This window comes from Saccharothrix sp. CCNWYY140, from assembly GCF_037401995.1.
In the GTDB taxonomy this organism is placed as follows: Bacteria; Actinomycetota; Actinomycetes; order Mycobacteriales; family Pseudonocardiaceae; genus Actinosynnema.
The window spans coordinates 1-57,671 of the sequence record NZ_JBBEGC010000042.1 but is presented as its reverse complement, the minus strand read 5'-3'; the positions used below and the strand labels follow the sequence as shown (position 1 = coordinate 57,671).

General features: G+C 71.5%; 48 protein-coding genes, 1 tRNA gene, 1 pseudogene and 1 riboswitch (1 of these 51 running past the window's edge). Of the genes and pseudogenes, 28 read left to right on the top strand and 22 right to left on the bottom strand.

The window, feature by feature from the left end; translation table 11 throughout:
- The 4 genes in view from WBN91_RS20090 to WBN91_RS20075 are tightly spaced (at most 48 nt apart) and all read left to right on the top strand, a layout consistent with a single transcriptional unit that may run on beyond the window.
- A protein-coding gene (locus tag WBN91_RS20090) for a thiamine pyrophosphate-dependent dehydrogenase E1 component subunit alpha (protein WP_337728174.1) crosses the window boundary here: on the top strand, nt 1-304 show its 3' end. It extends 758 nt beyond the left edge of the window; the window shows 304 of its 1,062 coding nt (coding positions 759-1,062); its start codon lies off the left edge, out of view; it ends in the stop codon at nt 302-304.
- Nucleotides 301-1,335, top strand: a complete 1,035-nt coding sequence (locus WBN91_RS20085) for an alpha-ketoacid dehydrogenase subunit beta (RefSeq protein ID WP_337728173.1) — start codon at nt 301-303, stop codon at nt 1,333-1,335. Before WBN91_RS20090 ends, WBN91_RS20085 begins: the two co-directional genes overlap by 4 nt.
- Complete coding sequence (locus tag WBN91_RS20080; protein ID WP_337728172.1) at nt 1,328-2,665, top strand: dihydrolipoamide acetyltransferase family protein; 1,338 nt, start codon at nt 1,328-1,330, stop codon at nt 2,663-2,665. The genes WBN91_RS20085 and WBN91_RS20080 overlap by 8 nt, the downstream gene beginning before the upstream one ends.
- Nucleotides 2,666-2,713: 48 nt before the next feature.
- The gene (locus WBN91_RS20075) at nt 2,714-3,271 is read left to right on the top strand and encodes a GNAT family N-acetyltransferase (RefSeq protein WP_337728171.1); all 558 of its coding nucleotides are present in this window, start codon (nt 2,714-2,716) and stop codon (nt 3,269-3,271) included.
- Here the strand turns inward: WBN91_RS20075 and WBN91_RS20070 are convergent.
- Nucleotides 3,225-6,347, bottom strand: coding sequence for an NACHT domain-containing protein (locus tag WBN91_RS20070; protein WP_337728170.1), 3,123 nt, complete (start codon nt 6,345-6,347; stop codon nt 3,225-3,227). The two genes, WBN91_RS20075 and WBN91_RS20070, sit on opposite strands and share 47 nt — an antisense overlap.
- Nucleotides 6,348-6,362: 15 nt before the next feature.
- Here WBN91_RS20070 and WBN91_RS20065 point away from each other — a divergent pair, with 15 nt between their 5' ends.
- Nucleotides 6,363-6,923: a histone deacetylase gene (locus WBN91_RS20065; RefSeq protein WP_337728169.1), complete on the top strand. Its 561-nt coding sequence runs from the start codon at nt 6,363-6,365 to the stop codon at nt 6,921-6,923.
- Nucleotides 6,924-6,928: 5 nt separating this feature from the next.
- Here the strand turns inward: WBN91_RS20065 and WBN91_RS20060 are convergent, their stop codons facing one another.
- The 4 genes from WBN91_RS20060 to WBN91_RS20045 form a co-directional block, all read right to left on the bottom strand.
- Nucleotides 6,929-7,969, bottom strand: a complete 1,041-nt coding sequence (locus WBN91_RS20060; RefSeq protein ID WP_337728168.1) for a GDSL-type esterase/lipase family protein — start codon at nt 7,967-7,969, stop codon at nt 6,929-6,931.
- Between the two features lie 95 nt (nt 7,970-8,064).
- Nucleotides 8,065-8,706, bottom strand: coding sequence for an ABC transporter ATP-binding protein (locus tag WBN91_RS20055; RefSeq protein ID WP_337728167.1), 642 nt, complete (start codon nt 8,704-8,706; stop codon nt 8,065-8,067).
- Nucleotides 8,703-9,368 carry an ABC transporter ATP-binding protein gene (locus WBN91_RS20050; RefSeq protein ID WP_337728166.1) on the bottom strand — a complete coding sequence of 222 codons (666 nt, stop codon included), beginning with the start codon at nt 9,366-9,368 and terminating at the stop codon, nt 8,703-8,705. Before WBN91_RS20050 ends, WBN91_RS20055 begins: the two co-directional genes overlap by 4 nt.
- Nucleotides 9,361-11,820 (bottom strand): FtsX-like permease family protein, encoded by a 2,460-nt coding sequence (locus WBN91_RS20045; RefSeq protein WP_337728165.1) that lies wholly within the window; start codon nt 11,818-11,820, stop codon nt 9,361-9,363. The genes WBN91_RS20050 and WBN91_RS20045 overlap by 8 nt, the downstream gene beginning before the upstream one ends.
- 140 nt (nt 11,821-11,960) lie before the next feature.
- Between WBN91_RS20045 and WBN91_RS20040 the strand changes: the two genes are divergently transcribed.
- From WBN91_RS20040 to WBN91_RS20030, 3 genes are all read left to right on the top strand, one after another.
- Nucleotides 11,961-13,451, top strand: coding sequence for a chitinase (locus tag WBN91_RS20040; RefSeq protein WP_337728164.1), 1,491 nt, complete (start codon nt 11,961-11,963; stop codon nt 13,449-13,451).
- 67 nt (nt 13,452-13,518) lie between these two features.
- Complete coding sequence (locus WBN91_RS20035; RefSeq protein WP_337728163.1) at nt 13,519-14,487, top strand: permease; 969 nt, start codon at nt 13,519-13,521, stop codon at nt 14,485-14,487.
- Nucleotides 14,484-15,131, top strand: a complete 648-nt coding sequence (locus WBN91_RS20030; protein WP_337728162.1) for a TIGR03943 family putative permease subunit — start codon at nt 14,484-14,486, stop codon at nt 15,129-15,131. The genes WBN91_RS20035 and WBN91_RS20030 overlap by 4 nt, the downstream gene beginning before the upstream one ends.
- Before the next feature lies 1 nt (nt 15,132).
- Here WBN91_RS20030 and WBN91_RS20025 read toward each other — a convergent pair whose 3' ends face one another.
- Nucleotides 15,133-16,041: an XRE family transcriptional regulator gene (locus tag WBN91_RS20025; protein ID WP_337728161.1), complete on the bottom strand. Its 909-nt coding sequence runs from the start codon at nt 16,039-16,041 to the stop codon at nt 15,133-15,135.
- 479 nt (nt 16,042-16,520) lie between these two features.
- Between WBN91_RS20025 and WBN91_RS20020 the strand changes: the two genes are divergently transcribed.
- The 4 genes from WBN91_RS20020 to WBN91_RS20005 are packed head-to-tail and all read left to right on the top strand — an operon-like array spanning nt 16,521 to nt 21,909.
- Nucleotides 16,521-18,668, top strand: coding sequence for a metallophosphoesterase (locus tag WBN91_RS20020; protein WP_337728160.1), 2,148 nt, complete (start codon nt 16,521-16,523; stop codon nt 18,666-18,668).
- Between the two features lie 60 nt (nt 18,669-18,728).
- A complete protein-coding gene (locus tag WBN91_RS20015; protein WP_337726981.1) occupies nt 18,729-19,946 on the top strand; it encodes an MFS transporter in 1,218 nt (405 codons plus the stop codon).
- A complete protein-coding gene (locus tag WBN91_RS20010) occupies nt 19,943-20,848 on the top strand; it encodes a hypothetical protein (RefSeq protein ID WP_337726982.1) in 906 nt (301 codons plus the stop codon). Before WBN91_RS20015 ends, WBN91_RS20010 begins: the two co-directional genes overlap by 4 nt.
- Nucleotides 20,845-21,909, top strand: coding sequence for a hypothetical protein (locus tag WBN91_RS20005; RefSeq protein WP_337726983.1), 1,065 nt, complete (start codon nt 20,845-20,847; stop codon nt 21,907-21,909). The genes WBN91_RS20010 and WBN91_RS20005 overlap by 4 nt, the downstream gene beginning before the upstream one ends.
- A gap of 199 nt (nt 21,910-22,108) precedes the next feature.
- Here the strand turns inward: WBN91_RS20005 and WBN91_RS20000 are convergent, their stop codons facing one another.
- A complete protein-coding gene (locus tag WBN91_RS20000; RefSeq protein WP_337726984.1) occupies nt 22,109-22,984 on the bottom strand; it encodes an SIS domain-containing protein in 876 nt (291 codons plus the stop codon).
- A gap of 211 nt (nt 22,985-23,195) precedes the next feature.
- On the opposite strand from WBN91_RS20000, the gene WBN91_RS19995 reads away from it, so the two are divergent.
- The 4 genes and pseudogenes from WBN91_RS19995 to WBN91_RS19980 form a co-directional block, all read left to right on the top strand.
- Nucleotides 23,196-24,470 (top strand): ABC transporter substrate-binding protein, encoded by a 1,275-nt coding sequence (locus WBN91_RS19995; protein WP_337726985.1) that lies wholly within the window; start codon nt 23,196-23,198, stop codon nt 24,468-24,470.
- Nucleotides 24,470-25,429: a carbohydrate ABC transporter permease gene (locus WBN91_RS19990; protein ID WP_337726986.1), complete on the top strand. Its 960-nt coding sequence runs from the start codon at nt 24,470-24,472 to the stop codon at nt 25,427-25,429. Before WBN91_RS19995 ends, WBN91_RS19990 begins: the two co-directional genes overlap by 1 nt.
- A complete protein-coding gene (locus WBN91_RS19985) occupies nt 25,410-26,261 on the top strand; it encodes a carbohydrate ABC transporter permease (RefSeq protein WP_337726987.1) in 852 nt (283 codons plus the stop codon). Before WBN91_RS19990 ends, WBN91_RS19985 begins: the two co-directional genes overlap by 20 nt.
- 23 nt (nt 26,262-26,284) lie before the next feature.
- Nucleotides 26,285-27,640 (top strand): annotated as a pseudogene (locus WBN91_RS19980) (Gfo/Idh/MocA family protein); the annotation flags it as partial.
- An 812-nt stretch (nt 27,641-28,452) separates the two neighbouring features.
- On the opposite strand, the gene WBN91_RS19975 reads toward WBN91_RS19980, so the two are convergent.
- Nucleotides 28,453-29,073 carry an L-threonylcarbamoyladenylate synthase gene (locus WBN91_RS19975; RefSeq protein WP_337726989.1) on the bottom strand — a complete coding sequence of 207 codons (621 nt, stop codon included), beginning with the start codon at nt 29,071-29,073 and terminating at the stop codon, nt 28,453-28,455.
- 112 nt (nt 29,074-29,185) lie between these two features.
- On the opposite strand from WBN91_RS19975, the gene WBN91_RS19970 reads away from it, so the two are divergent.
- The 3 genes from WBN91_RS19970 (at nt 29,186) to WBN91_RS19960 (ending at nt 32,912) form a co-directional block, all read left to right on the top strand.
- On the top strand, nt 29,186-29,716 hold the full coding sequence (locus tag WBN91_RS19970; RefSeq protein WP_337726990.1) for an RNA polymerase sigma factor: 531 nt from the start codon (nt 29,186-29,188) through the stop codon (nt 29,714-29,716).
- Complete coding sequence (locus tag WBN91_RS19965; protein ID WP_337729394.1) at nt 29,709-30,932, top strand: CU044_5270 family protein; 1,224 nt, start codon at nt 29,709-29,711, stop codon at nt 30,930-30,932. Before WBN91_RS19970 ends, WBN91_RS19965 begins: the two co-directional genes overlap by 8 nt.
- Before the next feature lie 147 nt (nt 30,933-31,079).
- Nucleotides 31,080-32,912, top strand: coding sequence for a S8 family peptidase (locus WBN91_RS19960; RefSeq protein WP_337726991.1), 1,833 nt, complete (start codon nt 31,080-31,082; stop codon nt 32,910-32,912).
- Between the two features lie 301 nt (nt 32,913-33,213).
- Here the strand turns inward: WBN91_RS19960 and WBN91_RS19955 are convergent, their stop codons facing one another.
- The 3 genes from WBN91_RS19955 to WBN91_RS19945 all read right to left on the bottom strand — a co-directional run bounded on the left by WBN91_RS19955 (nt 33,214) and on the right by WBN91_RS19945 (nt 37,526).
- Nucleotides 33,214-35,487, bottom strand: coding sequence for a PQQ-dependent sugar dehydrogenase (locus WBN91_RS19955; protein ID WP_337726993.1), 2,274 nt, complete (start codon nt 35,485-35,487; stop codon nt 33,214-33,216).
- A gap of 116 nt (nt 35,488-35,603) precedes the next feature.
- On the bottom strand, nt 35,604-36,662 hold the full coding sequence (locus WBN91_RS19950) for a glycosyltransferase (protein WP_337729393.1): 1,059 nt from the start codon (nt 36,660-36,662) through the stop codon (nt 35,604-35,606).
- Nucleotides 36,663-36,812: 150 nt separating this feature from the next.
- Nucleotides 36,813-37,526, bottom strand: coding sequence for a FadR/GntR family transcriptional regulator (locus tag WBN91_RS19945; protein WP_337726995.1), 714 nt, complete (start codon nt 37,524-37,526; stop codon nt 36,813-36,815).
- A gap of 113 nt (nt 37,527-37,639) precedes the next feature.
- On the opposite strand from WBN91_RS19945, the gene WBN91_RS19940 reads away from it, so the two are divergent.
- Nucleotides 37,640-38,137: a gluconokinase gene (locus WBN91_RS19940; RefSeq protein ID WP_337726996.1), complete on the top strand. Its 498-nt coding sequence runs from the start codon at nt 37,640-37,642 to the stop codon at nt 38,135-38,137.
- Entirely contained in the window at nt 38,134-39,561 is a 1,428-nt protein-coding gene (locus WBN91_RS19935) for a GntP family permease (protein WP_337726997.1), read from the top strand. The genes WBN91_RS19940 and WBN91_RS19935 overlap by 4 nt, the downstream gene beginning before the upstream one ends.
- Here WBN91_RS19935 and WBN91_RS19930 read toward each other — a convergent pair.
- The 5 genes from WBN91_RS19930 to WBN91_RS19910 all read right to left on the bottom strand — a co-directional run bounded on the left by WBN91_RS19930 (nt 39,558) and on the right by WBN91_RS19910 (nt 44,665).
- Nucleotides 39,558-40,469: a S1C family serine protease gene (locus WBN91_RS19930; protein ID WP_337726998.1), complete on the bottom strand. Its 912-nt coding sequence runs from the start codon at nt 40,467-40,469 to the stop codon at nt 39,558-39,560. The two genes, WBN91_RS19935 and WBN91_RS19930, sit on opposite strands and share 4 nt — an antisense overlap.
- A gap of 156 nt (nt 40,470-40,625) precedes the next feature.
- The gene (locus tag WBN91_RS19925) at nt 40,626-41,768 is read right to left on the bottom strand and encodes a glycosyltransferase (protein WP_337726999.1); all 1,143 of its coding nucleotides are present in this window, start codon (nt 41,766-41,768) and stop codon (nt 40,626-40,628) included.
- Nucleotides 41,769-41,808: 40 nt separating this feature from the next.
- The gene (locus WBN91_RS19920) at nt 41,809-44,097 is read right to left on the bottom strand and encodes a hypothetical protein (RefSeq protein ID WP_337727000.1); all 2,289 of its coding nucleotides are present in this window, start codon (nt 44,095-44,097) and stop codon (nt 41,809-41,811) included.
- A gap of 2 nt (nt 44,098-44,099) precedes the next feature.
- Nucleotides 44,100-44,173, bottom strand: a tRNA-Arg gene (locus WBN91_RS19915).
- Between the two features lie 21 nt (nt 44,174-44,194).
- Entirely contained in the window at nt 44,195-44,665 is a 471-nt protein-coding gene (locus WBN91_RS19910; RefSeq protein ID WP_337727001.1) for a MarR family winged helix-turn-helix transcriptional regulator, read from the bottom strand.
- A 76-nt stretch (nt 44,666-44,741) separates the two neighbouring features.
- Here WBN91_RS19910 and WBN91_RS19905 point away from each other — a divergent pair, with 76 nt between their 5' ends.
- Both WBN91_RS19905 and WBN91_RS19900 read left to right on the top strand, forming a co-directional pair.
- Nucleotides 44,742-46,739, top strand: a complete 1,998-nt coding sequence (locus WBN91_RS19905) for an MMPL family transporter (RefSeq protein WP_337727002.1) — start codon at nt 44,742-44,744, stop codon at nt 46,737-46,739.
- A 274-nt stretch (nt 46,740-47,013) separates the two neighbouring features.
- A complete protein-coding gene (locus WBN91_RS19900) occupies nt 47,014-47,664 on the top strand; it encodes a transglycosylase family protein (protein WP_337727003.1) in 651 nt (216 codons plus the stop codon).
- A 7-nt stretch (nt 47,665-47,671) separates the two neighbouring features.
- Here the strand turns inward: WBN91_RS19900 and WBN91_RS19895 are convergent, their stop codons facing one another.
- Complete coding sequence (locus tag WBN91_RS19895) at nt 47,672-48,487, bottom strand: helix-turn-helix domain-containing protein (protein WP_337727004.1); 816 nt, start codon at nt 48,485-48,487, stop codon at nt 47,672-47,674.
- A 67-nt stretch (nt 48,488-48,554) separates the two neighbouring features.
- On the opposite strand from WBN91_RS19895, the gene WBN91_RS19890 reads away from it, so the two are divergent.
- Nucleotides 48,555-48,977, top strand: coding sequence for a DUF2000 domain-containing protein (locus tag WBN91_RS19890; RefSeq protein WP_337727005.1), 423 nt, complete (start codon nt 48,555-48,557; stop codon nt 48,975-48,977).
- Nucleotide 48,978: 1 nt separating this feature from the next.
- On the opposite strand, the gene WBN91_RS19885 is transcribed toward WBN91_RS19890, so the two are convergent.
- From WBN91_RS19885 to WBN91_RS19875, 3 genes are read right to left on the bottom strand one after another with little or no spacing between them, the layout of a single operon-like run.
- On the bottom strand, nt 48,979-49,560 hold the full coding sequence (locus tag WBN91_RS19885; RefSeq protein WP_337727006.1) for a DUF3558 family protein: 582 nt from the start codon (nt 49,558-49,560) through the stop codon (nt 48,979-48,981).
- 51 nt (nt 49,561-49,611) lie between these two features.
- Complete coding sequence (locus tag WBN91_RS19880; RefSeq protein ID WP_337727007.1) at nt 49,612-50,787, bottom strand: FAD-dependent oxidoreductase; 1,176 nt, start codon at nt 50,785-50,787, stop codon at nt 49,612-49,614.
- On the bottom strand, nt 50,784-51,386 hold the full coding sequence (locus tag WBN91_RS19875; protein ID WP_337727008.1) for a PadR family transcriptional regulator: 603 nt from the start codon (nt 51,384-51,386) through the stop codon (nt 50,784-50,786). The genes WBN91_RS19880 and WBN91_RS19875 overlap by 4 nt, the downstream gene beginning before the upstream one ends.
- Before the next feature lie 175 nt (nt 51,387-51,561).
- Here WBN91_RS19875 and WBN91_RS19870 point away from each other — a divergent pair, with 175 nt between their 5' ends.
- The 3 genes from WBN91_RS19870 to WBN91_RS19860 all read left to right on the top strand — a co-directional run bounded on the left by WBN91_RS19870 (nt 51,562) and on the right by WBN91_RS19860 (nt 54,396).
- Nucleotides 51,562-52,185 carry an O-methyltransferase gene (locus WBN91_RS19870; RefSeq protein ID WP_337727009.1) on the top strand — a complete coding sequence of 208 codons (624 nt, stop codon included), beginning with the start codon at nt 51,562-51,564 and terminating at the stop codon, nt 52,183-52,185.
- A 153-nt stretch (nt 52,186-52,338) separates the two neighbouring features.
- The gene (locus tag WBN91_RS19865) at nt 52,339-53,913 is read left to right on the top strand and encodes an acyl-CoA carboxylase subunit beta (protein WP_443217756.1); all 1,575 of its coding nucleotides are present in this window, start codon (nt 52,339-52,341) and stop codon (nt 53,911-53,913) included.
- A gap of 12 nt (nt 53,914-53,925) precedes the next feature.
- Nucleotides 53,926-54,396, top strand: coding sequence for a tetratricopeptide repeat protein (locus tag WBN91_RS19860; RefSeq protein WP_337727010.1), 471 nt, complete (start codon nt 53,926-53,928; stop codon nt 54,394-54,396).
- A gap of 149 nt (nt 54,397-54,545) precedes the next feature.
- On the opposite strand, the gene WBN91_RS19855 is transcribed toward WBN91_RS19860, so the two are convergent.
- Together WBN91_RS19855 and WBN91_RS19850 are read right to left on the bottom strand one after the other, a co-directional pair.
- Complete coding sequence (locus WBN91_RS19855; protein ID WP_337727011.1) at nt 54,546-55,205, bottom strand: hypothetical protein; 660 nt, start codon at nt 55,203-55,205, stop codon at nt 54,546-54,548.
- Nucleotides 55,206-55,217: 12 nt separating this feature from the next.
- A complete protein-coding gene (locus tag WBN91_RS19850) occupies nt 55,218-56,033 on the bottom strand; it encodes a hypothetical protein (protein ID WP_337727012.1) in 816 nt (271 codons plus the stop codon).
- Nucleotides 56,034-56,155: 122 nt separating this feature from the next.
- A riboswitch (ZMP/ZTP riboswitch) is annotated at nt 56,156-56,242 on the top strand.
- Between the two features lie 17 nt (nt 56,243-56,259).
- On the opposite strand from WBN91_RS19850, the gene glyA reads away from it, so the two are divergent.
- Nucleotides 56,260-57,528 carry a serine hydroxymethyltransferase gene (gene glyA, locus WBN91_RS19845; RefSeq protein WP_337727013.1) on the top strand — a complete coding sequence of 423 codons (1,269 nt, stop codon included), beginning with the start codon at nt 56,260-56,262 and terminating at the stop codon, nt 57,526-57,528.
- Nucleotides 57,529-57,671 lie beyond the last annotated feature (143 nt).

Genomic DNA, 57,671 nt, shown 5'->3' with positions numbered 1-57,671 from the left:
CCGCATCGAGGCCCACACCAACGCCGACGACGCCACCCGCTACCGCACCTCCGACGAGGTCGCCGCGTGGCTGGACCGCGACCCGGTGGACCGCATCGAGGCCTACCTGACCGCACGCGGCCTGCTGACGCCCGAGCGCCGCGCCGCCGTGGCCGCCGAGGCGGAGGAGTTCGCCGCCGGCGTCCGCTCCGCGCTCAACACCGACCACGAGCACGACCCGATGTCGCTGTTCGAGCACGTCTACGCGACCCCCACCCGACACCTGCGCGAGCAGGCCGCGCTCCTGGCGGAGGAACTGGCATGACCGCCCAGTCGACGGCCCAGACGACTGCCCAGCCGACGGCTCTGTCGATGGCCGCCGCGCTCAACCGCGCGATGGCCGACGCCCTGGCCGAGGACCCGACCGTGCTGGTGTTCGGCGAGGACGTCGGCGCGCTCGGCGGCGTCTTCCGCGTGACCGACGGCCTGGAGGCCCGCTTCGGCTCGTCGCGCGTGTTCGACACGCCGCTGGCCGAGTCCGGCATCGTCGGCACCGCGATCGGCATGGCCATGAACGGCCTGCGCCCGGTCGTGGAGATGCAGTTCGACGCCTTCGCCTACCCGGCGTTCGAGCAGATCACCAGCCACCTGGCCAAGCTCCGCAACCGCACCCGCGGCCGGGTCGGGCTGCCCGTGGTGATCCGCGTGCCGTACGGCGGCGGCATCGGCGGCGTGGAACACCACTGCGACTCGTCCGAGGCGTACTACACGCACACCCCGGGCCTGACCGTCGTCACCCCCGGCACCCCCGACGACGCCTACCGCCTCCTGCGCGACGCCATCGCCTCACCCGACCCGGTGATCTTCCTCGAACCCAAGCGCCGCTACTGGTCCAAGGGCGAGGTGACCTTCGAGGGCGCGCTGCCGATGGACCGGGCCCTGATCCGCCGCCCCGGCCGCGACGTCACCCTGATCGCGTACGGCCCGATGGTCGCCACGGCGCTGGAGACCGCCGAGGCCGCGACGGAAGAGGGCTGGGACGTCGAGGTCGTGGACCTGCGCTCACTCGCGCCCTTCGACGACGAGACCGTGTGCGCGTCCGTCCGGCGCACGGGCCGCGCGGTCGTCGTGCACGAGGCGTCGGGCTTCGGCGGCTACGGCGCGGAGGTGGCGGCCCGCGTGACCGAACGCTGCTTCCACCACCTGCACGCCCCCGTCCTGCGCGTGACCGGCTGGGACATCCCGTACCCGCCGCCGAAGCTGGAGGAACACCACCTGCCGAACGTGGACCGCATCCTGGACACCATCGCCCGGTTGCAGTGGGACGACGAGGTCGTGGAGGTGCGCGGTGCCTGACTTCCGCTTGCCCGATCTGGGCGAGGGTCTGACGGAGGGCGAGATCGTGAACTGGCTGGTGGCGGTGGGGGACACCGTCAGCATCGACCAGCCGGTGGTCGAGGTGGAGACGGCCAAGGCCGTGGTCGAGGTGCCCTGCCCGTACGCGGGCGTGGTCACGGCGCGGCACGGCGAGGAGGGCGAGAAGCTGGCGGTGGGGTCGGTCCTGCTGACGGTCGGCGAGGTCTCCTCGGAGTACAGCGGCAACGTCCTCATCGGCTACGGCACCTCAGAACCCACCCGCCGCACCCGCCGCTCCCGCCGCACGCCTGGAATTTCCTCGGACAGCGCCACGCCCAACACTGTCGTACCCCCACGGGACAATGGTGACCGGGGGCCGGAGGCCGCCCTCACCACAAATCCCACCGCCTCGACCGGCCTGGCACCGGCGGTGATCTCCCCGATCGTCCGGCAGTTGGCGCGCGAGCACGGCCTGTCCCTCACCGCGATCCGAGGCACCGGCCCGGGCGGCGTCATCCGCCGAGCCGACGTAGAACGCGAACTAGCCGCCACGACCGCCGCCCCAGCCGCGACCGCCCCCGCGCCAGCCCAGCCCGCCACCACCACGGCCGGTACCACCACCACCGCCGCCACAGCAGGCACCACCGCCGGTATCACCACGGTCGCCCGGCGGATCCCGTTGCGCGGCCTCCGTGGCGCGGTGGCGGAGAAGCTCGCCACCTCCCGCCGCGAGATCCCCGAAGCGACCGTCTGGGTAGACGTGGACGCGACCGGCCTCCTCGCCGCCCGCGCCGCGCTCCCCAACGCGTCCCTCCTCGCCCTGCTGGCCCGCTTCACCATCCTCGGCCTGCGCAAGTTCCCCGAACTCAACTCCCGCGTCGAACAAGACGAGATCGCCGTCCTCGACCAGGTCCACCTCGGCTTCGCCGCCCAAACCGACCGCGGCCTGGTCGTCCCGGTCGTCAAGGACGCCCACACCCTCACCACCAACGCCCTCGCCCAAGCCATCACCGACCTCGCCACCCGAGCCCGCGAAGGCCGCATCCCCCCGGCCGCCCTCACCGGCGGCACCTTCACGGTCAACAACTACGGCGTGTTCGGCGTCGACGGCTCGGCCGCGATCATCAACCACCCCGAGGCCGCGATCCTGGGCATCGGCCGCATCATCGACCGGCCGTGGGCCGTGGACGGTCAACTGCAAGTCCGCAAGGTCGCCCAGTTGACCCTCGCCTTCGACCACCGGGTGTGCGACGGCGGCACGGCGGGCGGTTTCCTGCGGTTCGTCGCGGACTGCGTCGAGAACCCGATCACCGCACTGGGTGAGCTGTGAGCGAAACCCGGCCGCCCCGACGGCCGGGTTCCCCATAGATTGATCGACATGACCAAGCCCGACTACCCGATCCGCACCGAACGCCTCCTCCTGCGCCCCTTCACCCCCGACGACCACGCCGACCTGCACGCCTACCAGTCCCGGCCGGACGTCGTGCGCTACCTCTACGGCGAACCCCGCACCCCCGAGGAGACGACCGACAACCTCAAGCTCAAGATGTCGGTCACCTGGCCGGAGAAGGAAGGCGACCACCTCTCCCTAGCGGTCGTATATGACGGCCGGGTCATCGGGGAAACGGTCCTCAAGTACCTCAGCGAGGCCCACCGGCAGGGCGAGATCGGCTACATCTTCCACCCCGACCACCACGGCCGCGGCTTCGCCACCGAAGCGTCGAAAGCCATGCTGGACCTCGGTTTCGACAACCTGGGCCTGCACCGCATCGTCGCCTCCTGCGACGCGTTCAACGACAAGTCGTGGCACGTCATGGAACGCCTGGGCATGCGCCGTGAAGCCCACTTCCGGCACAACGAGGTCTTCAAGGGCGAGTGGGGCGAGGAGTTCATCTACGCGATCCTGGAGGACGAGTGGCGGGCTGCGCGGTCCTGACCCTGTCGTGCGGCCACACCGCGTCCGCGTCCAGCCCCAGCTCCCGCATGGCGTGACCGATCCGCTTGCCGAGGTCCGGCCGCAGCGCCGCCACGGTCTCCACGTCGACCTCGGCGAGCACCCGCGCCACACCCCACTCCGGGCCGAACTCGAACCCGCTCTCGTGCAACCTCAGCCACGCGTCCACCACGGCCACCGCCGCCAGGTTCGGCACGGCCGCCGAGTCCCAGTGCTCACCCACGAGCGCGACCAGCTCCCGGTCCGGCCCGCCGCGCCCGATCGCCTCGCACACCCGCGCCCAGAACGCCGCCTCCCGCCCGATCGGCCCGGACGCCAGCACCCGCAACGTCTCCGGTCCCAACGGCGGTGGCGTGCGGAACTGGTGCCTGACCACCAGCGGTTCGACCGGCGCCCACCGCAGGTGCCGCACCTCCCGCACGGCCGCCGTGGGGCTGGGCAGCGCCAGGTCCACAATCGCCCGCAACCGGTGCACCGACGTGGTCTCGGCCAGGTGCTGCACCGGGAACCGGAACGCGTTGCCGACCGGGTCGGCCGTGAAGTGCAACTCCCACGTCTCGTCCCGCAACGCCGCCGCCTGGTCCGCCACCACCGCCGGCAACGGGTCCGTGACGGGCAACGACCACCCGAACAACTCCACCGACGGCCCCTCGACCCACCGCACCGGGACCGACTCCACCAACGTCCGCCACTCGCCGTCGGGCAGTTGCGACTTCCAGAACGCCGTCAGCCGGGGCCAGTCCCGCACCCCCAGGTCCCGCACGTCGAACGGCCCGCGCGCGATCCCGTACAGCAGCACCAGGTTCAGCCCGTACACGGCTTCCCGCGCCGGCACCGTCCTCTCGACCGGCGCGTAATCACCGCGCCCACGCACATGCGGCCGTGACATGCCCTCGAACAGCCGCTGCACCACCCCGGAAAGCGCTTCCCGATCCTCATCGCCATCCGCCATGCCCGCGAGGAACCCCAACACCGGACCCCGAGAAGTCAACGGCGTGAACGACAACAACGCGTACAGATCACTGTCGTCCACCGGCACCGCCGCCGCCCGCCGTGGCCGCGCCTCCTCCGCGCGCCGGACGTCCCCCAACACCCGCCAGGTGAACCGCGCGACCAGGTACTCCCCAAAGGTCGCGTGCAGGAACTCGTACGTGCGCAAGGTCTTCTGATCCCGCACGGCCTCCGCGCGCTGCACGAAGAAGAACCGCCCCAGCGCCGCCTCACCAGGACTCAACGGCGTCCGCGCACCGGTAGGCCGCCCCGACGGCTCGACATCGAGCAATGCGGCGAAATCCGCAGTGACGTCCACTTCGGACACCCACTGCGTCCCCCGGTTGAACATCGCGAACGCCACCACGGACAACCGTTCCAGCTCGGCCTCGACGTCCTCGTCCCGGTCGGCCTCGGACCTGTCCGCGTCGGCCTTCTCCACCTCACGACGGGCGAACCCGGTCAGGATCCGCTCGTACAACTCGGCCTCGCTCAACGCGCTGCGCTCCTGCCGCAACCCGTCGTCCACCGCGTCGTAGAGCGCGAGCATCAACAACAGCAACGGCTGGGTGGCCAGTTCCTTGTACCGCAGCACGATTTCGGCCTCCAACGGCCCTCGCGCCCCGAAGTACCCGGCGTTGGTCCGATCCCACACCTCCAGCCACTGCGCGACCTGCTCATCGGTGAACGGCACCAGCCGCAGCACCGGCGCTTCGAGCGGCACCGAGATCCCACCCATGACACTGATCCGGCTGGTAACCACGACCGCCACCGGATACCCGGCGTCGGCCCGATCTTGCTGGAACTGGGCGATCCGAAGCAGATAACGCGACTGGCTGACCCCGGTGGCCTGCAACAACTCGTCCAAGCCGTCCAACAACACCACCGGCAACGCATCCCCGGCCGCTCGCCCCAGCTCGGCCCACCCGAGGTTCTCCTGCACGGCCGCTCGCAACCCGTGCTCGATCTGCTCCAACAGATCCGCCTCGGCCGGAGTGCTGCGCAGCTCGACCCGCACGGTGAGGAAGTCACTGGCCGGCAACCGCGCCGCCAACACCTTGGTGAGCATCGACTTGCCCGCACCGGGATCACCGAGCACAACCAGCGGTTCGGATGTGGCCACCAGCGAGGTGAGGTGCCCGATCAGAAACCGGTACAAGTCCTGACGAACCGGAATCTGCGCCCACAACGCCGCCACAGACGGTTCCCCCACACCGACTGCGACCTGGAAGCAGGGGTCGATGTAGGCCTCGCGGAGGGTGGGGATGCGCAATCCGGGCGGCGCGTCGTGCGCGTCCACGATCGGCCGGTCGAGTACAGCGCGGTACCTGCGTGCAAGATCGGCGCGCCGGGCGTCAGGATCGCGGCCGACACGCAGGATGGCGAGGTCGCTCTCCAAGCGCTCCAGGGCCGCACGCGTCGCTTTGGCGTCTTCGACCTGGAACCAGAACCGGATTTCCGGGTAGTCAGCCGCCGACTGAAGCAGCATGTCCCGGTACTTGTCCACCGCGACCTGCGGGATGCGCATCACCGCGACACTGAGCCGTGCCTGCTCAGTCTCGTTCAGTCTGTCCCACGCGGCACTCGCGCCAACCGTGCTCAGTAGGTCATGCGCAGCGACCATGTAACGGTGATTCAAGCTGACGAGCGCAATCTCCAACGGCTGGTCCGCAGTGGGCAACGGCAGGTCGCCGTCGAACAGGCCGTGCATGCCAAGTAGTTCGCCTTGGTCGGCGCGGGTGATCTCGAGGTGCTTCAGGTCGAACGGGATCTCCTTGGCCGCCTCGAAGAACGCCACCACGACCATGACCGCGTGTGCCGCGTGCAGGCGTTCGGTGCGCGAGTACCGGCTCAGGCCGCTGCGCTTCTCCGCCGCCTTCACCAACAGCTCATGACTCAACCGGATGAAATCGACCTTGGCGTCGAACCACCCGAGGAGTTCATTCACCCCCAACGCCACACCGCCGAGCAGCGCACCCCCCACGATCCGGTCCAATGCCGCAACGATCGGGTGCTCCTTGGCACCGAGCAGCTTCACCGCGTCCGAGTAGCTCAGCTTCCGCGCCACGGCCAAGATCCTCCCATGACCCCGGTCTGGTACGTCAGCTACGGCTCGAACATGCACCTGGACCGCTTCTCCCGCTACCTGGCCCTGTGCCGCGACCCCACGCCACCTCCGTCCATCCGACCGGTGACGATTCCCGGTGGCGTGTACTTCGCCACCGAGTCACCGATCTGGGGCGGCGGCAGGGCCTTCTACGACCCGCACCTCCCGCGCACCACCGCCGGCCGCGCCTACCTGATCACCGAACACCAGTTCGCGGACGTCGTCGCCCAGGAGATGTACCGCCCACCGGGCCAGGACCTGGACCTGCGCCCCGTCCTCACCACCGGCCGCCACACCCTCGGCCCCGGCCGCTACGAAACCCTGCTCCACCTCGGCGACCACGACGGCCACCCGGCCCTCACCTTCACGGCCCCCTGGCGGTCCGAGGACGTCGAGCACACCGCGCCCTCCGCCCGGTACCTGAGGATGCTCAAGGAAGGCCTGCGCGCCGCCCACGGCTGGACCGTCGACCGCGCCGCCGCCTACCTGGCCGCCTGCACGACCTTCTGGACCCGCCACGACATCATGGGCATCTGACCCAGTCAGTCGCGGTCCGGCATGGGGGACAGGTTGCCCTCCTGGTCGGCCACGCACGACGCCGTCCGCTCCGACGTCCCCAGGAACTCCGTCAGGCACCGGGCGATCTGGGCGTGCCCGCGGGCGTTGGGGTGGAAGGACTCCTGGAGTGCGTGCCGGGCGCGGGCCTCGTCGCGCAATCCCTCGAAGTCCACCGTCAACCGGGTGAACCACTCGGTGTCCGGGTTCTTCCCGCCCGCGCAGGCCTCGTGCTTCAGCCCGGCCTTCGACAGGTCCAGGAACCGCGCGCCCGCGCCCACCGCCGCCCGTCGCAGGGCCGAGGACAGCTCACCCACCGCCGTGTCCCGGACCCAGCGCAGGTCGGCGGTCCGAAGTGGACAGCCGGCCAGGTTCTGCAAGTCGAACGGCAGGTCCGGCGTCACCGGGGCCGCGTAGGACTGGAGGACCAGTGTGTAGGACTGGGGCGTGTAGCCGGACTCGCGCAGGACCCGCCGGATGTCGCCCAGCGCCCGCTGCACCTTGGGCACCATCCGCTCCACGCGCCCCTGCCAGTCCTCCTTCAGTGCCGTCGAGCAGTCCGTGCGCCGCTGGAACCACGCCTGGAGGCACGTGTTGAGCACGTCGGCGAAGCGCGGGTCGTCGTTCGCGCCCACCGCGACCACCACGGTGGTCACCCGGTACTCGCGGGCGATGCGCTCCAGTTGCCGGGCCTGCGACCCCTCGGTGTTGCGCACCTGGTCGGTCAGCCCGACCTGTTCGGCGTTGGCGCCCGAGCACGCCAGGTTGAACACCTTGTCCACCGGCAGCTTCGCCCGGTGGATGGACGCCTTCAACGAGCGGTGGCACCAGTTGCCGCCCTCGCCGTCGGTGCCGGGTTCGTAGGTGCCCGCGCCCTCGCCGGACATCGTGCTGTCGCCCAGGGCCACGGCGGCGGTCGGCGCGTCGCGACCGGGGCCGACCCACGGCGGCAGCGGGCCGTCCGCGACCAGCACGAGCAGGGCCACCAGCGGCAGCACCAGGAGCAGAGCGGCAAGTCGGCGGACCATCGCGGACCATCCTACGAAAAAATCGCCCACCCGGGCGGCCCACCCCGTGGACACCCGTCCCCCCCGAGCGACGGCCCACCCCGACGGACACCCGCCTACCCGGCGGAAACCCGTCCTCCGGAGAGGACCACGGTCCGGTCCGCGGCGCGGTGGACCTCGTCGTGGTGGGTGGCGATGAGCACGGCCGACCCGGCGTCGGCGGCGCGGCGCAGCACCCGCACGGCGATCGGCGCGCTCACGTCGTCCAGGTGGGCCGTGGGCTCGTCGGCCAGCAGCACGCGCGGCGCGGCGATCACGGCTCGGGCCAGCGCGGCCCGCTGCTGCTGCCCGAACGAGACCTCGGTGGGGTAGCGGTCGCCCAGCTCGCCGATGCCCAGCTCGTCCAGCAGCTCGGCGACGCGCGAGACGTCGCCGCCGGACCCCAGCCGCACGGGCAGCGCCACGTTCTCGGCCAGCGTCAGCTCGCCGGCCAGCCCCAGGCCCTGGGGGAGCAGCGCGCACACCGCCCAGGTCGGCGGCCCGGTCAGCACCTGCCCGCACAGCTCGACAGTGCCCTCGTCGGGGCGGTCGAACCCGGCCAGCACGGTCAACAGGGCGCTCTTGCCCGACCCGGACGGTCCCGACAGGGTGACCAGCTCGCCGGCCGCCACCTCCAGGTCCACGCCGCGCAGCACGTGCACCGGCCCGCCCGCGTGCTCGAACGACCGCTGGACACCCACCGCGCGCAACGCCGTCATGCCGCCAACGCTCCGTTCCGCAGGTCGTACCGGGTGTCGGCCAACGCGATCAGCCGCGGGTCGTGGGAGGCCACCACCACGGGCACACCGCGCCCGGCCAGGTCCCGCAGGGTGTCCAGGACCAGGTCCGCCGAGGCCGCGTCGAGCTGGGACGTCGGCTCGTCGGCCAGCACCACGGCCGCGCCCCGCGCCACCGCGCAGCCGAACGCCAGCCGCTGCTGCTGACCGCCCGACAGCGCCGACACCTTCCACGCGGCTGTGCCGGGCAGTCCCAACTGGTCGAGCAGCTCGGCCACCGCGCAGGAGCGCCCGGCGGCCTGAGCGGCGGCACGTAGGTTGTCCCCGACGTCCAGGTGCCCGATCAGGTTGTCGCCGGGGTGCTGGAACACCAGGGCGATCTCCGTGCGCCGCAACGCCCGCCGCGCCCGCGAGGACAGCCGGGTGGTGCCCCTCCCGCGCAGCTCGACCGCGCCCAGCGTCGGTCGTTCGACCAGGCTGAGCACCCGCAACAGGGTGGACTTGCCCGACCCGGACGGACCGGCCAGCACGGTGATCCCGGCGGCTGGTACGTCCAGCGACACGTCCGATACCGCCGTCACCGACCCGGCGGGCGTCCGGTAGGTCACGCCGACCTCCGACAGCCGCAACACCACCTCAGCCACGAATCAGCTCCCCGATCCTCGCCGACCGGACCGCGCGCACCGCGATCCACGCCGCCACCAGCACCACCAGCGCGCTCCCGGCCACCGTGGACGCCAGCAGCGGACCCACGTCCGGCACCTCCGGCGCGGGCGTCATGCGCGGCGCCGGGTCGAGCTTCGGCACGGCGAACCCGCTGCTCACCGCGCTCGCGGCCAACCCGACGGCCACCGCGACCAGCGCCAGCGCGCCCAGTTCCAGCAGGTGGCTACCGAGCAGCGCCGAGGGCCGCAGCCCCATCCGGGTGCTGAACGCCCCGGACACCGCGTTCTGCCGCCGCCGCACCTCGATCGCCAGCAGCAGGGCGATGGCCGCCACGACCGCCAGCACCGCCCCGATGGCCGTGACGAACCCGAAGGTCCACTGGATCGTCAGGAACGGCAGCCCCGAGGTCGCCTTGGACCTCTCGAAGACGTTGCGCGCGGTGATCCCGTTGTCCGCCAACACCGCCGTCAGTTCCTCCAGCGGCAGCGACGACCACACGTACCAGGAGGGGACGTCGTCGAGGTCCTTCACGTGAGACCGCGGCACCACCCAGCCCGACGTGCCCAGCTTCGGGAACGACGGCACGTGGGCGGTGGGGTTGAGCGGCGGCAGGCCGGGCAACGTGATCTCGCGGCGGGGCGCGTCACCCACGCGCAGCGGCTGGGTCAGCAGCGCCGGGTCCACGTCGTGCCGGTACGCGCCGCGCGCGAACGTCTCCGGGTCCACCACGAGCGCGGCGCGGTCGTTGACCTTGCTCTCGCCCACGATGGTGGAGTTGGCCCGGAGCGCCTCGGGCAGCACGACGTCCGGCGAGATCTGCGCGCTGGTCTCCGCCCCGGCGAACATGCCCGACTTCACGTCCAGCGCGGTCTTCTGCGACCCGGCGATGCTCGTGCCGACCGCGATCGTGCCGATGGCCAGCACACCCACCAGCAGCACCCCGGTGACCGGTCCCGCGGCGGCGGCCAGGCGGCGGATCGCCAGCTGCGCGGCGGGCTTGGACCACAGCGAGGCCCGGTGCGACGCGCGCAGCGCCCACCGCGCCAGCCGGGCCGCGAGCAGCGCCGTGGTCAGCACCACCAGCAGCGGGAACGCCAGCGCCGCCGCGTCGATGCGCGGCAGCCCGCCGATCTTGAGCGGGGTGGCCAGCCCGGAGTTCTGCACCCGGTCCCACGCCCACACCGCCAGCGCGCCGGTCGCCAACTCCCACGGCAGGGCCGTCAGCACCCGCCGCAGCCGCGTGCCCGACGTCGCCGCCTGGAACGACCGGTGCGCCCGGAACGCCGCCGCCGCCCACGTCACCACCAGGCTCGACACGACCACCGCGACCACGGCCAGCACGGCGCGGGGCAGCGTCCCGGACGGCAGGGCGGTGGACGGCGCGTAGACCGGCAGCAGCAACCACCCCACGCCCAGCCCCAGCGCGCCGCCGACGACCAGCGGCAACCCGAGTTCGAGCACCGCGCGCCCGCCCAGCGCCGCCGGACCCGATCCGCGCACCCACAGCAGCCGCAGCTCGGCGTGCCGCCGCTGGGACCACTGCGCGGTCACCGTCGCCACGCCCGCCAGGCCGATGAGCAGGCTGATCAGCGTGAGCGGCAGGATCGCCGACCGGACGTTGCGGGCGGTCTCCCGGGCGTTCTCGATCGGCAGCACCAGCGGTGTCACGACCCGCACGCCGTCCTGGTCGTAAGGGGCGATCAACGCGGTGCCGGCCGCCATCAGCCGTTCGGCCTCGTCGACCGTGCGCGGCACCTCGGTCGGGAAGCGGACCGTCACGTCGACGTCCTCGGTCAGCTGCGGGGGCAGCGCCGCGAACGCCTCCGCGCTGGGCAGCCACACCACGGAGGTGAGCTGGTCGTTGCGGCTGAGGACGTTCGGTATGACGAACTGCCGCTCCGAGCACCAGTAGGGCGGTAAGGGGTCGTGCAAGTCGGCGTAGATCGCGGTGACCGGCGGCAACGCGCCGCCCATGCCGCGTTTGCCGAGTTGGAGGTCCGTGGTGCGGGCGATGCTCTGCGGCACCCACAGGCCGTCCTTGGAGCCGCCTTCAAGGACCTTGAGGTGGTCCGTCGCGCCCGGTCGGTAGCCGAACTTGGCGAAGGTCGGCTTGCCGCCGAAGTCCGTGACGGCTTCGCGGGTGTAGGTCGCGGGCAGGATCGGGCGACCTTGGGCGGTGGCCCGCACGTCGTCGAGCGCGGGCGTGACCTGCGCGGCCGAGAGGGTGAACTCCAGCGACGGGTGCAGCGACTCGGTGCACAGCCGGTCCCGCTTGTAGTGGTAGGACAGCGCGGCGCTGCCGGAGGCCGAGTAGTGCAGGACGGCGGCGGACACGACGAAGCTGAGCAGCAGCGCGGTGATCACGCTGACCAGCAGGGTCAGCGGGCTCGACAGCGCGGCGCGCGGGGCGGCTCTCCACGGTGGCTGCACGTTGTGAAAGTTACTTGTCGAACGGCTCCAGCGTGGCGAAATTCGGGCGGTCGCGCAGGGTGGCCGATCGGGTGTTGACAGTGACCGCGTGGTCTAGTCCAATTTCACCACCTCAGGCCGCCACCGAGGAGGAACCGACGATGTCCCGCAGAGTCCTGTTCGCCCGGGTGGCGGCGGTGTGCGCCCTGGTGCTCGGCGCGGTCGTGGTGAGCTTCGCCCCGGCCTACGCCGCGTCCGTGACGGCGACCTTCGCCAAGACCTCGGCGTGGGAGACCGGCTACACCGGCCAGTTCTCGATCAAGAACGAGACCAGCACGGCCATCACGAGCTGGAAGGTCGAGTTCGACCTGCCGGCGGGCACCACGGTCGGCGCGTACTGGGACGCCCTCCAGACCAACGCCGCCGGCCACCACACCTTCACCAACCGCGAGTACAACGGCACCGTGGCCCCCGGCGCCACCGTGACCTTCGGTTTCAACGCCTCCGGCACCGCGGCACCGGCCAACTGCAAGATCAACGGCGCTTCCTGCGCCGGCTCACCCACGACGACCACGACGACGACCACCACCACCACCACGACAACAACGACGACGACCACCACCACTCCGCCGCAGACCGGCCTGCCCCGCCGAGTCCTGGTCGGCTACCTGCACGCCAGCTTCGCCAACGGCTCCGGCTACATCCGGATGAAGGACGTCTCCCCGGAGTGGGACATCATCAACCTGTCGTTCGCCGAACCCACCTCCGCGACCTCCGGCGAGCTGCGCTTCCAGCAGTGCCCGGTGGCCGAGTGCCCGAACGTCGAACCGGAGGCCGAGTTCATCGCGGCCATCCGCGAGAAGCAGGCCCAGGGCCGCAAGGTGCTGATCTCGATCGGCGGCGCGAACGGCCAGGTCCAGCTGACCACCACGGCCGCCCGGGACGCGTTCGTCCGCAGCGCGAGCGCGATCATCGACAAGTACGGCCTGGACGGCCTCGACATCGACTTCGAGGGCCACTCGCTGTCGCTGAACTCCGGCGACACCGACTTCCGCACCCCCACCACGCCGGTGATCGTCAACCTCATCTCCGCGTTGAAGACGCTGAAGGCGCGCTACGGAGCCAAGTTCGTCCTGACGATGGCCCCGGAGACGTTCTTCGTCCAGGTCGGCTACCAGCACTACGGCGGCGGCAGCGGCGCGGACCCGCGGGCGGGCGCGTACCTGCCGGTGATCCACGCCATGCGCGACGACCTGACCCTGCTGCACGTCCAGCACTACAACTCCGGCCCGATCATGGGCCTGGACAACCAGTACCACTTCATGGGCGGCCACGACTTCCACGTGTCGATGGCGGACATGGTGCTGGCCGGGTTCCCGGTGCGCGGGGACGCGACGAAGTTCTTCCCGGGGTTGCGACCGGAGCAGGTGGCGATCGGGCTGCCGGCGAGCATCAACGCGGGCAACGGGTTCACGTCCGTGGCCGAGACGCACAAGGCGTTGGACTGCTTGATGAAGGGCAGCAACTGCGGGACGTACAAGCCGAAGGCGACCTACGCGGGGCTGCGCGGGTTGATGACGTGGTCGGTGAACTGGGACCGCCACAACAACTTCGAGTTCTCCAAGGCGCACCGGGCGTATCTGCCGAGGTAGCCGGCGTTCAGAGTTTCTCCAGATCACGGCGTTCCAAGCGGGTTGAGGGGAGGCCTACTGTCGGCGCATGGCGACCGCACCGGCAGTTCGCACCACACGGCTCGGGTCGGTCGAACTGCTGGCGGGCTTCCTGGTCCTCGTTCTGTTCCTGAGAGCGCCGCTGGAGGAGCTTCTCCAAGCCCCGGTGGTGCAGACGTGGACCACGGTGTTCGTGTCGATCGTGTTGCAGGCGACGCCGTTCCTGGTCTTCGGCGTGGCGCTGTCGGCGGCGATCGCGGTGTTCGTGCCGAAGGAGTTCTTCGCGAGGGCCTTGCCGCGGCGGCCGGTGCTGGCGGTGCCGGTCGCCGCCGCCGGCGGGATGGTGCTCCCGGGCTGCGAGTGCGGCTCGGTGCCGGTGGCCGGCGCGTTGCTGCGCAAGGGGATCACGCCTGCTGCGGCGCTGGCGTTCCTGCTCGCCGCGCCGGCCGTCAACCCGGTCGTCCTGGCCGCCACCGCCATCGCCTTCCCGGGCGACCCCGGGATGGTGACGGCCAGGGCGATCGCGAGCCTGCTCGCGTCGGTCGTGATGGGGTGGCTGTGGTTGCGGCTGGGCCGCATCGACTGGATCAGGCTGCCCGAGCACGTCCACGGGGACACCAAGTGGCGTGCGTTCTTCGGCGCCGCCGGGCACGACCTGGTGCACGCGGGCGGTTTCCTCGTCATCGGTGGCATGGCGGCGGCGACGATCAACGTCCTGGTGCCCGGCCGGTGGTTGCAGGCGCTCGCCGACAACCCGTGGTTGAGCGTGCTGGCGCTGGCGTTCCTGGCCGTCCTGCTGTCGATCTGCTCGGAGGCGGACGCGTTCGTCGCCGCCTCCCTGACCCAGTTCTCCACCACGGCCCGGCTGGCGTTCCTGGTCGTCGGGCCGATGGTGGACCTCAAGCTGTTCGCGATGCAGGTGGGCACGTTCGGGCGGCGGTTCGCGGTGCGGTTCGCGCCGGCGACGTTCGTGGTGGCGGTCGCGAGCGCGGTGGCGGTGGGGGCGGTGTTCGGGTGAACCGGACCGCGTCGAGCGTGGTGTTGCTGCTGCTGGGCGCGGCGGTGGTGAAGGTGTGCCTGACCGGCCAGTACCTGCGGTACGTCAAGGCCGGGCTGTGGCCGTTCCTGGTGTTGTCCGGGGTGCTGGTGCTGGTCTTGGCCGTCACCAACCGGCACCGGCAACCCCGCGTGGCGTGGCTGCTGACCCTGCCGGTGCTGGCGTTGCTGCTGGTGGCGCCCCAGCCGTTGGGCAGTTACGCGGCGGGCAACTCCGGGACCGCGCTGGTGCGTTCCGACGAGTACCCGCCGCTGCCGGAGGGTGACCCGGTCAAGGTCACCGTCCTCGACTACGCCTCCCGCGCGGTGTTCGACGGGGGACGTTCCTTGCGGGGGCGCAGAGTCGTCCTCACCGGGTTCACCGCACGCGGGCCGAACGGCGAGAACCTGCTGGTGCGCATGATCCTCACGTGCTGCGCCGCCGACGGCCGACCGGTCAAGGTCGTGCTGGACGGGTCGGTGCCGGCCGCGCCCGACACGTGGGTCGAGGTCGTCGGCACCTACCGCGATGGGTCCATTGTGGATGGTGTGAACGACGAGCGGATACCGTTCCTGAAGGTCGAGTCCTTCAAGAGCGTCCCCGAACCCCAGCGCCCGTACGAGTAGGTCAGCGCCAGCACCACTGGATGCCGTACTGTCCCGGCTCCGGGTCCAGCGTGATGAACTGGTACGTGCCGGTCGCCGGGTTGAAGCTCACCTCGTCCCGCTTCTCCAGCGGCAACCCGCTGCGCGGCTGGAAGTAGCCGTTGCACGTGCGGGGCGGGTGGTCGGGGTCGAAGGCGATCTGGAGCACCAGGTCCCGCGCCGGCCGGTAGATCGCGATCTGCGCGTGCCGGTCGGTCTGCCCCGGCGGGAAGCGCACCCCGAACTCCACGAACGCCAGCTCGCCCGCCGCCAGCGGCCGGTCGAGCAGGAACTCGAACACGCACGTCGAGGACGGCACGTCCGCGCGGAACCGGGACGGCCGGCAGCCCTCGGTGTGGATGACGGTCGGCGGGTGGGTCAGCGACGAGCAGCGGGTGACGAACACGAACCGCGTGGTGTCGTCGCGGTCGGCCCGGATGAGCCGGCGCACCACCATGCTCTCCTCGTGCCCGCGCCCGTCCACCCGGTAGGACACGTACTGCGAGAGCCGGTGCGGCGACTTGAGGTCGTCCGGCGTCGCGTCCACCTTCGCCAGCGCCCGAGCCACCGACTCGGGCCGGTGCCACACCTGGTCGTAGGTGACGACCGGGCCATCCCGGTTGGTCCACCGCCCGCGCGGGCGACGCGGTCCCAGCAGCGCGGTCAACGTGCGCGGCGGCCGACCCAGGATCTCCTCCAGGGCGGCCACCGCCGCCAGCGAACTGGCCCGCTCCGGCCGGTTCTCGCCGTTCTGCCAGTAGCTCAACGCACTGATGCTGACCGGCGTGCCCGCTTCCCGCAGCCGCCGGCTGATCTGGTTCAGGCTCAGCCCGCTGCGCTGGATCGAGGCCCTCAACGCGGCACTGAAATCCGCGGGCACGGTCGTCGTCATCACGGCTCCATCCGTCAACGCCGCAGGGAGGCGTCCAGGGAATTGCTGCCGCCGCGCAGCGTACCCCCTGGACGGTTCGCACGGAATTTCCTGCAACGGTTCCGAACATTGCTGCCTTCGGTCTGGGTCGATCAAGCACCCACGGCCGGGAACGTTCCCACCTCGCAGACTGGGCGTCCAGAGTTATCCAACCTCCTGGACAGATCGTCGTTGACGGCCCTTCACCTGCGGTTAAGGTCGAAAGCATCCCCCTCGCAGGAGGTGAAAACCCGCGGCGAGAGCCGTGACAACTGAACGGACGCACGACACCCTGGGCCACTCCGCAGTGCCCTGGGTGGACACCGCACACCGTCTCGGGGAGCCGCCGTTCGGCGAGCCGGTGGCGCGGTCGACTGCGGCCTTTTTCCGAACCCTGGCACTTTCCGGAAAAGGTTTCGCGATTTCTTGGAATTGTACTCCCTGCCCCTAGAGGAATCCGCATGCGCTCAGTCATACAACGACCCCGATGGCGCAGGTCGGCGGTTGCCGCGGCGACGTCCACCCTCTTGGTCGGCGCCGTCCTGGTGGCCGCCCAGCCGGCGGCCACCGGCCACGCAGCGCCGGCCGCGCCTCCCGAGATCGCCGACCAGGTCCCGCAGCTGCCCGAACCCGGTGTCACCGCCGCCCGCGCCGAGGTCACCGCCTCCGGTGGGGCCACCCGGGTCGCGACCGCCCAACAGGTGTGCGCGCCCGACGCGAAGTGGCTGCGGTTGCGGGTCACGCAGTTGTCCTTGCGTGGCAACGACTCCGTGACGCTCACCGGCTCGACCGGTGGCACCTTCACCCTCACCGCCGCGCACTGGCCCGGCAAGGCGTTCCACACCCGCGCCTTCGAAGGCGACTGCGTCCGCGTCGCGCCCAACCTGACCGACCCGGGCAGCCGGTTCGCGGTCGACTCCTACCAAGCGGGCACCCAGTCGCTGGCGCTGGCCACCTCGACGGTCGCGGCCGTGGGGGACGTGTGCGGCACGTCCTGCAACCAGACCGCGCCCGTGGTCAAGAACATGAACCCGCAGGCGCTGATCCTGGCCGGGGACAACGCCTACAGCTCGGGCACCCTCACCGAGTACCGGAACAACTACGACCCCTACTACGGCCAGTTCAAGGCCATCACCTACCCGTCGCCGGGCAACCACGAGTACAACACCTCCGGCGCCGCGGGCTACTTCGACTACTTCGGCACGCGTGCCGGCGAGCGCGGCAAGGGCTACTACAGCTTCGACGTCGGCGACTGGCACTTCATCGCGCTCAACTCCAACATCAGCCGCACCAGCACCTCCACCCAGGTGACGTGGCTGAAGAACGACCTGGCGGCCAACACCAAGCCGTGCACCGCCGCGTTCTGGCACCACCCGCGGTTCAGCCGCGGCGACCACGGCGACGACACGTCGGTGACGCCGTTCTTCCAGGCGCTCTACGACGCCAAGGCCGACCTGGTGGTCGTCGGTCACGACCACAACTACCAGCGGTTCGCCCCCTCGCGCCCGGACGGCACCAAGGACACCGTCAACGGCGTGCGCCAACTGCTGATCGGCACCGGCGGTCGGGGCTTCTACAACTTCAACCAGTCCTCGGCCGGCACCCAGGAAGCGGGCAACGCCAGCACCTTCGGCGTGGGCAAGCTGACGCTGTCCGCGTCGGGCTACCGCCACGACTTCGTGCCGGTGGCCGGCCGCACCTACACCGACACGGTGTCCGGCCAGTGCAAGAAGGCCGCCACCGCCCCGGACTTCACCGTCGCGGCGACCCCGTCGTCGGTGGCGCTCAAGCCCGGCGGTTCCGCCTCGGTGGCGGTGGACGTGGGCAGCACGGCCGGGTTCTCGGCGGCGACCTCGCTGAGCGTCTCCGGCCTGCCCTCGGGTGTCACCGGGACGATCAGCCCGTCCTCGGTCACCCCGCCCGCGAACGGCTCGGCGTCGGCGACCCTGACGCTGTCCGCCTCGACGTCCGCGCCCAACGGCAGCGCCACCGCCACCATCACCGGCACCTCGGGCACGGTCAGCCACACCGCGCAGGTCACGGTGAGCGTGTCGAGCACCGGCGGCGACGCGTTCTTCGACGACTTCGAGACCGACCGGGGCTGGCAGACCAACCCGCAGGCCAACGACACGGCCACGACCGGCAAGTGGGAGCGCGGCGACCCCGAGCAGACCGTCGAACCGGGCAACGGCCAGGTCAAGCAGCTGGGCGACACCACCAGCGGCGTGCACTGCCTGGTCACCGGCCGCCTGGCCGGGGCGTCCGACGGCGCGAACGACGTGGACGGCGGGAAGACCTCCACCGCCTCCCCGACGTTCACCGTGCCGACCGGCGCGAAGCTGACGTTCACCTACAACTTCGCGCACGGCGACAACTCCTCGACCTCCGACTACCTGCGGGTGAAGGTCCTGGAGGGCTCGACGGCCACCACCGTGTTCGAGCGGCTGGGTCAGAGCTCGCTCGCGGTGCCGGGTCGGTGGCAGGCGGCGGCGGTCGACCTGGCGGCCTACGCCGGGCGTGGCGTGCGCCTGCTCGTGGAGACCACCGACGCCTCCACCGGGTCCCTCGTGGAGGCCGCGGTGGACGACGTCCGGGTCAGCGTCGGATAGCCCACCGGTGCGCACGGCCGGTCCTGCCCGGCCGTGCGCACCACCACGGAAGGCCTTGGCATGTACGTCTCCACCACCCGCTCCGCGGACACCGGCCGGCCCGGGGGCCGGTCCCGCCACGCCGTGCCCGCGACCGTCGTCGGACTGGGCGTGGTCAGCCTGATCACCGACATGTCCGCGGAGATGGTCACCGCGGTCCTGCCGCTCTACCTCGTCTACGGCCTCGGCGTCGGCTACCTGCACCTCGGCGCGATCGACGGCCTCTACACCGGCGCGACGGCGTTGCTGCGCCTGGCCGGTGGCCACCTGGCCGACCGGCTCGGCCGCCCGAAAGCCGTGGCGCTGGCCGGGTACGGGCTCTCGGCCGTCACCAAGCTCGGCTTCCCGCTGGCAGGTTCGTCGCTGCCGCTGATCGGCGGTCTGATCGGCGTCGACCGGGCCGGGAAGGGCGTGCGTACCGCGCCACGGGACGCCATGATCACGCTCGCCACGCCCGCCGAAGGGCTGGGGCGGGCGTTCGGCGTGCACCGGGCGTTGGACACCGCCGGCGCGCTGCTCGGGCCGCTGGTCGCGTTCGGGCTGTTGACGTTGCTGGTCGGCGACTACACGTCCGTGTTCGCGGTCAGCTTCTGCCTGGGCGTGGTGGCCGTGGTGGTGTTGGCGGTGTTCGTGCGGCAGCCCGCCGGGACCGCGCCCCGAACCCGGGTCGGGCTGCGTGCGGGGTTGATGTTGTTGCGGGGACGCGGGTTGCGGCGGACGTGCCTGGCCGCGGCCTTGCTCGGGCTGTGCACGGTGGGGGACATGTTCCTGTTCGTCGGGGTGCAGCAGACCGCCGGGTTGCCTTCGGGCGCGTTGCCGTTGCTGCCGTTGGTGACGGCGTTGTCGTTCATGGCCTTGGCCACGCCCGTGGGGCGGTTGGCGGACCGGCTCGGGCGGTGGCGGGTGTTCCTGCTCGGGCACGTCGTGCTGCTGGTGGCTTACGTGGTGTTGGCGCTGGCGTTGAGCGGGTGGGCTGTCGCGGGTGTGGTTCTGTTGGCGCACGGCGTGTTCTACGCGTGCACTGACGGGGTGTTGATGGCTCATGCCGCGCCTTTGGTGCCGGAGGCCCTGCGTGCGACCGGGTTGGCGATTGTCCAAACTGGACAGGCGTTGGCTCGTGCCTGTGGAGCGGTTGTTTTCGGCGTTGTCGCGACCGGGTTGGCGTTGTCGCCCGCGTTCGCGGTGCTGGCGGTGGCGTTGCTGGTGGCGGTCCTGGTCGGCGGGGCGGTGCGGTCGTGATCGCGCGGCGGACGTGGGTCGGGGTCGGGCTGGTGGCGGTGACGCTGGCGGGTGGGGCGGTGTTCGTCGGGATGCGGTCGGGCGGTGCTGCTGTGTCCTCGTCGGCGCTGGACCTGCGTGGTGGCCCGATGCACGTGGACGGGTCGGGCCGGGTGCGGCAGGGGGACCGGGTGGGGCCGGCGTGCCACCGGGTGGACGTCGCGGCGGGCACCCTGGTGTGCCTGCGGGCCACCGCGCTGCCGGACCAGGCCGAGGTCGTCGTGTCCGACGCGGCGGGGGAGCGGCTGCGGCTGACCGAGTGGGGGACGCCGTCGCGGGCGCGCGTGTCGCCCAGCGGCCGGTTGGTGGCGTGGACGGTGTTCCGGGCGGGTGACTCGTACCTGGGCGGCGTCGGGACGTTCTCCACCACCGCGGGCATCTACGACTTGGCTTCCGGCAACCACTACGGGTCCCTGGAGGACTTCTCGCTGGTGCTGGAGGGGCGGCCCCATGCGGCCGACGACGTCAACTACTGGGGTGTGACGTTCGCGCGCGACGACGTGACCTTCTACGCGACCGTGCGGACCGGGGACTCGGCGTGGCTGGTGCGCGGCGACATGCGGACGCGGACGCTGGAGTCGGTGCGGCGCAACGTGGAGTGCCCCTCGCTGTCGCCGGACGGGACGCGGATCGCCTACAAGTTCCGGACCGGGGACACCTGGCGGCTGCACGTGCTGGACCTGGCGTCGGGCGCGGACGTGCCGCTGGCCGACCCGGCCCATCTGGACGACCAACCGCAGTGGCTGGACGACCGGACCGTGGCCTACGGGCGGGACAAGGCGGTGTGGTCGGTCCCGGCGGACGGCACCGGCACCCCGACCCTGCTCCAGCCCGACGCCTCCTCGCCGGCGGTGCCCCGATGACCGGGCAAGTGGCCACGCGCGAGCCCACCCCCGCCGTGCGGCTGTCCTCCCGGTTGCCGGCGGACTGCACGGTGGTCGGTCTCGTCCTGGTCGTTCTGGCGGCGGTCGTCCTCGTCGCCCTGCCGGAACCGGTCCGCGCGCCCGCCTCCACGATCCCGCTCGCGCTCGGCGAGGCGTGGCCGGGCGCGCGGACCGCCTCCAGCACCAGCGGCCTGCACACACCGCTCGCGTACCTGGACCTGGACACCCCGGTGAGTGTCACCAACGCGGGCGACACCGTGCGGATGGTGATCGGCGACCGGGTCATCCGCGAACTCCCCGCCTCCGACTCACCCCGCTTCGTCCTCACCGCCGCGCCGGAGGCCCTGGTGTGGCTGGAACTGTCCGACGTGACCGGCACGGGCGCGCTGTGGCGTGCCGGCCCGCGCGGCGAAGCCCCCACGCCGGTCACCGCCGACACCGGCCGGGTGGTGGTGCTGGAGTCCCAGTACGACCTGGTCGTCCACGACGGCCGCGCGAGCTGGGCCGCGGTGGTCGGCGAGGACACCGAGGTCCGCACGGTCGCGTTGGCGGGCGGGCCGATCGGCACGGTCGTCCTGCGGGGCAGGTACGCGCTGACGGCGTGGCCCTGGGCGACGGCGGCCGAGGTCGAGGCGGCGGGGTCGTCGCGGCTGGCCGACCTGCGGACCGGCGAGGTGACGACCGTGCGCGGCGAGGGCGTCGAACTGGTGGACTGCACGCCGGCGTGGTGCCGGGTGCAGGTGCTGCGGCAGAGCGGGACGGCCCGCCTGGACCTCATGCGCCCCGACGGGTCGTCGCGGCGGCGCGTGGGTGGGCGCGAGGTGCGTTCGGCGGTCGCGGATGTCGTGCTGCTGGACCGGTTCGCGGTCGTGGTGGACGACGGCCGGGGCGTGCTGGCGCTCTACGACGCCGTGGGCGACCGGACCGCCGACCTGGCGACGGGCTTCGGCACGGTCCTGGCGCGCGGCTCGTTCGTGTGGTGGTCGACCGGCGACAACACCCGCCTGACCTGGCACGCCCTGGACCTGCGCACGCTGTGACACGATCCGGTTTCACCCGGCCTCACGTGGCCATCTTCGCCTGAACGGCCTAACGTCCTACCTGTGACCGCAACGGGGAACGTGACATGGCCGGCTTAAGAGTGCGGGGTGCGCCGTCGGCGGTGCGGCGCACCCCGGGGCTCCTCAGCCGCCACGCCGGCGTCGGCCACCGGGAACCCGGGCCGACTCCGGCGCACGTCTAGGACAGGATCACCGACCGGGTCAGGTGCCGCGGCTGGTCCGGGTTGAGCCCGGCGGCCTCCGCGATGTGCACCGCCAACCGCTGCGCCACCACGAGGGTGGCCATCGGGTCCAGCGCGTTGGTCACGAACGTCCCGCCGGTCGCCGCCACGTCCCCCGCCAGCCCTTCCGGGGCCGGGCCGAACACCCAGGCCAGCCGGCCGGGCGCGGTGATGCTGATCGGCCCGTGGCGGTAGTCCATCGCCGGGTACGACTCGGTCCACGCGCCCGCCGCCTCGCGCATCTTCAGCGCCGCCTCGTGGGCCAGGCCGACCGTCCAGCCCCGGCCCAGGAAGGTGAACTGCGCGGCGTCCGTCCACTCCGGCGGCAGCACGACGTCCAGGGCCGCCGAGCAGTCGGCGATGGCCGGACCCAGGTCCTCGCCCAGGGACGTGCGCAGCAGGGCCAGGGCGCTGGTCGCGAACCGGGTCTGCACGACCGACACCTCGTCGGCGAAGTCGAGCACGACGACGTCGTCGGAGGCGTCCACGACGGGGGTGCCGCCGTCGGCGGTCAGGGCCAGGGTCGGCACGGGGACCGACTCCAGCAGGTCCAGCACCTCCGACGTGGTCCCCGACCGGGTGATGGCGACGACCCGGTCGTAGTCGCGCGCGCCGGGGAACTCGGAGGCGGCGAAGGCGTCGGTGTAGCCGTGACCGCGGGCTTCGCGCAGCCAGGCGTAGGACTGCGCCATGAACCAGGAGGTGCCGCAGCCGACGACGGCCACCCGCTCACCCGGTCGGGGCAGGACCGGCGCGACCTCCTTGGCCAGCGTGGACGCCCGGTGCCAGCAGTCCGGTTGGGTGGCGATCTCGACAGCGACGTGGGTGCTCACGGGCTCTCCTCCAGACAGTGCGCATTTCTGCACTCAAGCCACGAACATACTGCATGATTTTGCACCGCGAACAGCCCGTCGCAGCAAGAACCGTGCTCAAACGGTGACAACTGACTGTTGACCGCTGCGCGTACGAGGGGAAGTATGTGCACAATTGCTCACCAGCCGCCTCGGTGTGCAGTGCACCACACAGCCCCTCAGGGAGTGCCCCGTGACCGCTGCTCCACTCCGCGCCGCCGCCGCTCTGACGGCCGCCGCGCTGGCCCTGACCGCCTGTGGCGGTGGGGGGAACGCCGCAAGCGACGACGGCAAGTCGTTCACCTACTGGTCGATGTGGAAGGAGAACGAGCCGCAGGCGCAGGTCCTGGCGCAGGCGGTCGCCGACTTCGAGAAGGAGACCGGCATCGACGTCACCGTCCAGTGGCAGGGCCGGGACGTCCTGAAGAAGGTCGTGCCCGCGCTGCGCGGCGGCGACGTGCCGGACCTGGTCGACCAGGAGGAGGCCGGCGTGCGCGCGAACCTGGTCGCCTCCGACCAGTTCCGCGACCTGAGCGCGGTCTACGCGGCCGAGGTGCCCGGCTCGGGCAAGAAGGTCTCCGAGGTCGTCGCCGACAAGTACACCGGCACCCTCAAGAAGGACGGCAAGCTGTTCCTGGTGCCCTACGAGATCATCGGCAACGGCCTGTGGTTCGACGGCTCGAAGCTGCCCGGCGCCGCACCGAAGACGTGGGACGAGCTGGCCGCCCGGTTCGCCAAGGCCAAGGGTGAGGGGCGCGCGCCGATCGCGCTGGACGCCGACATCCCCTACTACAACGCCTACTGGACCGTCGGCGTCCTCCAGGGCGCGCTGGGCGCGGGCAAGGTCGACGAGCTGGCCAAGGACAAGACCGGCAAGGCCTGGGACACCCCCGAGGTGCGCGCCGCCCTGGCCAAGGTCAAGGCCCTGGTGGACAACAAGTACTTCATCGACGGCTACGACGGCTCCAAGTGGCCCGCCGTGCAGGAGAAGTGGGCGCAGCGCCAGGCGGACTTCCTGCTGATGGGCTCGTGGGCCCCGTCCGAGACCGGCCCGAAGGCCGCACAGGGCTTCCAGTTCACCTTCGCCCCGCTGCCGGGCGCGAAGACCACCGTGCCGGTGTCCAACCTCGGGTTCGCGATCCCCAAGCCCGCCAAGAAGGCCGCGGCGGCGGAGAAGTTCATCGCCTACTTCCTCAAGGACGCCCACCTGTCGAAGATCTCGACCACGGCCAAGAACCTCACCCCCAACCCGGCCCTGCCGGTGCCCGACGACCTGAAGGGCCTGGGCGCCGCGCTGGAGACGCTGCCGGTGTCGCGCCCCATCGACGGCATCGACGAGATCCCCGGCTACGCCGAGGAGGCCTTCTACCCGGTCAACGACCAGCTCATCAAGGGCAAGACCGACGTCGACGGGTTCCTGTCCCAGCTGGCCGAGAAGCAGGCGAACTACTGGAAGAAGAACGGCTGATGGCGGTTGCGTCCGCGACCGCGGTCGCCGGGCGTCGGGCGCGGCGGACCAAGGCGTCCGCCGCGCCGCTCACGCCGCTGGCCCGCCGCCGCCGAGCGCTGTTCTGGCCCTTCGTCGCGCCCGCCCTGGCGCTGTACCTGGTCTTCTTCGTGGGACCGGTGCTGGCGTCGGTGTGGATCAGCTTCCACCGGTGGGACGGCGTCGGCGCGCTCGAACCGCGCGGGGTGCAGAACTACGAGATCCTGCTGGACGACTCGACCTTCCTGGACTCGTTCGCCAACACCATGCTGATCCTGGTCGTGGTGGGCCTGGCGACGTTCGCGGTGTCGTTCGCGCTGACGATGGTGCTGCGCGAGATGCGGGGCCGCAAGTTCGTACGGGCGGTGCTGTTCTTCCCCTACATCGTCTCGCCGGTGGTGCTGTCGGTGCTGTGGGGCTTCCTGTTCCGCTCGCCCGAAGGCCTGCTCACCACGCTGTGGTCCGGGGTCACCGGCGCCACGCCGAACTGGTTGGGCGACAACCTGTTCACGGTGATCTGCATCGGCCTGATCTGGGTCAACACCGGGTTCTTCACCACGATCATCATGGCCGGCGTCGACCGCATCCCCGCCGACCTGTACGAGGACTCCGCGCTGGCCGGAGCCACGGCGTGGCAACGGTTCCGGCACATCACGCTGCCGCTCACCTGGGACGTGGTGGCCACCGCCGCCGTGATCTGGACGATCTCGTCGTTGAAGATCTTCGAGTTCATCTACGCCTTCGGCGGCACCACCAACGACATGCCGACGGTCGAGGTGTGGAACAGCGCGCTGTTCATCTACGGCAGCACGTTCGGCGGGCGCAACCCGCAGTACCAGTTCGGGTACGCCTCCGCCTCGGCGGTGGTGATGCTGCTCGTGGTCGGTGTCCTGGTCGTGCTGCTGCGGAGGGTGATGCGCCGTGCGCAAATCCAGTTCTAGACACGGTCACGGACCGCTCTACCGGGGCGGCGTCGGCCTGGTGTGGCTGCTGGCGGTCTTCAACGTCGGCGTGCTGGCGTGGATGGGCGTGGCCGCGCTGCGCGAGCACACCGCGATCTTCTCGCAGCCCTGGTCGCTGTCGACGTTCGGCCAGTTCGGCAACTTCGCCAAGGCCTGGTCGGACAGCGGGTTCGGGGCGGCGGCGCTGAACACGGTGGTGCTGGTCGCCGGGTCGGCCGTGGTGCTGGTGGCGATCTCCGCGCCCGCCGCCTACGCCCTGGCCCGCTCCGGCACGCGGATCTCCGGGGCGATGGCGTTGTTCTTCGCGCTGGGCATCGGCATCCCGGTGCAGGTCATCGTGATCCCGCTGTTCGTGATGCTGGAGAACATCGGCCTGGTCAACTCGTTGACGGGCTTGTTCGTGCTGTACGTGGCGCTGTCGCTGCCGTTCACGGTGTTCCTGCTGACCGCGTTCTTCGGGTCCCTGCCCGAGGAGGTCGAGGAGGCCGCCGCGATCGACGGCGCCGGGCCGCTGCGCACGTTCGTGCAGATCTCGTTGCCGCTGGCCCGGGGCGGGTTGATCACGGCGTTGATCCTCAACGCCATCGGCCTGTGGAACGAGACGTTCATCGCCCTGGTGTTCATCCAGGACACCGAACTGCAAACGCTTCCCCTGGCGCTGCTGGGGTTCATGCAGACCCAGCAGTACTCCGGAGCCGACTACGGCGCTCTGTTCGCCGGCGTCTGCATCCTCGTCCTGCCCATGCTCGCGCTCTACGTCTGGCTCGGACGGCGCATCGTCGAAGGGATGACGCTCGGCGCCGTCAAATAACCCCTGCGACACAAGGAGCCTTCATGGCCGACATCACGCGGCGGTCCCTGTTCGGCGGCGCCCTGGCGACCGGTGTGGTCGCGTTGGGCAGCGGCACCGCCACCGCCGCCGACGACCCGCCCCGGCCGCCCGGTCAGACCACCATGATCGACGTCCCGTTCCCCGCGCACACCACCGTCCGGATCGGCCTGATCGGCCTCGGGAACCGGGGCGGCGCAATGGCTTCCGGCTGGGCCTCCGTGCCCGGCGCGGTGGTCACGGCGGTGTGCGACATCCGCACCAGCCGGGCGCAGAGCACCGCCGACCGGCTGGTCGCCGAGGGCCGTCCCCGGCCGGCGGTCATCGGCGGCTCGGTCGACTCCTACAAACAACTGCTGGCCCGCACCGACGTCGACCTGGTCTACATCGCCACGCCGTGGGAGTTCCACTACGCGCAGGGCCGGGACGCGATGCTCGCGGGCAAGCACGCGTCGGTGGAACTGCCCATCGCCACCGAGCTCTCGGAGCTGTGGAGCCTGGTCGACACCTCCGAACGCACCCGCAAGCACCTGATGCTCGCCGAGAACTGCTGCTACGGCAACAACGAGCTGGCCATGCTGCGGATGTCGCACTCCGGTGCCTTCGGCACGGTCACCAACGGCCACGGCGGCTACCTGCACGACCTGCGGGCGCTGCTGTTCAGCGACACGTACTACACCGACTCGTGGCGCAGGCTGTGGCACACCCGCAGCAAGGCCAGCTTCTACCACATGCACGGCCTGGCCCCGGTGGCCGCCGCGATGGACATCAACCGCGGCGACCGGTTCACCACGGTCAGCGCGACGGCCACCCCGGCGCGCGGCCTGGCCGACTACCGCGAGCGGTTCGTGCCGCGCACGCACCCGTCGTGGAACGAGACCTACGTCAACGGCGACCTGGTCACGTGCCACATCAAGACGTCCAAGGGCTACGACATCCGCACCGCCCACGACGTCAGCACACCCCGCCCGTACAGCCGCATCAACAGCATCGCGGGCACCCGCGGCCTCTTCGAGGACTACGCCGGCACCACATCCGGCGCGCGCGTGTACTTCGAGCCCAGCCACGCCGACCACTCGTGGCGCGACTTCGGGACGTTCCGCGAGCAGTACAAGCATTGGCTGTGGCGCAAGTTCCCCAACGGGGTCGGCGGCCACGGCGGCATGGACGGCATCATGCAGTGGCGCACGGTGCAGCTCATGCGCTCCGGGCTGGTGCCCGACATCGACGTCTACGACTCGGCGGCCTGGTGCGCGCCGATCCCGTTGAGCGTGCTGTCCCTGGACACCGGCGGCGCGGCGGTGGCGGTGCCGGACTTCACCCGCGGCGACTGGTCCCGCCCGCGACCCGGGCTGGACTCCGCCGAGACCGACATGCCCGGCGGTGGCGGCACTTCCCCGCTGCCCAACCTGGCGGCGGCGTTCGACAACGTCGGCACCACCTACGAGAACAACACCACCCCCGGCAACTTCGACGGCGAGGGCAACAGCTTCTCCGCCGACAAGCTGACCGCCGCCGGCCTGGCTCCCGGCGCGTCGGTCACCGCGTTGGGCGCGTCGATCACCTGGCCCACCGGGGTCGGCGTGCGGAACAACGCGCGCGGGGCCGGACAGGTGATCCGGTTGTCCGGCAAGGGGAGCAGGGTCGTGGTGCTCGGATCGGGCATCGGGACGTTGCCCAGCGGCGACCTGGTCGTCCGCTACACCGACGGCACCACCGCGCGCGGCACCATCGCGTTCCCGAACTGGACGCAACCGGCGGCGGGCGGTGCCACGGCGGTGGCGACGGTCGTCGGCCGCAACCGCCAGAGCGGTTACGGCGACACCGCTTACCGCTACACCGTTTTCGCCCACTCGGTCGCCACCAACGCGGCGAAGAGCGTGGACACGGTGACCCTGCCGGTCAACGCCGACATGCACTTCTTCGGGCTGGGCCTGGCGCCGTAGTGCTAACGGGAACCCCTCCGCCGCCGATGCTCGGGGTGACGGAGGGGGGTTTTCCCTTGGACGTGCGCACTTCGCCGGGGCCGCTGCGACTCGTTCCCTTCGCGGTACCCGGGTTCCTGCTGATGGTCGCCTTGCTGATCGGGCGCTGACCGCGTTCGCGTGCACGGTCCTCTACAGCGTGCCGGTCATGCTGTGGATCTCGCTGGCCGCCGGCGTCCCCGACTGACCTACTCGAACCGGCCCGGATCACCCGCGCCGCGCCGCACGACCTCCGGCTCACCGCCGGAGAAGTCCACGACGGTGGTCGGCTCGGTGCCGCACTCGCCCGAGTCCAGGACCGCGTCCACCGCGTTGTCCAGCAGGTCCTTGATCTCCCAGCCCTGCACCGGCGGCTCCTCCTGGCCGGGCAGCAGCAGCGTGCTGGACAGCATCGGCTCGCCCAGCTGCTCCAGCAGCGCCTGCGCGACCGGGTGGTCGGGGATGCGCGCGCCGACGGTCTTCTTCTTCGGGTGCAGCAGGCGGCGCGGCACTTCGCGGGTCGCCGGGAGGATGAAGGTGTAGCTGCCCGGGGTCGCGGACTTGATCGCGCGGAACACCGCGTTGTCGACGTGCACGAACTGGCCCAGTTGGGCGAAATCGCGGCACATCAGGGTGAAGTGGTGCCGGTCGTCGAGGTGGCGGATCTGGCGGATGCGGTCCAGGCCGTCCTTGTTGCCCAGCTGGCAGCCCAGCGCGTAGCAGGAGTCCGTGGGGTAGGCGATCAGCCCGCCGGACCGGATCAGCTCGACCGCCTGGTCGATGGACCTGCGCTGCGGGTTGACCGGGTGCACGTCGAAGTACCTCGCCATGCGCGGAGCCTAGTGGGCGGCGATTCGACGCGCGCGGGAACGCCCGCCAGGGTTGCGGGCAAGAAGGGGCGTGCGAACCGAGAGCGCCTTGGCGGCGCAACGTGGGAGTCCGGTGACCGAACGCTTGGACACACCCGATGACCTGGCCGAACTGTACGACCAGCACGCCCGGCCACTGCACGCGTACCTGTCCCGCCGGGCCGGGGCGACGGTGGCCGACGACCTGGTGGCCGAGGCCTTCCTGGTGCTGTGGGAGCAGCGTCACACCTTCGACCCGACGCGCGCGGGCGCCCGCGCCTGGCTGTACGGCGTGGCGACCAACCTGCTGCGCCGACACGCCCGGTCGGAGGAACGGCGACTGCGGGCGTGGGCACGGCACGGGGTCGCTGTCGGGGAGGACGTGAGCGCCGTGGTGGCTTCGCGGACCGACGCGGGGGCGCTGAGCGCGCGGCTGGCGACGGCCATCGCTGCGCTGCGGGTGGAGGAGCGGGACGTGCTGCTGCTGGTGGCGTGGGCGGACTTGACACCGACCGAGATCGCGGAGGTGCGCGGGGTGCCGGTGGCGACCGTGCGGACCCGACTGCACCGGGCGCGGACCCGGCTGCGGGGGTTGGAGATCGTGGAGGGGGAGCGCAATGGGTGAGCGGGACTGGCTGGACGAGGGTGTGCGCGGGGTGTTGGCGGATCCGGCGCCGATGAGCGAGGAAGCTTTCGCGGCGGGGCGCGCGAGGGTGCTGGCGGTGGCACTGGGTTCAGACTCACCTGGTGCGACCGGCGTGGCTGGTTCCGCTAGTGCCGCCGGCGTGGCTGGTGCGGAAGGCGTGGCCTCCGGCCCCCGTCTCCATTCTCCCACGGGAGACCGACAATCGGCGGCCCGTGGCTCGCGGAGCAGTTCGGCGGCTCACTCGGGCGGTTCGGCGGGTCGCCCGGGTGGTTCGGCTGGGCGTTGGTCGGGTGGTCGCCGGTGGGTGGCGGTTGCGGCCGGGGTGGTTCTGATCGCGGTCGCCGGTGTGGTCGTGGGGGCGGTGAGTGCTCCGCCTGAGGCCACGGCGGCCGAAGTGTTGAACCGGGCGGCGGAGAGCGTGGTCGGTGCCGGTGATCCCGTCCTGCTTCCCGGTCAGTACCGCTACACCCGGACCCGGGACTGGGCGCTCGCCGTCGACGACCGCGGCGACCGGAGGTTCCGCCACCTCTACGAAGGCATCTCCGAGACCTGGCGTCCGCAGGACTGGCGGGCCGAGTGGCTGTCCCGCCACACCGTCACCGGGAAGCGCCAGTGGGTCGAGGGCACCGAAGCCGACGCTCGGGCCGCCGGTATCCACCTCGAAGAACCCCGCACCACCGAACACCGGGCCCCGTGCGGCGACTTCATCCCCCAACTGGGCGAGAGCGGGCCGTGCGCGGACGTCGCCGGCAGTTGGCGGCACCCCACCGAGGCCTTCCTCACCCGGCTGACCCGCGACCCGGTCGAGCTGCACCGCCAACTGGTCGAGGCTGCGGGCGACCTGCCCGGCGGACCGATGGCCGTCGCCGCCGACGTGCTCGCCACCGCCTGGGTCCCCGAAGACCTGCGGGCAGCGCTCTACCAGGCCCTCGCGAAACTCCCCGACCTGACCGTCTCCGACCGCGCGGCCGACCTGGACGGCCGGATCGGCATCGCGCTGCGGGCCGGGGCCGGGCCGCAGGTGCGGGAGATCGTCATCGATCCCGCGACCGGCCGGTTCCTCGGCGAACGGATGATCGGCACCCAGGAGTGGGAAGGACTGCCGGCCGGCACGGTCTGGTCGTTCACCTCCGTCACCATCGGCATCGCCGACGAGCCCGGCGTACGCCCCACCAAGACCACGCCCTCCGGCTGACCGCAAACCGTACGAAAGTCTCTTGTCCGGCCCTCCAGCCGCCGCAAATACTCGGCACGTCCGACCAGGACACACCTCCACCGCCCGGGACACGAAGGGCCATCGAGGGCTGGCTCGTTCCGGGCGCCCTGCATGCGAGGAGCGCTGATGCGTCAACCCACCCTGCCCGGACGAACACTCGGCCTGGGACTGGCGGTCACCACCGCGGTCGCCGCCGCGTTCGTCCTGCCCGGCACGGCCACCGCCGCGCCGGAAGGCCCGATCGTCGCCGAGAGCGCGCCGAACGCGGTCGCGGACAGCTACATCGTCGTGCTCAAGGACAACGGGCTCGCGCAGTCCGACGTCGGCGGCAAGGTCGCCGAACTCACCGGCCGCTACGGCGGCAAGGTCGGCTTCACCTACCGCGCCGCCATGAAGGGCTTCTCGGTCACCCTGTCGGCCCGGCAGGCCAAGCGCCTGGCCGCCGACCCGGCCGTGTCCTACGTGGAGCAGGACCGCACCGTCCAGGTGCTGGCCGACCAGCTCAACCCGCCGTCGTGGGGCCTGGACCGCGTCGACCAGGCGGACCTGCCGCTGAACCAGAAGTACAGCTACGGCACCGAGGCGTCCAACGTCACCGCGTACGTCATCGACACCGGCATCAACTACAACCACGGCGACTTCGGCGGCCGGGCGAGCTTCGGCTTCGACGCGTTCAGCGACGGCCAGAACGGCAAGGACTGCCACGGCCACGGCACGCACGTCGCCGGCACCGTCGGCGGCACGACCTACGGCCTGGCCAAGAAGGTCAACCTCAAGGCCGTGCGCGTGCTCAACTGCCAGGGCGGCGGCTCGGTGTCCACCGAGGCGGCCGGCGTCGACTGGGTGACCGCGAACGCGGTGTTCCCGTCCGTGGCCAACATGAGCCTCTACACCGGCACCGCGAACGAGCCCAGCCGCGTGCTCGACGACGCCGTGCGCGCCTCGATCGCCAAGGGCGTGTCCTACGTCGTCGCGGCCGGCAACTTCAACGACGACTCCTGCAAGTACTCGCCGCAGCGCGTCACCGAGACCATCAACGTCGGCTCCACCACCAACACCGACGCCCGGTCCTCGTTCTCCAGCTACGGCACCTGCACGGACCTCTTCGCCCCCGGCTCCAACATCGTCTCCGCGTCCCACTCGAACAACTCGGGCTCGGCGACGATGAGCGGCACGTCGATGGCCTCCCCGCACGTGGCCGGCGTGGTCGCCCTGTACCTGGCGAACAACCCGACCAAGACCCCGGCTGAGGTCCACAGCGCGATCCTGGCGCAGACCACCCCGAACAAGGTCACCAACCCGGGCGCCAACACCCCGAACCGCCTGCTCCGCGTCAACGGCGGCACCCCGGGCGTCTCGGTGACCAACCCCGGCAACCAGACCACCGCCGTAGGCGGCACGGCGAACCTCCAACTCACGGCATCCGGCGGCACAGCCCCGTACACGTGGTCCGCAACCGGCCTCCCGACCGGCCTGAGCATCTCCTCCTCCACCGGCCAGATCACCGGCACCGCCACCACCGCCGGCACCTACACGGTCACCGCGACCGCCACGGCATCAGCAGGCGGCTCGGGCAGCACCACGTTCACCTGGACGGTAGGCGCAGCAGGCTGCGCCACCCTGACCAACGGCACCGACGTGTCCATCCCGGACGCCGGCTCGGCCGTCACCAGCACCATCACGGTGTCCGGCTGCGTCGGAAACGCCTCCACCACCTCGAAGGTCGAGGTGCACATCAAGCACACCTGGCGCGGTGACCTGGTCATCGACCTGGTGGCCCCGGACGGCACCGCCTACCGCCTGAAGAACTCCAGCGGCAGCGACAGCGCGGACAACGTCGACGCCACGTACACGACCAACCTGTCCTCGGAAACCCGCAACGGCACCTGGTCGCTGCGAGTCCAGGACGTAGCCCGCTACGACACCGGCACCATCGACACCTGGAGCCTAACCCTCTAACCCACCGCCCACCCGCCGCTCTTCGCGCCGAAGGCGCAAGGCAGGGCTCCCAGCCACAGGAAGGGCCTCGGTTTCTTCCCCCGTACGGCCTGGGCGCAGCCCAACCACGCTTCGACCCTCTTTGCAACCACGCTTCACCGGTTGCGAAGAGGGTCGAAGCGTGGTTGCCTCCGGCAGGCCGTACGGGGGAAGGAACCGACGCCCTTCCACCCCCGGGGGCCTGCCGCGCGGCGAGCGCCGCTTTTAATCTTTTGATCTTGAGAGCGCGCCAGCGCGTTCAGCTTGAGAGCGCGAAGCGCACTCACCGCTTGCGGTAAGTAGCGGTGTAAGTGGTGTTGAGAGAAGGAGCGGTGATGGTGTGCTCCTTGGCCCCACCATCAGACCAAGACACGAACGTATAAGTAGACCGGTTCACCACCTGAGTCTCCGGAGCACTCACCGAGTTGGCCGACCCCACGATGACCGTCACCGTGAACGGCGTCGACCGAGTCGATTCGTTGAACCCCAACCCAGACAGCCGCAACCCACCCGGGTTCGTCTTGAACGTCAACTGCACGGTCTGCGGTTCCAACCTCACCGTCGTCGAGTTGCTCAGCCCTTGTGAATCCGTCGCGGTCAGCCTCAACCTCAACGACGCCGGGTACTGGTGATCCGGCGCGGTGAACTGTCCACTCGCGACACCGTTGAACGTCTGCACCACGTGCTCGTGGCAGTCCGTAGTCGTGAAGCAGTGGTCCACCAACAGCGTCCAACTCAACCCAGACGCCGGCACGGACCCGTCCTGCGTATCACTCGCCCGGCCGGAGAACTGGATCACGTCCCCGACCTTCCAGCGCAAGCCGCCCGAAGGAGCGTCGACAACCGGATTCGGCGGAGTATTGCCCACTGTGACAGTGACCGACGCCGTCCCCGTAGCCCCCTGAGGATCGGTGACCCTCAACGAAGGCGTATACGTACCGGCCACCGTATACGTCCGAGACGCCGTCCCTCCGGTCGCATCGCCGTACGTACCATTACCGTCCAAGTCCCAGCTGTAGGCCAGTGCACCACCCTCAGGATCGGTAGACGCCGTCCCACTGAAGTTGACCGTCAGCGGCGCGTCACCACTAGTCGGACTGGCCGAGATCCGTGCAGTCGGAGCCTGGTTCGCCGCCGTGTAGACGATCCGGTGGATGGTTCCGTTGTCCATGTTGACGTAGAACAGGTCACCGCCAGGCCCGATCTCCAGGTCCACCGGGTGCCCGGCACCCGCGCCACTCGCGTCCGCGCACACCAGGCACTGCCGCACGGCCGGGTCGGGCAGGCCGTTCGTGCCGGGCATCATCGCCCAGATCTCGTTGCGGCTGTGGTCGCCGAAGAACAACGCACCGTTGTACGCCGACGGGTACGAGCCGCCGTTGTAGAACGCGAGGCCGGTGATGGACGAACCGCCCGTCCGGCAGCCGGTGTAGTTCACAACGCACGCGTTGTGGTTGTAGGCGTAGTACGGCGCGGTGACCGAACCGGCCGTGTTGTACAGGGTGGAGCACATCGTCAAGCCCGCACCCTCATAGCCTCCCTGCCGCGCAGCACCCTCGTAGCACGGCCAGCCGAAGTTCCTCGCCGCACCAGGGACGAACCGGTTGACCTCTTCCCAAACGCCCCAGCCGACATCGCCGATCCACAGCTCATCCGTACCCGGCCGTTGCGTCATGCGGAACGGGTTGCGCAGGCCGTAGCCGAGGATCCGGCGCGCGTTCGGGTCGGATGAGGACGCGAACGGGTTGTCCGGCAGGCCCTGCCCGGTCGTGGGGTCGATCCGCAGCACCGCGCCATCCAGCGTCACGGGCGTGCGGCGCACGCTCTGGCTGCGCAACGCGCCGCCTTGGGCACTCGGTGAAGTGAGGGTGGTGCCGACGCCGCCGGGCGGGTCGCCACACGGGTTGGCCTGGTTGCCCGCGTAGAAGTTGCCGTACTGGCCGTAGTCGACGTTGTTGAAGCTCGCCCCGTCGCCGCCGGTGACGTACAGCGCGCCGTCGCGGCCGAACAGCAGCGTGCCGACGGAGTGGCTCGGGTACTGCTGGCACCAGTCGTTGATCAGTACCTGCTCGCTCACGGCGGTGTTGCCGCTGGCGGTCAGCCGGGACAGCCGGCCGGATACCAGGCAGCCGTCCGTGGTCGGCCCCGGTGGCGTCGGGCAGGCGTCACCCCAGGTCGGGGCGGTGCCGCCGATGCGGGCGTCGTAGGCGTACAGGGCGTAGACGTACGGGGTGGCGGGGAAGCTCGGGTGCAGCTCCAGGCCCAGCATGCCCCGGTCCCAGAAGTCGTGGACGCTCGCGGACAGGTCGGCGAACGTGGTCGGCGTGGGGTCGCTGAGGTTGTCGAAGACCTTCACGACACCGTTCTTCTGCGCCACGAACACCCGGCCGTCGTTGGCGAACCGGACCGCGGTGGGGTTGGTCAGGCCGCTGAACACCACTTGATCGCTGAAGTTGGGTGGCAGGACCGCCGCGTGGACCGCCGGCACGGCGACCAGTGCCGCCGCCGGCAGGGTGAGGGTGAGGAGCGCTGTCGTCAACCTGGGGCGCAGTCTCATTGCGGCCCCCTTCCCGGTCCGCTTTGGTCTGTCCATCGGCCTGCGTGGGGGAAGTCGTTACGCGTCAACGAGAAGTGGTCGACCGGCTACCCGGCGGAACCGTGGGGCGCTCGGTGTCACCGGGCCGTTCGAGTGAACACCTGCACGCTGTCCGGCACCGGGGGCAGGGTGGCCATCTCGTCGGCCAGGCGGCGGGCGGCGGTGGTGTAGGACGGGGTGGCCAGGACCTTGTCCAGGGCGGGGCCGATGTCGGCCACCGAGTCCACCGCGAGGCCTGCGCCTGAGCGGGCCACGGCCTCGGCGTTGAGGAACTGGTCCATCGAGAACAGCGGTGCCGCAACGATGGGCACCCCCGCTGCCAGGGCCGTCATGGTGGTGCCGAAACCGCCGTGGACCACCGCGGCGGCGGCGTGGGGCATGACGTCCTGCTGGGGCACGAAACGCTCGACCCGCACATGATCCACAGTGGACAGTGAGGTGTCACCGGCCTGCCCTACCGTGACCAGTGCCCGCACCGACCGGGTGGTCAGCGCGTCCACCAGGGTCCGGTACGCGCCGGCGAACGTCGGCAGCACGGCGGCGACCGTGCCGAAGCTCGCGTAGACCAAGGGGCCGTCTCCCGGGATGTCCGGCGGCGGGGCAGTGGCGGACGGCATCGGGTAGCTGAACCGGTGCACCGGCCGGTCGGTGGGCGCGGATTCCAGGGACGGCGGCACCACCGACACCAGCGGCGAGGTCAGCAGACCGTCGTCGGTGCAGCCCAGGCGCGACAGGGCGTCGTCCAGCATCCCGGCCGCCTGGACGCTCACCTCCGCCAACCCGATCGCCACCTCCACGAGCGGCACACCCCACCGGCTCGCGACCGCGTACGAGGAGAACTCGGCCATCTCCCGCACGAGGAGCTCCGGCCGGAACTCCTCGACGGCAGCCTCCATGCCAGGCAGCGCGGCACGGGCGTCGAGGCCGGCGAACACGTCCCGGATGACGACCCGGTTCGCCTCCTCGCGCGACAGGCCGGGCAGCTTCGCGAAGATGGGGGCGCGCTCGCCGGGGGCGGGCTCGCCGAACGGCACGTGCACCAGTCCCGCGCGGGCCACCTGCTCGGCGAACGAGGCGGGTGCGGCGACCCGGACCTCGTGCCCGGCGGCGGCGCAGGCGTGGGCGAACGGCGTCATCGGTCCGAAGTGACCGATGTTCGCCGTGGTGGCGAACATAATGCGCATACCGCAGGGTCGCGCGGCTCACCTGCGCCGTTACGCCCGCGAAGCCCTCCAGCCCCGCACCGAACAGCGCCTCAGCCTCAGGGTGTCCGGCCAGGCCGTCGGTCAGGCGCCGCGCAGGGCGTCGGAGGCCTCGGTGATGATGTCGCGCATGGCCTGTTCGGCAGCGGCCGGGTCGCCGGACTGCACGGCCTGCGCCACGTCGGCGTGCAGGCGGATCGCGGCGGGGTTCGGGCGGGCCGGCATGAGGCCGTGGTGGGTGCGGCCGATGAGGACCTCGGACACCACGTCGGTCAGCGCGGCCAGCATCTCGTTGCCCGACGCGGCCAGCAGCGTCCGGTGGAACAGGAGGTCCGCCTCCAGGTAGGCCTCCAGGTTGCCCGCCTTGCCGTGCACGGCCATGTCCATCACCGCCCGGGTCAGGTCGCCGCACTGCTCGGGCGTCGCGCGGGCCGCCGCCAAGGCCGCCGCGACCGGCTCGACCCCGCCGCGCAGCTCGCCCAGCGACTCCAGCTGGGCCTCGCGGTCCGAGCCGTCCAGCCGCCACCGGATGATCCGGGGGTCGAACACGTTCCACGCCGCCCGCTCGGCCACCGTCACCCCGACCCGCCGGCGCGTGGTGAGCACCCCCATCGACTCCAGCACCCGCACCACCTCACGGATCACCGGCCGGGACACGCCGTTGCGCTCGGCCAACTCGTCGATGCGCAGCACGTCCCCGGACGCGATGGCGCCGGAGGTGATCAGCCGTCCCAGGTCGTCCAGGACGGTCTGGTGCAGGCCCGGCTTGGTGGTCGCCACGACGCGGAATCCTCTCACGATTGCGCTCGTCAGGCTCACCTGAACGATAAAGAACAGATCATTGCGGGTTCCCGCGTTGTAAAAACCTGATTAATGGTCCAGGCTGTGCGGCACCGAGGAAGGGAGGCCGCGTGTCACAGCCGATCGTGGTCATGGGTGTGTCGGGCTCGGGCAAGACGACCCTGGGCGCCGCGCTCGCCCGCCGCCTGGGCGTGCCGTTCGCCGACGCGGACGACTTCCACCCGCCCGCGAACATCGCCAAGATGGCCGCCGGCACGCCCCTGGACGACGCCGACCGGGCACCGTGGCTGGTCGCGATCGCCGCGTGGCTCGCCGACCACGCCGACGGGGGCGTGGTCACCTGCTCGGCGCTCAAACGGGTGTTCCGCGACCGGCTGCGCGCCGCCGCCCCTGCGGTGTTCGTGCACCTCGCGGGCGACCCGGACGTCGTGCGCGCCCGCGTCGCGTCCCGGCCGGGCCACTTCATGCCGGTGAGCCTGGTCGCCTCCCAGTTCGCCGCCCTCGAACCGCTCGACGCCGACGAGCCCGGCGTCGTGCTCGACCTCGACCAGCCGGTCGAGGCGCTGGTCACCTCCTGCCTCGCCGTCGCGGAAGGACTGCCCACATGACCCCCGCCGTGGAGACCCTGGCCGTCCACACCCTGGCCGTCCACGCCATCGCCGACCACGCCCAGCTCGCCCAGGCCCAGGTGGCGCAGACCCTGGCCGCCGGGCGCCTGCTGCCCGCCGCCCTGGTCGGGATCGCGCTGCTCGTCGTGCTGATCACCCGGTTCAAGCTCAACCCGTTCCTCGGGCTGACGATCTCCTCGCTGGTCGTCGCGCTCATCGCCGGGCTGCCGCTGGACCAGGCCGTGGCGAGCTTCGGCAAGGGTTTCGGCGACACCGCCGCGGGCGTCGGCACGCTGATCGCCCTCGGCGCCATGATCGGCAAGCTGCTGGCCGACACCGGCGGCGCGGACGCGATCGTGGACAAGATCATCAGCCGGTCGTCGCGCCGCGCCCTGCCGTGGGCGATGGCCGCGGTGGGCGCGCTGATCGGCCTGCCGATGTTCTTCGAGATCGGCCTGGTGCTGATCATGCCGGTGGTCCTGCTGATCTCGCGCCGGTCCGGGATGTCGTTGATGCGCCTGGGCATCCCCGCCCTGGCCGGCCTGTCGGTGATGCACGGCCTGGTGCCCCCGCACCCCGGTCCGCTGGTCGCGGTGAACGCCCTCAAGGCCGACCTGGGCATCACGCTGGGCCTGGGCGTCCTGATCGCCCTGCCGACGGTCGCCATCGCCGGCCCGCTGTTCGCCCGCTACGCCGCCCGCTGGGTCGACGTGCCCGCGCCGGAACTGTTCGAGGCCGACGAACGCGACGACCGGCCCAAGCCGACCTTCGGCGTCACGCTGGCCACCGTCCTGCTGCCGGTCGTGCTGATGATGGGCAAGGCGCTGGCCGACATCGTGGCGGAGAAGGGCAACCCGGTCCGGTCGGTGCTGGACTTCCTCGGCACGCCGGTCATCGCGCTGCTGATCGCGGTCGTGGTCTCGATGCTGACGCTGGGCCGGGGCGCGCGGATGTCGGTGCGCGAGGTCGGCAAGTCGGTCGAGTCGGGCCTGCCGCCGATCGCGGGCATCCTGCTCATCGTGGCCGCCGGCGGCGGGTTCAAGCAGACGTTGATCGACACCGGCATCGGCAAGCTCATCGCCGACTGGGTGGCCGGCAGCGGCCTGTCGGTCCTGCTGCTGGCGTGGCTGGTGGCCGTGCTGATCCGCCTGGCCACCGGCTCGGCGACGGTCGCGACCGTGACCGCGTCCGGCATCCTCGCGCCGCTGGTGACCACGCTGGACCCGGGGGAGACCTCGCTGCTGGTGCTGGCGATCGGCGCGGGCTCGCTGTTCTTCTCGCACGTCAACGACGCCGGGTTCTGGCTGGTCAAGGGCTACTTCGGGCTCACGGTGGGGCAGAACGTGAAGACGTGGTCGCTGATGGAGACGGTGATCTCGGTGACCGGCCTGGTCCTGGTGCTGCTGACCGACCTGGTGATCTAAGCGGTGAGCTCGGTGGGCGTGGCGATCACGTCCACCATCGCGCCGTTGCGCAGGACGGTGACCTGCAACGGCAGGCCGATCGCCTCCGCGAACAGCTGCTTCTGGATGCCCTGCGCGTCCTTGACCCGAGTGCGGGCCACGCTCAGGACCAGGTCGCCGTCGTGCAGTCCCGCCCGGTCGGCCGGGCCGCCGCGGACCACCTGCACCAGGCGCACACCCGCCTTCTGGCCCGTGCGCTCGGCCACCGGGTCGGGCAGGGGCGCGGGCACGCCCACGACCCCCAGGTACGCCCGCCGCACCCGGCCCTCGACCATCAGCGTGGACAGGATGCGTTGGGTCGTGCTGTTCATGGGGATCGCCAGGCCGAGGCCGATCCCGGCCAGCGCGGTGTTGATGCCGACGACCTCGCCGTGGGAGTTCGCCAGCGCGCCGCCGGAGTTGCCCGGGTTCAGGGCGGCGTCGGTCTGGATGACGTCCTCGATCACCCGCCCGACCCGCCCGGTGCTCACCGGCACCGCCCGGCCCAGCGCGCTGACCACGCCCGCCGTCACCGAACCCGCCAGGCCCAACGGGTTGCCCACGGCGATGACCAACTGGCCCACCCGCAAGGCGTCCGCGTCCCCGAACACCGCGGCCGAAGGGGTGTCCGGGGCCTTCAACACGGCCAGATCCGACAACGGATCCGTGCCGACCACGTCGAAACGCGCCTCACTGCCATCCGCGAACACCACCACGCCGTCCCGCCCGGAACCCACGACGTGCGCGTTGGTCAGCAGGAACCCGTCATCGGTGAACACCACGGCCGATCCGGCGCCCCGCCCCATCCGCACACTGGCGACATGCGGCGTCACATCCCGCGCGACCGCCACGACGATCCGCGAGTAGGCGTCCAACGGGCTTTCGTCCACGGCGAGACCTCCCGGGATTACTTGATTACATCGTGCGCCCGGGAGGCGTGCGCTGTCAGGTCCGTTCGCCGTCAGCGCAGCAGCCTGCCGGGCACTACGACGTCGACTCACTTCACGCGGCGAAGATCGTGCACCCCAAGAGCCGCGTGGTCGGGCTCAGCGGACGTGGTCGGCCAGGGTTGCGGCGACCTCGGCCGGTGACGGCATCGCGGCGACCTCGGTGGCGATCGCCTTCGTCGCGTCCGCGACGGCCGTGTCGGACAGCAGCTTGCGGGCGTGGGAAGTCACGGCCTCGGCTGTCACCTCGTCGCCGAGCAGTTGCGCGCCCAGGCCGTGTGCCACGACCGCTTCCGCGTTGCTGAACTGGTCCGCGCCCTGCGGCAGCACCAGTTGCGGCACGCCCGCGCCGAACGCACCCAGCGTCGTGCCGCTGCCGCCGTGGTGCACGACGAGGTCGATGTGCGGCAACAGGTCCGCCTGCGGCACCCACGGCAGCACGGTGACGTGGTCGGGCACCTCGCCCAGCGCGTCCACCTCGACCGTCGGCCCGGCCGCGACCAGCACTCGCGCGCCCTCCACCGCCGCCAGCCCCGCGATCGCGTTGCGCAGCACTTCGGCGTGGCCGAACGCGGTGCCCAGCGTGAGGTAGAGCAGCGGCTGCTCGTGCGCGGTCACCCACGCGGGCAGCTCGCCGGGCTCGGCGAAGGGCACCGGGCGCAGCGGGATCGTGTGGTTCGCGGCCAGGAACGCCTGGTCCTGCACGGACGGCGGGCAGATGTCGAGGTACGGGTTGCCCAGCAGCATCGGGTCCCGGTCGGGGATCTCGACCCCGATCTCGGCGGTGAACTCGCGCAGCGAGTCGAGCACGAACAGGGCCGCGTCGGCGGTCCACATCCGGCCGAACCCGTGGCACAGCGCGGGGACGCCCTTGGCCTTGGCCGCCAGTCCGGCGCCGGGGTTGCCCAGCTCGTGCACGACGAGGTCGGGCCGCCACCGCTCGACGACGGGCGCGACGTCGGCGTGGAACCGCCGGGGCAGGGTGGAACCGAACACCTCGGCGAGTAGCTGCGGCTCCGCCTGCGCCTGCTGCGGCGTGCCGTGCTTCTCCAGCACCGCGGCGAACGCCTGGCGCATGTCGATGCCGGCTTCGAGGTACTCGATGCCCAGCCGCCCGATGGCGTCGGCGAAGCCGGTGGTGGCGAAGGCGACGTCGTGGCCGTGCTCGCGCGCGGCGATCGCCAGGGGGAGCAACGGGTAGGTGTGTCCGTGCGAGCCGAGGCTCGAAAAGAGGATTCTCACCGGTTCGATCATAACCAGATTTTCGCCGGCCGGTGAATTCCTACTTCGCCTGGCGTCGCCCGACGACCCAGCCGAGCAAAGGCTCGTCCAGCGACCCGCCGGGCACCACGTGTGCCAGCCCGGCCAGCGCCCCGGCCAACGTCGGCGGCGCGTCCTTCCGGTGTGCGGCGACAAAGTCTTCGGCGCCGCCGCCCAAGGTCAGGAAGAACAGCATCTGCCGCCACGCGAACGCGACGTTCTTGGCCGTCCGCGGGTTGTCCTGGATCCGGCCGGCCAGTCGCGCCGCCGTGCCGAACGCCCGTTCCGCCAGCGCCGCCCAGTCCGCCTCGACGCCCGCCCGCACCAGCGTGGCCAGGTTGTGCGTGGTCAGGATCTGGGCCTGCTCGATGACCATCCCGCTGGCCGCGACGCTCCGACCCGGATCGGCCACCCGCCGGCACCAGGCGGCGAACGTGTCGCGGTCGGCGGCTGCGGAGTAGTCCAGGCCGTAGTACCGCGCGTAGAGGCTGCCGGCGAGCAGGTCGCCCGCGATCCGGGCCGCCGCGGCGAACTTCGGTGTGAACGACCCCATGAAGATGTCCGCGGCGAGGTCCTCCACCCACGGCAGGTCCGGGGCCAGCGCGGCGAACTCGCGCACGAGCTGGTTCGGCAGGACGGTGCCCGGGAACCCGTCCAGCGCCAACTCGCCCAGCCGCCGCACGGTGCCGTGCGCCGGCACGTCGGCGCGGTACCGGGCGAGGGCCCGCACCCACGGCAGTTCGTCGACCGTCACCTGGTGCTCGAAGTTCAACAGCAGCAACGACCGCCGCCGCCGGAACGCCACGTGGACGGCCGCCACCAGCGCCCGCAGCGGACCCTCGGGGTAGGCGCGGGCGATCGTCTCGGCCGCGATCGGCGGCACCAGCCGGGCCAGCACCTCGGCGGAGGGCACGACCCCGGCGTCGACCAGGTCCTCCACCGTCCCGGCGAGCGCCCGCCGCACGATCCGCGCCAGGGCGCGGGGGATCGGCGTGCCCAGGGGGATGCCGGGCACGTCCTCGTGCACGGGCACGAGCAGCGCCTCGACGTCCGGCACGCCCTCGTCGGCCGGCAGCGCCGCCGCGCGCCGCACCAGCAGCCGGGCCAGGTCGTGGAACGTGGGCAACGCGGCCTGGGCGGACTGCCCGGCGCGCAGCGCGGTGTGCTCCGGCGAACCCGGGCGCCCACGACGGGCCACCATCGCCGCGACGGTGTGCTCCAGCAGCCGCCGGTCCCGCGGCCCGATCGCCTCGCGCCGCACCAACGCGGCCGTGCAGCGGAGCAGGATCGCGAGGTTGTGCCGGGGGTTGCGGTGCTTGGTGGTGAGCGTGTGGGCGGCGGACAGCTCCGCGTACCGAGCCACCAGCGCCTCCGCCCGCGCCCGCCACGCCGCGTCGATCCGCGCGCCGACCGGGCCGCCCTCGGTGGAGTCCGGCCGCGCCGCCTGCCGGGCCGCCTCGGTCCGCGCGCTGACCTGGCCGCTCTCGGGTGAGTCCGGCCACGCTGCCCGCGACGCCGCGTCGGTCTGCGTGTCGGCCTGGCCGCTCTCGGGTGAGTCCGGCCGCGCCGCCCGCGAGGCCGCGTCGGTCTGCGTGTCGGCCCGGCCGCGCTCGGCGGAGTCCGGCCACGCCGCGTCGGTCCCAGCGCCGGCCCGGCCGTCCTCGGCGGAGTCCAGCCACAGGGCTAGCAGGTCGTCGGCGAACGGGTTCCACACCGTCAGCGCCTCGTTCATGGCCGCGACCCGCGGGTTGGGCGTTCGCCCCGCCAGCGCCGCGCTCGCCTCGCCCGCCGTCTCCCGCCACAGCAGCCCGCTCGGCGGCGTGGCGGCCGGTGTCGGCACGAATCGCAGTCGTCGGGCGAACGGCGCGATCTCGTGCAGCAGCGCCTCGGCGGCGTCGAAGTCCTCCTCGCGCACCAGCCACGCCAGCACCAGCAGCGCGGCCTCCTCGGGCACCTCCACGCGGTACTCGCCGCTGTCCAGCAACGCGCACAACCCGGCCCGTCCCGCCGGCGAGAGGGCGTGCACGAAGTCCACGAGCCGGTCGGTCTCGTGCGGTAGCAGCGGCCCGCCGGCGGCGGCCCGGCCGGTCGCGAAGCCGCCGCGGACCACCTCCGGGGTGACCCACGCGGGCAGGTCCGCCACCGGGGTGCGCGAGCCGATCCGCAGGGTGCCGTCGTCCATGCCGCCCAGCACGTCGAACCACCGCCGCACCCGCTCCTCGGCGCGTTCGCGGGTCGCGGCGTCGGAGTGGGTGGTCGCGGTGGTGAAGGCGTCCGCCAGGCGTCCCGAGGGGTATCCGTGCTGTTCCATTGCCGGCGTGGCGGGTTCCGCCCCCGCGCCCTCCGGGTCCGAAGCCCGGTGCTCTGACTTGCTGAGCTACACGCCGTTGGTGCCGCGCAACGGTAGCTCAGCGATCACCCGGTGAGCCGGCGATTTCGCCGCGCACGGTCGCCGTGGCCTCGATGCTGGCGAGCAGGAAACGGGCGATGGTCGCCTTCTCCTCGTCGCTGAACGCCTCCCACGCCGCCGTGTACGCGCTGTTGAGCGGGGCGAAGAAGCGGCGGCCCAGGTCCAGGGCCTTGTCGTTGACGCGTAGCTCGACCTTGCGGCGGTCGGTGGTGCTGCGGGCGCGTTCCACGTGGCCGGAGGACTCCAGGCGGTCCAGGACGGAGGTGGTCGCGGAGGCGCTCAGGTGCATGGCGCCGGCCAGGCGGCCGGGGGACAGGGGTGTGCCGCGGCGGTCCGCGTCCATGATCAGGACCAGCGCGTTCATGTCGGTGCGGTGCAGGCCGTGCCACTCGCCGAACAAGCCGACGAAGTGGTCCGACTCCACGACCAGCTGTCGCAGGAGCCGCACCAGGGTCGAGTTGTCGGCCATCCGCCCTCCGGTTAGCATTTCGACCATCGAACTATTCGACGATCGAATCATCTTGTCTGCCGGAGGTCATTCTCCCGTGCGCGCCCGCTGGGTCGTCCCCGCCCTGATCGCCGTCGCCTGGCTGGCCCTGGGCGGCTTCTCCGGCCCGTTCACCGGCAAGCTGAGCCAGGTCGCCGTCAACGACAGCACCGCCTTCCTGCCTGCCTCCGCCGAGGCCACCGAGGTGGCCGAGCGGGTCAAGGCGTTCGGCGACCAGGGCAGCCTGCCCGCCATCGTCGTCGCCGAACGGCAGTCCGGCATGACGGACGCCGACCGCGCCTACCTGGAGGGCGTCGACTACCCCGGCAAGGCGTCCCCGGTCATCCCGTCCCGCCAGGACGACCAGGCCGCCCAGGTCGTCGTGGCCATCGACGCCGTCGAACCCGCCGACGCGGTGGAGCAGCTGCGGACCGCGCTGGACAGCCCGCCGGACGGGTTGACCGTCCTGGTCACCGGGCCGGCCGCGCAGATCGCGGACCTCAAGGAGGCGTTCGGCGGCATCGACGGGCTGCTCCTGCTCGTGGCCGGGGCCGTGGTCGCGGTGATCCTGGTGCTGGTCTACCGGAGTCCGCTGCTGCCGCTGGTGGTGCTGCTGTCCGGCGTGATGGCGCTGGGTGTCGCGAGCCTGGCCGTGTACCTGTTGGCGGACAACGGGGTCCTCGACCTCAACGGGCAGAGCCAAGGCATCCTGTTCATCCTCGTGTTCGGTGCGGCCACGGACTACGCGCTGCTGCTGGTCTCCCGGTACCGCGAGCAGTTGCGCGACACCGAGGACCGGTACGCCGCCATGCGCACGGCGTGGCGGGCGACCATCGAACCCATCGCGGCCTCCGCGGGCACCGTCGTGCTCGGCGTGCTGTGCCTGCTGTTCAGCGACCTCAACTCCAACAAGGGCCTGGGTCCGGTGGCCGCGATCGGCATCGGCGCGGCGCTGCTGGCCTCTGTCACCTTCCTGCCCGCGGTCCTGGTGCTGCTCGGCCGGGCCGCGTTCTGGCCGCGCCGACCCACCCACGGCTCGCCGCACCCGGAGTCGGGTGGGCTGTGGGCGCGGGTCGCGGCGCTGGTGTCCGCCCGGCCCCGGCTGACCTGGGTGGTCACGACCCTGGTGCTGCTGGTCGGGGTGGCGTTCGTGCCGCAGCTCAAGGCGTCCGGGACGGCGCAGTCGGACGTGTTCCTCACCGACGTGGAGTCCGTGGCGGGGCAGGAGGTGCTGTCCCGGCACTTCCCGGGCGGCAGCGGGTCGCCCGCGATCGTCCTGGCCCGCTCGGGAAGTGCCGCTCAGGTCGCCGCCGCGGCGAAGGTGGACGGGGTGTCCACTGTGGAGCAACGCGGCGAGGCGGAAGGGTTGGTCCGGCTGGACGTCGTGTTGACCGACCCCGCCGACTCCGAGGCCGCGCTGGCGACCGTGCAGCGGGTGCGCGAGGCCGTGCGGCAGGTGCCCGGCGCGGAGGCGAAGGTGGGTGGCCCGACGGCGACCCAGCTCGACACGCGGGACACCTCCGAGCGGGACCGGTTGGTCATCATCCCGATCGTGTTGCTGGTGATTTTCCTTGTGCTGGCGGCGTTGTTGCGGTCGTTGTTGGCGCCGCTGCTGCTCATCGCCACGGTCGTGCTGTCCTTCGGCGCCACGATGGGTGTCGCGGCCTTGGTGTTCAACAACGTGTTCGACTTCCCCGGCGCGGACCCGGTGGTCCCGTTGTTCGGGTTCGTCTTCCTGGTGGCACTGGGGATCGACTACAACATCTTCCTGATGACCCGGGTGCGCGAGGAGACGCGGTCGCTCGGGGCGCGGGAGGGCGTGCTGCGCGGGCTGACCATCACCGGTGGGGTGATCACCTCGGCGGGTGTCGTGCTGGCGGCGACGTTCGCGGCGCTGGCCGTGCTGCCGATCCTGTTCCTGGCCCAGATCGCGTTCATCGTGGCCTTCGGCGTGTTGCTGGACACGATCATCGTGCGCTCCCTGCTGGTGCCGGCGCTCGCGGTGGACGTCGGCCGGCGCATCTGGTGGCCGTCACGCATTTCCCGACCGGATTAACGCGTTACCGCTGGAGATCACCGTTTCGAGTGGACTTGACGCCTGCCGAGCCTGGTCGGGGTCGCGTTCGCCGTGCCGTTCCCGCCGCCCGTTCCTAAGGTCCGCTCGTGCCCGGTTCCACGCCGGGCACGGGTACGACCGGGCGGCCGGGCGCCACGCTCCGTCCACCGCGCCACCCGGAGACGAGTCTCCTCACGGAAGGTCAAGCCGTGGGACGGAGGAGCGGCCGTCCGGTGTGGACGGTCCGGTGCGGCGCAGCGGTGCGGCGACGTTCATGTTTGCTCACGGAGGCACCCCCCAGAGCGGCACCACCACCATCCTCGGCCGGGCAGCGCTGCTGACCGCTGCCACGGCCTGCCTGATCGGCCTCGGCGGCGGTGTCGCGGCGGCGCAGGACGGCTTGGACTGGGACGCCGTGGCACGCTGCGAGTCCGGCGGGAACTGGTCGATCAACACCGGCAACGGTTACTACGGCGGCCTTCAATTCACCCCGGGCACGTGGGCGGCCAACGGCGGCACCGGAATGCCGCACAACGCCACACGTGAAGAACAGATCAGGGTGGCGGAGAACGTCCTCCGCACCCAGGGAGCCGGCGCGTGGCCCACGTGCGCGGGCCGCCGAAGCAGCCCCGTGCGCTCGACCCCGCCGAGCAGCCGCGTCCGCACCACGGTTCCCGCGGTGCGCGTCGCACCCGTCGCACCAGCCCGTCCACCGTCCACCGACAACCCGGCCGGCGACTACACGATCCAGGAGGGCGACACCCTCGCGTCGATCGCGCAGGCGGCCGGTATCGACGGGGGTTGGGAGGCCCTGGTCGCCATGAACCCCGGCCACCTGACCAACCCCGACCTGATCCTCCCCGGTCACCGCATCGTGACGAAGTCCGCCTCCGGGGAGAAGGCCCGCAACCTCCGCATCCGCTGACGACCCCTCACGCCGGCCGCCCGGGAGAACGTCCCGGGCGGCTCGGCCGGGTGTAGCGGCCGGGGCTGGTGCCCACCAGGCGCTTGAAGTGGCGGGTCAGGTGCGATTGGTCGTAGAACCCCGCCCTGGTGGCCACTTCCGCCGGCGGCAGGCCGGACAGCAGCAGGCGTCGGGCCAGGTCCACGCGGCGGCCGGTCAGGTACTGGTGCGGCGGGATGCCGTACTCGCGGCTGAAGCACCGGACCAGGTGCGTCGGGTGCGCGCCGAGCAGGGTGGCGGCGGTGTCGAGCGACAGTCCGGAGTGGACGTTCGCGTCCAGCAGGTCGCGCAGGTCCTTGGCCAGTCCCGGGTCGCGGACCGGGGTCTGCGGTGCGGTGCGGCGCAGGTGGTGGGTCAGGCGCTCGACCACGAGGGCGAGGCGGCTGTCGGCGGCCAGGTGCTCGCCCGGCTGGGCCAGGGTGTGGTGCAGCTGGTGGATGCGGTGGCGCAGCAGCGGATCGGGCAGGGCCGGCTGGTCCACCGCGCGACCGGTGAGGTCGGGGTCCAGCAGACCGGTGTCCAGGTACAGGACGCGCTTGCGGAAGCCGTGCGGGGTGGCCGAGCGGCCGTCGTGGGGGACGTGCGGGGGCAGCAGGGTCACGTGGGAGCGGATGGCGCCGTGCTCGTGGTGGTCCAGCTCGAACTGGACGGTGCCCTCGTCGATCAGCAGCAGGGTCCACGTGTCGTGCGTGTGCATGGGGTAGGTGTGGTCCGGGAAGTGCGCGTGGAACACCTCGGACACGCCTGTCACCGCAGGTCGCCACGCCCGGATCGTCCCCGACACGCCTCTCAAGGTACCCGTGTCAGGAACGTACAAGACGCGGTGGCGGGCTCGGGCCGACGCTGGGTGAGTGGAAGAACCTGTTCGATTCGACACCAAGATCGCCGTGCTGCTCCGGGACGACCTGGAGGCCTGGCAGGGGTTGAACGTGTGCGCGTTCCTGAGCGGGGCGCTGGCCGCCGGGTCGCTGGAGTTGCTGGGCGAGCCGTACGCCGACGCCGACGGCACCCCCTACCTCCCGATGTTCCGGCAGCCGGTGGTGGTGCTCGCCGGCTCGAAGGAAGTCCTGACCGCCGCGCACGCGCGTGCGGTGGGACGGGAGCTGCCGATCGCCGTGTTCACCTCCGACCTGTTCGCCACCGGCAACGACCGGGACAACCGGGCGGCGGTCCGGGCCGTGCCGCGTGACCGGCTGGACCTGGTCGGGCTGGCGGTGCACGCGGGCCGCAACGTGGTCGACAAGGTCCTCAAGGGTGCGCGCATGCACCCGTGAGTCAGGCCGTCATCCGGGCCAGCAGCAGTTCGGCCAGGGCCTGGGCGCCGGCGCAGGTGTCGACGCCCGGGTTCCCCTGCCGCAGCGAGACCTGGAGGACGGGGCGGTCGTCGGTGTCGTCCGCGGGCCGGTGCAGGGCCACCCGCAGCACGCACTTGCCCTCCTCGGACAGGCGGCGGGCCGGGCGGCCCGCGACCTCGCCCCGTTCCGGCCCGCCCCACCACGCCATGACGCCCCGGTCGAGGATGAGTTGTTCCCACTGGCGACCGCGGTCGTCCTTGCCGTCGCCGACCTGCCACGTGCACCGGTCCGGGCCCGAGCTGGTCGTCGTGCGGGCGTGGGGCACGCGGGCGGTGGTGACGATCTCCTGCTCGGTCAGCAGCGCGCAGGGGTCGCCCTCGGGGAACCGGAGCGGTGGATCGACCGCCAGTTCAGCGGGATCGATCTTCCCGTGCGGTTCCGGCACCTCGGTCCACCCGGACGCGGCGGTCTTGGGTGGCGGAGTGGGTGACGGGGTCGGGGCGGAGGTGCAAGCCGCCAGGAGGCCGACGGCCGCCAGCGCGGCGAGGACGTGCCGGATCACGCGTGGATGGTAGGCGGCGGGCGGTGGCCGCGCGGGCGTTTCGCGCGGTTGCTACGCGGTGGTGAGCGGCGCGTCCCACTCGATGCGGTGGTCGAACTGCCAGGCGAACTTCGACGGCTTGACGAACTTCATCGCCACCGGCATGAGCAGGTCGCGCAGCACGCGGGCGACCGGTCCGGCGGCCTTGTCCTGGTTGGTGCGCGCGGCCATCTTGATGATGCGTTCCACGCGGTCGCGGCGCAGCCGCTCGTACGCGGCGAACGCCTCGGGGTGCGGCAGGTCGCGCAGGCACCGGGCCAGCTCGACCGCGCTCTCCACGGCCAGCGACGCGCCCTGGCCCGAGCTCGGGGACGTGGGGTGCGCCGCGTCGCCGATCAGCACCATCCGACCCCGGCTCCACGTCGGCACGGACGGGATGTCCTCCAGCGGCCCGGTGATCACCAGGTCCTCCGGCGACGTCCGCGCGAACATCGGCAGCGCCGGCACCCGGTCGTCGGCGAACACCTCCCGGAACCGCCGCAACCACTCCGCCGCGCCCACCGCCCGCGCCTCGGCGACGCTCATCGGCGTCTTGCTGGGCAGGTTGACGAACCACCCGCCGGACGAGTCGTCCATGACCTGGTAGCCGAAGAACGCCCGCTTGCCGAACGCGAGGTACATGCGCCCGTCGGTGGACGGCAGCCCGGTGTCCGCCACCTGCGCCCCGAACCCGAGCAGACCCGCGTACCGGGGCTTCGGTGCGCCCGGGTCGATCAGCCCGCGCACGGTGGACCGGATGCCGTCCGCGCCCACCAGCAGGTCCCCGCGCACCGACGACCCGTCCGCGAACCGCGCCACCACCCCGTCGTCGGACGAGGTCGCGTCCACCAGCCGCTTGCCCAGCTCGAAGACCACCCCGCGCGCCTCCGCCGCCTCGCGCAGCACCCGGTACAGCTGGTCGCGCCACACCATGAGCTGCGGCGGGTCGGTGGCGAACGCGCCCAGCGTCTTGCCCGTCCAGCTCTGCATGGCCATCGACGTGATCGGGGTGCCGATGGCCCGCACGGCCTCGTCCACGCCCACCACGCTCAACGCCTGCAACCCGTTGGGCGCGAAGCCCAAGCCGCCGCCGACACCTTCCGCGGTGCGGGGGTAGGCCTCGTAGACGGTCGCGTCGAACCCTGCCTGCCGCAGTGCCAACGCGGCCACCGGGCCGCCGATGCCACCGCCGATCACCAGCACGTTCATGTCCCCTCCAGGTTCTGGTGGAAACCGGCCCACATGGGTCCCCAGCCGGTCTCCGGGTCCTCGATCCGGTCGATGAAGCCCTCGACGAACGCCACCTCGGCGTCCAGCAGGGCGATCCGGTACTCCTCTTCGACCAGGAAGAGCGGGTGCACGTCGGCGGCCTCGTCCAGCAGCCCCCGGATCTCCGCGCGCTGCTCGGCGAGCCGGGTCAACCGGTCGCGCAGCAGCGTCACCACCTCGTCCGGCGGCAGCGCCCCGATCAGCGACAACGCGGCCACGAAGTGCGGGTACTCGTGGCGCGGCTCGGCGACCAGGTCCCGCAGCCAGTCGCGCAGCTCGGTCCGGCCTTCGGGCGTGAGCGCGTAGACGGTCCGCTCGGGCCGCTGGCTGTCGCGCACGGTCTCCCGCGGGGCGATGAACCCGGCCTTCTCGAGCTGCCCGACGACCATGTAGAGCGAGCCGTGGGTGAACTTGATGCTGCGGTCGTCGTGGTGCTCGCGCAGCATGCGGCTCAGCTCGTAGGGGTGTGCGGGCTGCCTGACCAGGTAGCTCAGCACGGCCAGGGCCAGCAGGTTGCCGACCTTGCGCTTGCTCGCCATCCGTCCTCCTGTAGTCAGGACCAACTATCCAGCTTTGACTAGTCAGTGTCAACTATTCATCGCCGGTCGAGGTTCGGCGACCGCGTTTGGCCTGATCAGCGCAAAATCGCCGGTGCCCTTGCCCCCGTTCGGGCGGGTCGCCCAAGCTGCGGTCCCCGACGAAAGCGAGGCGCCCGTGCAGCAGACCAGCGCACTCGAACAGCTCCTGTGGGACGTCTACGGCCACGTCCGCGACGGCGGCGCGCCCATCACCGAGGGGTTCGCGAGCCTGGCCGAGGTCGAGTACCTCGCCGACCTCGCGCGCACCGGCGGCGCCCGGACCATCGCCGAGATCGGGTTCAACATCGGGTTCTCCAGCATCGCGTTCCTGGAGAGCGCGCCCGACACCCGCGTGGTGTCCTTCGAGCTGGACCAGCGGCGCTCGGTCGCGCTGGCCAAGGAGTTCGTGGACGTCCGCTACCCCGGGCGGCACGAGCTGGTCGTCGGCGACTCCACGACCACCGTGCCCGCGTACGGCGGGGCGCGGCCGGATCTGGTGTTCGTCGACGGCGGGCACACGTTCGAGATCGCCTACGCCGACATCGTCAACGCCCGCCGCCTGGCCCGGCCGGGCGCGGTGGTGGTCGTGGACGACGTGATCCCCTGGTACCCGTGGGGCGTCGGCCCGCACCGGGCGTGGACGGCGGCGGTGGAGGAGGGGCTGGTGGAGCCCGTCGAGTACCACGTGGACGGACGCCGGGTCGACGAGGTCGCCGAACCGGGCGACCGGGCCTGGGCGACGGGCCGGTTCACGACCTGATCCGGGTGTGGCGACCGGCCTGGTCCGGGTGTGGGCGACCGGTCGGTTCAGGGGCGGTCCGGGTGCCCCGGCCGCCGGAGTGGGGGTCGGTAGGGGTTACCCGCCGCCGTGGCCGCGATGCAGGGTGGGAAGTCGCGGAGCGAAAGGCGTCCAATGAGCATCTCCGAGATGGACTTCCGGCCCGCCGTCCGGCCGACCCCGCCGGCGCGGTCCATGCGGTCGCTGCGGGACCGCCGGGACGAGGCCACCAGCCGCGTCGCCCTGGGCAGCCGGGACGCCGTGGCGCGGCAGCACGGGCTGGGCAAGCGGACCGCGCGGGAGCGGCTGGACCTGCTGCTGGACGAGGGGTCGTTCGTCGAGGTCGAGATGTTCCGGCGGGGCACGACCGGCGCGCACACCGACGGCGTCGTCGCCGGCTCCGGGACCGTCGACGGGCGACGGATCTTCGTCTACGCACAGGACTTCACCATCGCCGGCGGGTCGCTGGGCGCGGCGCACGCGGAGAAGATCCACAAGGTGATGGACCTGGCCCTGTCCACCGGGTCGCCGATCGTGTCCATCAACGACAGCGGCGGGGCGCGCATCCAAGAGGGTGTCATGGCGCTGCACGGCTACGGCGGCATCTTCCGCCGGCAGGTCGAGGCGTCCGGGATCGTCCCGCAGATCGCCGTGGTGCTGGGGCCGTGCGCGGGTGGTGCGGCCTACTCGCCGGCGTTGGCGGACTTCACGTTCATGGTGCGCGACACCGCGCAGATGTACCTGACGGGGCCGGACGTCGTCCGAGCGGTGAGCGGGGAGAGGGTCACGCACAACCAGCTCGGCGGCGCGGACGTGCACGGGTCGCTGTCCGGGGTGGCGTCGTTCGTGCACGACGACGAGGAGAGCTGCCTCGCGGACGTGCGCTACCTGCTGTCCTTGTTGCCCGCCAACAACATGGAGCCGCCGCCGGCGTGCCCGCACCCGGCGGGGGACGACCTGCGGCCGGCGTTGCCGGAGCTGGTGCCGGTGGAGCCCAACCGGCCCTACGACATCCGGGGCGTCATCGCGGAAGTGGTGGACGACGGGGACTTCCTGGAGGTCCACGAGGACTGGGCGGGCAACGTGGTGTGCGCGTTGGCGCGGCTGGGCGGCGAGGTCGTCGGCGTGGTGGGCAACCAGCCGTTGGTGCTGGCTGGGGTGCTGGACACGGCGGCGTCGCAGAAGGCGGCCCGCTTCGTGCGGTTCTGCGATGCGTTCGGCATCCCGCTGGTGACGCTGGTGGACGTGCCCGGGTTCCTGCCGGGCACCGACCAGGAGTACGGCGGGGCGATCCGGCACGGCGCGAAGTTGCTGTACGCGTACTGCGAGGCGTCCGTGCCGCGCGTGCAGGTGATCCTGCGGAAGGCCTACGGCGGCGCGTATATCGTGATGGACTCGCGGTCCATCGGCTGCGACCTGTCGCTGGCCTGGCCCACCAACGAGATCGCGGTCATGGGCGCGGAGGCGGCGGTGAACGTCGTCCACCGCAAGGAGCTGGCCGCCGCCGCCGACCCGGACGAGCTGCGGGCAGCGCTCATCGCGGCCTACTCGGAGGAGCTGGTCCACCCGTACTACGCGGCCGAGCGCGGCTTGGTGGACGACGTGATCGACCCGGCCCAGACCCGCGCCGCCGTGCTGCGCGGCCTGGCCATGCTGCGCGACAAGCGCCGCCGCCCGCCCGCCAGGAAGCACGGGAACGTCCCCCTGTGATGTGATGCTCGCATGGATTGGGAGCAGCGGGTCGCACAGGTGTGGGCGAGGCTGGACGAACTGTCCGAAGAGGACTTCCGCGCGGAGGTCGAGGCGATGGCCGCCGACCTGCCCCCGGCGGTGGGCGTCTTCGAACGCGCGGCGGCCTACGACTCGACCGGCCACCCCGACCGCGCCGTGCCGCTGTACCGGGAGGCCCTGGACCTGGGCCTGACCGGCGAACGACGGCGACGCGCGGTGATCCAGATGGCCAGTTCCCTGCGCAACCTGGGCCAACCGGAGATCGCCGTCGAACTGCTGACCGCCGAGCAGGCTGCCGGCTCCGACCACTTGGATGACGCGGTGCGGGCGTTCCTGGCGCTGGCGTTGACCGACGTGGGGCGGGAGCGGGAGGCGGTGTCCTTGGCACTGGGCGCACTCGCCCCGCACCTACCGCGGTACCAGCGTTCCCTGGCCAACTACGCGCGCCTGCTCACCGAGTAGGCCAGCACGGCGCACGCGAAGATCGGCCGACACCCGAGCTACGACCGCGAGTAGGCCCACGCGTCCACGGTCGACTCGGACCGGCGAACCCTCGTGCGGGTGGACGAGCCGGAGATGGTCCGACTCGTCCACGTCCACGATCACAACGGCTAGAACGGCTGGTTCGCGAAGCCCTTGCGGGCGGCGGCGGAGAGGAAGGACTGCCAGACCGACGTGGTCGTGTGCGGGTCGCCGGTGATGCCCAGGCGGGACTTGGCGGTGTTGAAGGCGTTCTGGGTGTTGGTGCCCCAGATGCCGTCCACCACCAGGCCCGAGCTCATGAAGTTGTTGCACAGGGACTGCACGAACCTCGTGTCCGACTCCGAGCTCTTCACGCACCGCACCGGCAGGCCGCCGAAGTCGGAGTGGATGTGGTCGGCGTGGTCGGCGTTGTACCAGCCGTCCAGCACGTAGCGGAAGCGCCTGCGGCACACCGCGTCCACCGCCAGGTAGCGCCGGCGGACCGCCAGGGTGCCCGACGCGTGGTCGCGGTCGAGCGGGGCGGAGACCTGGCCGCCCGACCAGCGGACGTAGTCCAGGTCCATCGCCGTGCCCGCGCCGTGCTGGCCCGGCTTGTTGACGTAGAACCCGGCCGACACCAGGTACGTGATGCTGCCGTAGGCCGACGACAGCGACCGCAGGTCGCGGATCCACAGCACGAGGCTGTCGTAGAACCCCTGCGTGGCCTGCCAGTTGCGCAAGGTCGTGTCGCCGCGCGAGGACCGCCAGTAGTAGACCGGGGTGCCGTCGATCCGGCTGAACGTGATCACCAGTGGGCTCCCTCAGATCGCGGTGGTCAGGAGACGGCCGCCGGACAGCCACGCGGAGCGCGCGCCGGTCACGCCGAGGGCCTTGGCGTCGGCGGGCACGGGCGCCGGTCCCGAGGTCCCGCCGACGACGCCGGTCAGCGGCGTCGACCCGGCGATCTCGTTGCCGAACCACCGCACGACACCGGACGCGGACACCAGGCCGCGCACGGCGACCCCGTCGACCCGCGGCAACTCGTGCCACGCCACGCCGTCCGACGAGGCGTGCACGCGCGTGCCGGTGGAGTCCACGGCCGCGCACACGAACCCGTCCGGGGTCGTGGCGAGCGCGGACGCGAGCAGCCCGTCGCCCAGGCCGCGCACCGGCACGGTGGACCAGCCCGAAGCCGTGCGCCGAACGGCCACCCGCACCTCGGGCGCCCGCTCGTGCCGCACCACGGCCCCCAGCGCGAGGGCGCCGGTGATCGCGGTGAACTCGGACCGCGTGCCGTGCAGGCGACGAGCTTCCCGCCAGGTCACGCCGTCGGTGGAGGTCCACAGCGCGGCTACCGGGTCACCGGCCAGCGACCCGGCCGCGATCAGTTGGGAGCCGTCGTCGGAGAGGTCGACCAGGTCGGCGCTCTCCAGTCCGGTGGTGATGCGCACCGAACCGTTGTCGCTGATCAAGGACCAGCGGCCGTCGATGCGTGCCAGGGTCACGGGGGTTCCGCCGAGTGACGCCACACCGATGACGGTGAAGGTCGGTGGTGCGGCGGCGTTGGCGGTCCCGACGGACGTGGCGGCGACCGCGGTCACGGCGGCGCCGAGCACGAAAGTGCGTCGATCGAGCACGTCAGCTCCTTTCGGAGGCAGGGGGATTCTGACGTGGTACCTAAGCTGTTGGTACTTTTCCGACGCAGTATGTAATCACGCACGCACGCCCGGCAATACCCCTAACAGGCGGCGCTAGGATGAACAGCGTTCGCGACTGGCGTGCCGAGGGTGGGATCGACCACCGGGGAGCGAAGAGCCGACGAGCACCGCGCGCCTGGGTGCCCGGCACTCGCTGGAGGCTGCCGTGCACGACCCCGCCATCCCCGCACTCACCCAGGCCGACCCCGAGGTCGCCGGCCTGGTGCAGGCCGAGGCCCGTCGCCAGTTCGAGAAGATCCGCCTGATCGCTTCCGAGAACTACGTCTCCCGGGCGGTCCTGGAGGCCACCGGCACGGTCCTGACCAACAAGTACTCCGAGGGCTACGCCGGCCGCCGGTACTACGAGGGCCAGCAGGTCGTCGACCCGGTCGAGACCCTGGCCGTGGAACGCGCCAAGTCCGTGTTCGGCGTAGAGCACGCCAACGTGCAGCCCTACTCCGGTTCACCCGCGAACTTGGCCGTGTACATGGCCTTCCTGGAGCCCGGCGACACCGTCATGGGCCTCGCACTGCCCTCCGGCGGCCACCTGACCCACGGCTGGGGCGTGTCGGCGACCGGCAAGTGGTTCCGCAGCGTCCAGTACGGGGTCCGCAAGGAAACCGGCCGGGTGGACCTGGACGAGGCCCGCGACCTGGCCCGCAAGGAACGCCCGAAGGTCATCTTCTGCGGCGGCACGGCCATCCCCAGGACCATCGACTTCCCGGCCTTCGCCGAGATCGCCCGTGAGATCGACGCGGTCCTGGTGGCCGACATCGCCCACATCGCCGGCTTGGTCGCCGGCGGCGCCCACCCGTCCCCGGTGGGCTACGCCCAGGTCATCACCACGACCACCCACAAGACCCTGCGCGGCCCGCGCGGCGCGATGATCCTGTCGGACGCGTCTCACGCCAAGGCTGTCGACAAGGCGGTGTTCCCGGGCTTGCAAGGTGGGCCGCACAACCACACCACGGCTGCCATCGCGGTGGCCTTGGGGGAGGCCGCGACGCCGGAGTTCAAGACGTATGCGCATGATGTCGTGGCCAATGCGAAGGCGCTCGCGTCGGCTTTGACCCAGCGCGGCTTTGACCTGGTTTCGGGTGGTACTGACAACCACTTGATCCTGGTCGACTTGACGAACAAGGCCATCGCGGGGAAGCCTGCGGCCAAGGCGTTGGACCGGGCGGGTATCGAAGCCAACTACAACACCGTGCCGTTTGATCCGCGTAAGCCGTTTGATCCGTCGGGTGTTCGGTTGGGGACTGCGGCTATTACGACTCGGGGGTTGACGCCGGATCACATGCCTCAGGTGGCGGCTTGGATTGATGCGGCGGTGCAGGCGGTGGGGGATGAGGAGACGTTGGACCGCATTGCGGCTGAGGTGGCGGAATTGATGGCGGCTTACCCGATGCCGGGCTGGGCAGCGCCGACCAACTGATATTCCGCAAGTCGGCCAACTTTCCAGCGCGCACGCCGAGGCCCTTCGGCGCGCGCAGCGCGGTTGTTCGCGCGCGGAGCGCGCGGTAGGTGTTACCTACAAGTGGAGGGCCTCGGTTCCCCCACCGTATGGCCTGCCCGAAG

Excerpts from the sequence above, each read along its gene's own strand:
- WBN91_RS19935 (WP_337726997.1), top strand. The coding sequence starts at position 38,134 with ATGACCCCCGCCGTGGAGACCCTGGCCGTCCACACCCTGGCCGTCCAC.
- WBN91_RS20060 (WP_337728168.1), bottom strand. The coding sequence starts at position 7,969 with ATGGTCCGCCGACTTGCCGCTCTGCTCCTGGTGCTGCCGCTGGTGGCC.
- WBN91_RS20085 (WP_337728173.1), top strand. The coding sequence starts at position 301 with ATGACCGCCCAGTCGACGGCCCAGACGACTGCCCAGCCGACGGCTCTG.
- WBN91_RS20055 (WP_337728167.1), bottom strand. The coding sequence starts at position 8,706 with ATGACGGCGTTGCGCGCGGTGGGTGTCCAGCGGTCGTTCGAGCACGCG.
- WBN91_RS19860 (WP_337727010.1), top strand. The coding sequence starts at position 53,926 with ATGGATTGGGAGCAGCGGGTCGCACAGGTGTGGGCGAGGCTGGACGAA.
- WBN91_RS19955 (WP_337726993.1), bottom strand. The coding sequence starts at position 35,487 with ATGAGACTGCGCCCCAGGTTGACGACAGCGCTCCTCACCCTCACCCTG.
- WBN91_RS19875 (WP_337727008.1), bottom strand. The coding sequence starts at position 51,386 with ATGGCGAGCAAGCGCAAGGTCGGCAACCTGCTGGCCCTGGCCGTGCTG.
- WBN91_RS19975 (WP_337726989.1), bottom strand. The coding sequence starts at position 29,073 with ATGGCGAGGTACTTCGACGTGCACCCGGTCAACCCGCAGCGCAGGTCC.
- WBN91_RS19965 (WP_337729394.1), top strand. The coding sequence starts at position 29,709 with ATGGGTGAGCGGGACTGGCTGGACGAGGGTGTGCGCGGGGTGTTGGCG.
- WBN91_RS19960 (WP_337726991.1), top strand. The coding sequence starts at position 31,080 with ATGCGTCAACCCACCCTGCCCGGACGAACACTCGGCCTGGGACTGGCG.
- WBN91_RS19900 (WP_337727003.1), top strand. The coding sequence starts at position 47,014 with ATGTTTGCTCACGGAGGCACCCCCCAGAGCGGCACCACCACCATCCTC.
- WBN91_RS20075 (WP_337728171.1), top strand. The coding sequence starts at position 2,714 with ATGACCAAGCCCGACTACCCGATCCGCACCGAACGCCTCCTCCTGCGC.
- WBN91_RS20015 (WP_337726981.1), top strand. The coding sequence starts at position 18,729 with ATGTACGTCTCCACCACCCGCTCCGCGGACACCGGCCGGCCCGGGGGC.
- WBN91_RS19910 (WP_337727001.1), bottom strand. The coding sequence starts at position 44,665 with ATGGCCGACAACTCGACCCTGGTGCGGCTCCTGCGACAGCTGGTCGTG.
- WBN91_RS20025 (WP_337728161.1), bottom strand. The coding sequence starts at position 16,041 with ATGACGACGACCGTGCCCGCGGATTTCAGTGCCGCGTTGAGGGCCTCG.
- WBN91_RS20065 (WP_337728169.1), top strand. The coding sequence starts at position 6,363 with ATGACCCCGGTCTGGTACGTCAGCTACGGCTCGAACATGCACCTGGAC.
- WBN91_RS20035 (WP_337728163.1), top strand. The coding sequence starts at position 13,519 with ATGGCGACCGCACCGGCAGTTCGCACCACACGGCTCGGGTCGGTCGAA.
- WBN91_RS19865 (WP_443217756.1), top strand. The coding sequence starts at position 52,339 with ATGAGCATCTCCGAGATGGACTTCCGGCCCGCCGTCCGGCCGACCCCG.
- WBN91_RS20020 (WP_337728160.1), top strand. The coding sequence starts at position 16,521 with ATGCGCTCAGTCATACAACGACCCCGATGGCGCAGGTCGGCGGTTGCC.
- WBN91_RS19950 (WP_337729393.1), bottom strand. The coding sequence starts at position 36,662 with ATGACGCCGTTCGCCCACGCCTGCGCCGCCGCCGGGCACGAGGTCCGG.
- WBN91_RS20005 (WP_337726983.1), top strand. The coding sequence starts at position 20,845 with ATGACCGGGCAAGTGGCCACGCGCGAGCCCACCCCCGCCGTGCGGCTG.
- WBN91_RS20040 (WP_337728164.1), top strand. The coding sequence starts at position 11,961 with ATGTCCCGCAGAGTCCTGTTCGCCCGGGTGGCGGCGGTGTGCGCCCTG.
- WBN91_RS19920 (WP_337727000.1), bottom strand. The coding sequence starts at position 44,097 with ATGGAACAGCACGGATACCCCTCGGGACGCCTGGCGGACGCCTTCACC.
- WBN91_RS19990 (WP_337726986.1), top strand. The coding sequence starts at position 24,470 with ATGGCGGTTGCGTCCGCGACCGCGGTCGCCGGGCGTCGGGCGCGGCGG.
- WBN91_RS19880 (WP_337727007.1), bottom strand. The coding sequence starts at position 50,787 with ATGAACGTGCTGGTGATCGGCGGTGGCATCGGCGGCCCGGTGGCCGCG.